Source organism: Telluria sp. RT2P19 (assembly GCF_059685725.1).
This window is the reverse complement of record NZ_JCASIL010000007.1, coordinates 108,287-165,043: the sequence shown is the minus strand read 5'-3', so window position 1 is coordinate 165,043 and position 56,757 is coordinate 108,287. Positions and strand designations below refer to the sequence as shown.

Here is a 56,757-nt window from a genome sequence, read left to right as displayed (position 1 = left end):
AGCGGCAGGCAGTCGCGGAAGGCGGGATACTCCTGCTGGAGTTGTTTGAGCAGCGAACGTGCCGACAGGCCTGGGGCTGGCGCCGCTGCCGGCGTGGCCGCGGCCGGCGTTGCTTCTTGCGGCTGCTGCGCTTCCGGGGTTTCCGGGATGGCATTGGTGTCGACGGACTCTGCAGGGGTATTGGTATTCATTGACTTCATGGTAAGAACGGGATTGCGAAGGATAGCACGGCGCCAAGGCGCGCATTGTACTAGTTCCAATCACCAATTATAAATGTTGGGAAACTTGCAGCAGGAAGAGGCGTCGGCGCGTGAAATCGTGTATGATCCGCCTCTTGCCTTGAGTCCGGCTTGCGCCGGCGCAGACCTTCCCGGAAGCTTGAGCGGGGGGCGTGCCAGGGCGGCGCTATGTGAATTGTGTATATCCCTTATCGGATCTATCAATTATCAGCAAAACTTGCATTGGGGCATAATAGCTCCTTCCCCTATTCTTCTAGAAAAATAGATGCAAGCCCGTGTTAGCGGGCTTTTTTTCGTTCCGACATGCACAGCACGATCTTGAACATCGACCATCGCCTCTCTGTCCGCAGCCCCGAATCATGTCGGCGCGCGCAAAGCCAGGTAAGTCGTGCTTGAAGTCTGGCATGTCCGCCCTTAGGTAGGGCCACTTCCGTTCCCCCTTTTCCCAGGATCCGCATACGGGTCTCGCTGGATTATTGACTTCGCAGGCGCGCAACTGGCCTCGACTGGAGAGTTTTAAGTATGAAAAACACCGCCAAGACATTGACACTGACAGCGAAAAAAGCGCCGGCCAAGGCTTCGGCACCGCTGGCAGTGCCGAAAACCGCGACCTCCTACTTCCTCGAAACGGAAGCGGCGGCCAAGGTGACGGTGGTCAAGACCCGCTCGCGCCTGGCCACGCTGAAGGCCCAGGCCGACGCCATCCTGGCCGCCGGTGGTCCGGTGGTGGATGAGCCGGTCGCCGCGCCAGTCGTCGAAGAAGCTCCCGCCGAGGCTGGCGCGACCCCGATCGCCGAAGCGGTCGGGCAAGTCGTTGCCGAAGCCGCCCCTGCCGCGCAGCCAGAAGCCGCCGCCGCTGACGACGTCGACGCCGGCATCGACCTGGCCGCCGAATACCTGCAGGCGCAGGCCAAGCCGGCCGTGACGCCCGTGATCGTGCGCAAGCGCGGCAAGCTGGCCGCCCTGAAGGCGGCCGAGCCGGAAGCCGCGGTCGCCGTCGCGCCAGTCGCGGCCCAGGAAGACCCGGCCGTCGAGGAAGCGCCGAAAGTCGTGCGCACCCGCGCCGTGCGCCGCGTCGAAACGGGCGCGGCGGTGCCGGTGAGCGCCGTCGGCGCGGTCAGCAAGACCACCGACGCCGCCGCCCTGGCCGCGATCGATACCTCGGGCTACCTGCTGCCGCAGGTGAAGGTCCCGGGCCGCCGCGGCCGTAAGCCAAGCGAGTTCGTGCCCGAGAACGACGAAGTCGCGGCGCTGAACGCGGTCGAACGCGCCGAAATGAAGGCGGCGTCCAAGGCGCGCGAGCGCAAGGCCAAGGGCCTGGGCCTGCTGAACGAGGCCGGTTTCTCGGAAGCCGAACTCGAAAAGCGCCGCCAGCAGCTGAAGAACCTGATCAATATGGGCAAGGAGCGTGGCTACCTGACCCATGCCGAGATCAACGACCACCTGCCGGAAAACATCATCGATCCGGAAGCGATCGAAGGCATCATCGCGACCTTCAACGACATGGGCATCGCGGTCTACGAGCGCGCCCCTGAAGCCGAGATGATGCTGCTGTCGGACCAGGCCGTGACCCCGACCAGCGAAGACGAAGTCGAAGCCGCCGCCGCGACCGCGCTGTCGACGGTCGACTCGGACTTCGGCCGCACCACCGACCCGGTCCGCATGTACATGCGCGAAATGGGCGCGGTCTCGCTCCTGACCCGCGAAGGCGAGATCGAGATCGCCAAGCGCATCGAGCAGGGCCTGAAGGACATGGTCCAGGCCATCTCGGCATGCCCGATCACGATCTCGGAAATCATCGCGCTGTCGCACAAGATCGCCAGCGACGAGTTGAAGATCGATGACGTGGTGGACGGCTTCGTCGACCTGAACGACACCCCGGCGCCCGCCGCGTCGGTGGCCCACGCGGCTGCCTCGGCCGATGAGGACGAAGAGGAAGAGGAAGAAGTCGAGGAAGAGGAAGAGGAAGGCGATGGCGGCAACGCCGGCGGCGCCGCGGCCGGCTACTCGGCCGAGCAGCTGGCCCAGTTGCGCAAGGGCGCGCTGGAGAAGTTCGCGCTGATCGAGCAGCAGTTCGACCTGATGGGGCACGCGTTCAAGAACGACGGCTACGGTTCGGCCGCCTACGAGGACGCGCAGGCCGTGATCTCGTACGAGCTGCTGGGCATCCGCTTCACCGCCAAGGTGGTCGAGAAGCTGTGCGACACGCTGCGCGGCCAGATGGACGAAGTGCGTTCGATCGAGCGCGCCGTGCTGGACATCTGCGTGAACCGCTGCGGCATGCCGCGCGCGCACTTCATCAAGGTGTTCCCTGGCAACGAGACCGACCTGCAATGGGGTGACCGCGAAGTCGATTGCGCTTATCCGTACAGCGCGGTGCTGAGCCGTAACCTGCCGGCGATCAAGGAGCTGCAGCAGCGCATGATCGACCTGCAGGCGCGCGTGGCGCTGCCGCTGGCCGACCTGCGCAAGATCAACAAGCAGATGGCGGCGGGCGAGAAGCGCGCGCGCCAGGCCAAGCGCGAAATGACGGTGGCCAACCTGCGCCTGGTGATCTCGATCGCGAAGAAGTACATCAACCGCGGCCTGCAGTTCCTGGACCTGATCCAGGAAGGCAATATCGGCCTGCTGAAGGCGGTCGACAAGTTCGAATACCGCCGCGGTTATAAATTCTCGACCTATGCGACCTGGTGGATCCGTCAGGCGATCACGCGTTCGATCGCCGACATGGCGCGCACGATCCGCGTGCCGGTGCACATGATCGAGACGATCAACAAGATGAACCGCATTTCGCGCCAGATCATGCAGGAAACCGGCAGCGAGCCGGACCTGCCGACGCTGGCCGCCAAGATGGAGATGCCGGAGAATAAGGTCCGCGAGATCATGAAGATCGCGAAGGAACCGATTTCGATGGAAACCCCGATGGGCGAGGACGGCGATTCGCAGCTGGGCGATTTCATCGAGGACAACGCGACCCTGGCCCCGTTGGACGCCGCGCTGCACGCGTCGATGCGCAACGTGATCAAGGAAGTGCTGGACTCGCTGACCCCGCGCGAAGCGAAGGTGCTGCGCATGCGTTATGGCGTCGAGATGTCGAACGACCACACGCTGGAAGAAGTGGGCAAGCAGTTCGACGTGACCCGCGAGCGGATCCGCCAGATCGAAGCCAAGGCGATGAGCAAGCTGCGCCAGCCGTCGCGCTCGGACAAACTGAAGACCTTCCTGCATAACCAGTAATTCGCCGGTCGTTCAGATATGAAAAAGCCGCCCGGTGTGCGCCGGGCGGCTTTTTTTACGGGCGCTGCTGGTGTGCTGCGAATCACCCTGATCGATGTAGGGTGGGCGGGTTTCCCGCCCACGCGTCCAGCCACCATGTGCATTGCCACAACGCGCCCGTGATTTGAACACATTGCCGCAACGCGCCAGTGATTTGAACACATTGCCACAACGCGCCGGTGATTTGAACACATTGCCACGACGCGCCAGTGCTTTGAACACATTGCCACGACGCGCCAGTGATTTGAACGCATTGCCACGACGCCACTGTGATTTGAACGCGCGGGCGGTGGAGCCGCCCACGCTGGCGGCATGACATCCATCACCCCGTATTGCGCAACCCCGCCGCCACCCCGTTGATCGACAGGTGAATCCCGCGATTCACGCGCGGATCGGCGTTGTCCGCCAGCTTGCGCCGCCGATGGATCAGCTCGACCTGCAAGTGATTCAATGGATCGAGGTAGGCAAACCGGTTCTGGATCGAGCGCGCCAGCAGCGGATTGCCGGCCAGGCGCTCGCTGGCGCCGGTAATCGCTTCCAGGCAGCGGATCGTCTCCCCATGCTCGGCGGCGATGCGGCGGAAGATCCGCTCGCGCAGCCCCACGTCAGAAACCAGGCCCGCATAGCGCGAGGCGATCGCCAGGTCGGTCTTGGCCAGCACCATGTCCATATTCGACAGCAGCGTCGCAAAGAACGGCCAGTCGCGGTACATCGCGCGCAGCTCTTCCAGCTTGGCGTCCTGGTCGCCTTCGTCGAGCCAGCCCTTGATGCTCGACGCAAATCCGAACCAGCCCGGCAGCAGCAGCCGGCACTGGCCCCACGAGAAGCCCCAGGGAATCGCGCGCAAGTCTTCGATGCGGCGGGTCGACTTGCGCGAGGCGGGACGCGACCCGAGGTTCAGTTCCGCGATCTCGGCGATCGGCGTCGCCTCGAAGAAGTAGTCGGTAAAGCCCGGGGTCTCGTACACGAGGTCGCGATAGGCCTTGTAGGCGCGGTTGGACAGTTCGGCCATCACCGACTCGAAGCGCTTCAGGCGCTCGGCTTCGCAGCCGCTGCCGGCAGCGTTCGGCGTCAGGCTCGCTTCCAGCGTCGCCGCCACCAGCAGTTCCAGGTTGCGGCGCCCGATCTCGGGATTGGAGAACTTGGACGCGATGATCTCGCCCTGTTCGGTCAGGCGGATCTGGCCGTTGACGGTGCCGGGCGGCTGGGCGCGGATCGCGTCGTAGCTCGGGCCGCCGCCGCGGCCGACGGTGCCGCCGCGGCCGTGGAACAGGCGCAGCTTGACCTGGTGGCGCTCGAACACGTCGACCAGTTTCAGTTCGGCCTGGTACAGCTCCCAGTTCGAGGTCAGGAAGCCGCCGTCCTTGTTCGAGTCGGAGTAGCCGAGCATGACTTCCTGCAGCCGGCCCTGTTTCCCGATCAGCCCGGCGACCAGCGGAATCGACATCCACTCGTCCATGATGCCGGCGGCGCGCTGCAGGTCGGGAATGGTCTCGAACAGCGGGATCACCATCGTGTCGTTGCGCTCCGCCGTCGCGGTTCCCGCGCCCACCCGCATCAGCCCCGTCTCTTTCTGCAGCAGCAGGACCTCGAGCAGGTCGGACACGGTCTCGGTGTGCGAGATGATGTAGTTGCGGATCGCGCGCGGGCCGTAGCGCAGGCGGATCTCGCGCGCGCAGCGCAAGATCGCCAGCTCCGAATTGGTCTCGTCGCCATAGTTTTCGTAGGGCGAGAACAGGGGCCGCGCTTGCGCCAGCTCGCGCAGGATCAGCGCGCGCTTGTCGTCTTCGCTCAGCGCCGCGTAGTCGGCTTCGACGCCGGCGCGGGCGAACAGTTCGGCCAGCACGCGCTCGTGGATGTCCGAGCTCTGGCGCATGTCGAGCGAAGCCAGGTGGAAGCCGAAGATGCGCGCCGCGCGCAGCAGGCCGGCCAGGCGCGGTTGCACCAGCATGGCGCCATGGTTCTGGCGCAGCGAGTCGGCCAGGACTTCGAGGTCGGCCGCGAACAGCTCGGGGTCGAGATAGGGCGCGGCGTGGCCGACTTCCTTGCGCAGGATGTGGCCTACGCCCAGTTCGCGCGCGGTGGCGGCCAGGCGCGCGTAGATGCCGATCAGCGCGCGGCGATAGGGTTCGTCGCTGCGGTGCGGGGAAGCGTCGGGCGAGGTGTCCGCCAACTGCTCCAGCGCCGGCGTCACCTTCACCAGCAGCGTGGAGGCCGACAGCTCGGCGCCCAGCGCGTGCACTTCGTCCAGGTAGAAGTCGAGGATGGTGGTCGACTGGCGCGTCAGCGCGTGGCGCATGGTGTCGGCGTTGACGTTCGGGTTGCCGTCGCGGTCGCCGCCGATCCAGCTGCCCATCTGCAGGAACGACGCGTGCGTGGCCTGGGCTTCACCGCCGTACTGCTCGGCGACTTCGAGCTCGATGTCGTCATAAAGAGCCGGCACTTCGCGCAGGAAGGTGATGCGGTAATACGACAGGGCGTTCTCGATCTCGTCGGCCACGGTCAGCTTCGAGTAGCGCAGCATGCGCGTCTGCCACAGGGTGGCGATGCGGGCATGCAGCAGTTGCTCGTTGCGGCGGCGCTCCCTGGGTGTTTGCGGCAGGTCGCGTTCGGCCAGCAGGCGCGCGATGTCGTGTTCGGCGTCCAGGATGCTCTTGCGCTGCACCTCGGTGGGGTGCGCGGTCAGCACCGGCGAAATCAGGGCGTCGCGGAAGAATTCGTCGACCGCCTCGCGCCCGATGCCGGCCTCGGCCAGCTTGGCCAGTGCGTAGCCGATGCTGCCCGAGCGCGGCGTCGAGCCCTTGAGCAGGTGCGCGCGGCGGCGGCGGTTGTGGTGCTGGTCCTCGGCGATATTGGCCAGGTGCGAGAAGTACGAGAATGCCCGCACCACCGAGATGGTCTGGTCGCGCGTGAGCTTGTGCAGCAGCGTGGCCAGCTCTTCGCCGGCGTCCGGGTCGTCGTCGCGGCGAAAGCGCACGGCGGTCTGGCGGATGGTCTCGACGATGTCGAACACCGCATCGCCCTCCTGGTCGCGCAGCACGTCGCCCAGCAGGCGGCCCAGCAGGCGGATGTCTTCTTTGAGCGGCGCGTCCTTGTCGGCGCCGGCTTGTACTACGAGTGCAGCAGGATTGTCCATATCGACCACAAGTAATAGATTGTGCGATGGCGGTTGGCCACGATCTGCAGGATGCCCCATGATAAAATTTGTGATCTTATGCAGGGACCGGTTACTGGCATCGTCCGGGTCGGCCCAATGACAGTGGAAGAACTCGAGTGTTAAACGCCATACAGCAGGTATCCGGAACGGCGCCACAGGCGCCGGCCAAACTGATTATCGCATCCCGCGAGAGCCGCCTTGCCATGTGGCAGGCGGAGCACGTGCGCGACCGCCTTGCCGCATTATATCCAGAGTGTAGCGTCGAAATTCTCGGAATGACAACACGTGGCGACCAGATCCTCGACCGTACGCTGTCCAAGGTCGGCGGCAAGGGCCTGTTCGTCAAGGAGCTCGAGGTCGCCATGGCCGAGGGCCGCGCCGACCTGGCCGTGCACTCGCTCAAGGACGTCCCGATGGAGCTGCCCGAAGGTTTCGAGCTGGCCGCCGTGCTCGAGCGCGAAGACCCGCGCGACGCCTTCGTATCGAACGACTATGCCAGCCTGGATGAATTGCCGGCGGGCGCCGTGGTCGGTACCAGCAGCCTGCGCCGCCAGTCGCTGATCGCGGCGCGCTACCCGCACCTGGTGATCCAGCCGCTGCGCGGCAATCTCGACACCCGCCTCGGCAAGCTCGATCGCGGCGACTACGCGGCCATCATCCTGGCCGCCGCCGGCCTCAAGCGCCTGGCTCTGGCCCAGCGCATCCGCGCGCTGCTCGAGCCCGAACTGAGCCTGCCGGCGGCCGGCCAGGGCGCGATGGCGATCGAAATCCTCAGCGGCGAGCGCAGCGACGGCGTCGACCTGCGCGCCGCGCTGGCGCCGCTCAACCACGTCGAGACCGCGCAAGCGGTGCTGGCCGAGCGCAAGGTGTCGCGCATCTTCGGCGGCAGCTGCCAGATCCCGCTGGCGGCCTACGCGATCGTGCAGGACGGCCAGATGCGCCTGCGCGCCATGGTCGCGACCCCGGACGGCAAGCGCGCCGCGCATGCCGAGGTGGCCGGCGCCGCCGAGCAGCCGGAATACCTGGGCGAACAAGTGTCCGACCTGCTGGCGCAGCAGGACGCCAACGCGATCCTGGCCGCCTGCCGCGTCGACGCGGCCGAGGATGCCTGAGCTGGATCCCGTGGCGACCCACCGCGTTGTCGTGATCACCCGGCCGCTGGCCCAGGCCGACGGCCTGGCGCAGGCGGTGCGGGCGACTGGACGCACGACGCAGATCCTGCCGCTGCTTCAGATCAGCCCGGTCGACGACCCGGCGCCCCTGCGCGCCGCCCTGGCGCAACTGCCCGACTACGCGATGGTGGCCTTCGTCTCGCCGAACGCGGTCGATGCGGCGTTCGCCCACCTCGACGCCTGGCCGCCCGAGGTGCCGCTGGCGGTCGTGGGCGAAGGCAGCCGCGCCGCGCTGGCGCGCCATGGCGTGGCGGCGCCCGGCTACACGATCCACAGTCCGGTCGACAGCGCCCACAGCGATTCGGAACACCTGTTGCTCAGCTTGGACCTGGCCGCCTTCGCCGGCCGCCGCGTGCTGATCGTGCGCGGCGACGGCGGGCGCGAGCTGCTGGCCGACGCCTTGCGGGCGGTCGGCGCCACGGTCGAGGCAGTGGCGGCCTACCACCGCAGCACCCCGGTATTGACGCCAGAGCTGGCCGCGCGATTGCGCGCCTTGCTGGCACAGCCAAACGACTGGATAATCACGAGCTCGGAAGCTCTGCGCGGGCTGGCGGGCCTGGTCGACGCGCTGGCGCCGGGCAGTGACGAAATTCGCGACGAGCTGCGCGCGCGGTTGCGGCAGCAGCGCCTGGTCGTGCCCCATGCGCGGATTGCCGAGACGGCGCACGCCCTGGGCCTGCGCCACGTGACCCTGACGGGATCCGGAGATGCCCGCATACTAGCAGCGTTACAATCACAATAATGAACGAATTGCCGAACAATCCAGATCAACCGCAGGCCAACGTGCCCGCACCGAGCCTCCACAAGCCCGAAGACGGCGCCGTGCCGCCTGGCCCGACGCCGCCGGGAGCGGCCGCCGGCGGCATCCCGCCGGCCGGCGGCGCGCCTGTCGCGCCGCGCATGGGCGCGCCGGGCGGCCCCGCTTTGTTCGACCGCATCGCGCGTCCCTTGCCGCTGGCCGTGATCGCGCTGGCCGTGCTGCTGGCGCTGCAGACGTATTCATCGCATAACCGCATCAATGCGCTGCGCCAGGACATGGCGCGCAGCCTCCAGAAGGGCAATGCGGTCAATGCCGAGACGGCGGCGCTGGCGCGCGACGTGGCCGACCAGTCCAAGGAGCTGCAGATCAAGGTCGGCGTGCTCGAAAGCCGCCAGAGCGAGGCCCAGAGCCAGCAGGTGGCGCTCGAGCAGCTGTATAAAGACCTGTCGCAGAACCGCGACGAGTGGGCGCTGACCGAGATCGAGCAGGTGCTGTCGACCGCCAGCCAGCAACTGCAATTGGCCGGCAATGTGCAGGGCGCCCTGATCGCGCTGCAGAATGCCGACCGCGCCGTGTCGCGTTCCGATACGCCGCAGTTTCTCACCATCCGGCGCGCGATCGCGGGCGACATCGAAAAACTCAAGGGCTTGCCGGCGGTGGACCTGGCCGGCGTGGCGGTGCGCCTCGATCACGTGATCGGCCAGGTCGATTCGCTGCCGATGCTGTCCGACGAAAAGCCGCTGCTGCCGATGGCGCCGGTGCGCACCGGACGCAGGGGCGAGGCCGCGGCTGCCCCGGCAGCCGCCGATCCGGCCCAGCCGCTGGGCGTGGGCCAGCGCGTGCTCGACACCTGGCGCCTGTGGAGCCAGGAGATGTGGGACGACGTGCGCCAGCTGATCCGGGTGCGCAGCGTCGAAGAGCCCGAGGCGCTGATGCTGTCGCCAAGCGAGTCGTTCTTCGTGCGCGAGAACCTCAAATTGCGTCTGCTGAACGCGCGCCTGGCGCTGTTGTCGCGCAACGAGGCCACCTTCCGCGACGACCTGGCCACGGCCCAGGCCATGCTGCTCAAGTATTTCGATACCCGCGCGCGCGTGACGCAATCGAGCCAGGCCGCGCTGCGCCAGGTCCAGGCCAATAACCTGACGATCGAGATGCCGACGCTGGCCGACAGCCTGAACGCCGTGCGCAACTACAAGGCAAAGCAATGAGCCATGCACAAGCGAAGCGATAAATAATGCGTTTACTTCTTTGGTTAGTCGCGCTGATGGCCGCCGCCATCGGCATCGCCGTGACGGCGCGCTTCAATCCAGGCAATGTGGTGCTGTTCTATCCGCCGCACCGGATCGACATGTCGCTCAACCTGTTCGTGGTGCTGCTGGTGGCGTCGTTCCTGGCGCTGTACGCCGTGGTGCGCGCCATCAACGCCACCCTCAAGATGCCGCAGCGGGTGGCCGCCTATCGCCAGCGCCGCAGCGAGCGCGAAGGCAACAAGGGCTTGCGCGACGCGCTCAAGGCATTGTTCGAGGGCCGTTTCGGCCATGCCGAGAAGGCCGCGATGCGCGCCGCCGAACTGCCCGAGAACGCCGGCCTGGCGGCCCTGATCGGCGCCCGCGCCGCGCACCGCATGCGTGAACCGGCGCGACGCGACGCATGGCTGGCCGGGATCGCCCACGACAACACGCTCAAGACAGCGCGCCTGATGACGGTCACCGAGCTGCTGGTCGACGACCACCAGCCCGAGGCCGCGCTCGAAGCGGTGGCCGAACTCAACGCCAGCGGCCAGCGCCACATCCACGCCCTGCAATGGGCCATGAAGGCCAACCAGCAGGCGCGCAACTGGCCCGAGGTGCTGCGCCTGGTGCGCATCCTCGATAAGCGCCGCGCGCTGCATCCGGCCCTGTCGAGCCGCCTGCGCGAGTTGTCCTACGAGGCGCTGCTGGGCGGCGACGGCCATGACGCCGAATCGCTGCGCCGCATCTGGGCCACGGTGCCGCCGCAAGACCGCACCGTGCCCTATATCGCGGCGCGCGCGGCCAGCGCCTTCAATGCGCGCGGCCTGCACGACGAGGCGCGCGCGATCGCCGAAGAGTCGCTCAAGGCCGGATGGGACGAGCGTGTGGTGCGCGCCTACCGCGACGCCGCCAGTCCGGCCGGCTCGCCGTCGCTGCTGGCCCAGATCGAGGCTTGCGAGACCTGGCGCCGCGAGCGCCCGATGGATGCCGAGCTGGCCCTGACCCTGGGTTCGCTGTGCCTGAAACAAAAATTGTGGGGCAAGGCCCAGCGCTACCTGGAGCAGGCGCTGTCGGACGCCACCGCGGCGTCGATGGTGCGCGAAGCACACCTGAAGCTGGCCCAGATGCACGAGGCGCTGGGACAGGAGCAGGAGGCGGCGAACCACTACCGGCAATGCGCGCTGGCCAGCATCCTGTGAGGCCATGCCTGCGCTTTGGCGCGCGCACCACTGTCCATGTCGCATCGCACAGGCCATGGCCGTTTCGCTATAATGACGGCCTATCATTGATTCTTAAGCAACCAAGGACCCTCCATGAGCCTGAATAACGTCCCAGCCGGCAAAGACGTGCCGAACGACTTCAACGTCATCATCGAAATCCCGATGAATTCCGATCCGGTCAAATACGAGGTCGACAAGGACAGCGGCGCGATCTTCGTCGACCGCTTCATGGGTACGGCCATGCACTATCCGTGCAACTACGGCTACGTGCCGCAGACCATCGCCGACGACGGCGACCCGTGCGACGTGCTGGTCATCACCCCGTTCCCGCTGCCGCCAGGCGTGGTGGTGCGTTGCCGCGCGCTCGGCGTGCTGAAGATGACCGACGACGGTGGCGGCGACGCCAAGGTGATCGCGGTGCCGGTCGAGAAAGTGCTGCCGATGTACAAGAAGATCCAGTCGCTCGACGACGTGGAAGAGCTGCGCCTGCAGCAGATCCAGCACTTCTTCGAGCACTACAAGGATCTGGAGCCAGGCAAGTGGGTCAAGATCGAAGGCTGGGCCGGCATCGAGGAAGCCAAGGCCGAGCTGGTCAATGGCGTCGAAGCGTTCAAGAAGGGCGCACAGGCCTGAGACCTGGTCCGCTGTTCTGCATGATGGAAGGCCGGCGCCCCTGGGGCGGCCGGCCTTTTTATTTGCGCCGCGCGGCGCGCGCGGCGCGTTGCTGTCACCAGCCGATATCCTGCAGCAGCGGCAGGGTGAGGTCGCGCGGCGGCGCGATCTCGTGCGACAGGTCGGCGTTGATCGACGGCTCCATCAACTGGTTGGGACTCGCCTCGGTCGTATAGTGCGAGACCGACGAGCCGGGCGCGTTGACGGTCGGGCTGTACATCAGCACGCGGCGCTGCTCGTCCGCGCCGGCCAGGCGCTCGGGATCGATCGACAGGCGCGCCATCACGCCCGACCCGCTGCGCGAGCGGGTCTGCAGCGCCGTCTTGAGCCGCAGGCCGTCGGCGCGGGTGATGCGCACCGAGGGGATCATGACGTCCGGGGCGCTGCCCGGCATGCCCGCCACTTCGCCCGCGACGCTGTCGGCCAGGATCATGCCGATGGCGCCGGCCGCCTGCACATTGCGGGCCTTGACCGCGTAGTCGCACACGCCGCGGTCGACCAGCGCGACCTTGCCGCGCACCGTCTGCGCATTCATGGCGTTCAGGGCGGCGCACGCGAGCCCGTTGCCGTTGGCCTGGTCGACCACCGGCATCACCTCGCCCCTGACCGGCGTGGCGCCGAGCGGGGTGCCGAAGCTGGCCACGCCCACCGCATAGCGGCCGAAGGCGTCGCCTGCCGCGCCGCCGCTGATGGACAGTACGGGCATTGGCCCCAGCACGCCCGGGACCGCAGCGGTGACGCCGGGACCGCTCCAGGACAGGCCGCGCCAGGTCCTGGCCGAGGCCGCGCGCTGGGAGGTCGTCAACTGCGACCAGGTGCGGTTGCTGCGGTTGTCGAGCAGGTAGTGGTCCCAGATCGACGGCCGCGCCAGCAGGTAGGAACCCGTCTCGTCGTCGGTGAAGTTCTGGAAGCCGAGGCCGTGCGCGATCTCGTGCAGCAGCACCGTGACCAGGTCGATTTGTGCGCCGGCGTTGTTGTCCAGGCCGAGATAGAAAGTGAGGCCAGGGACGCAGGTCGGGGTCAGGCCCAGTTGCGCATTGAAGGTCGCGACGATGTGATGGTCTTCGGGTGTGGTCAGGTCGGTGCCGAACAGCTTGCCCGCCAGCGCGGCCGGGTACCAGGTATTGGTGCGCGGCGCGCCGGGGAAGTTGGCCCAGACTTCGGTGGCGCCGGCCGCGCCCAGCACGGCGCTGGTGCTGTTGCAGCTGAGCGGCACGAACGAGGCGCCGATACGGACCGGCACCTCGCTGTCGAGCGTCGCGCCCCAGATGTCGGCCGCTTGCTGGAAGGCGATCAGGCGCTGTTCGCCCAGGGTCGTGCCGGGGTTGCCCCCGACCGGCTGGGCCGGGGTGGGGTCGTTGAAGCCCACGCCGGGCGCATTCAGGTTGACGATCTGGATGGTGGCGGCGCGCGCGGCGCCCACCGTGGCCAGGCTGGCCACGACCAGGATCGCCACTGCCGCGAGACGGGCGAATGCGCCGCTGGACGGGCGGACCGGGAGCTTAGCGGTGATCATGGCGGGCTTTCTCCTGCGCGCCGCCTGGCGCACCGTGGTTGAGATGGGCGTGGGCGCCGGCGGCGCCGTCGACGCACTGGTGGTCGAGCTTGCCGTCGGTGCCGCGCGTGACGACCGAATACACGAGACGGCTGCTGCCCAGGTACACGCTCTCACGGCCGTCGGCGCCGGCCACCACGGCCGGTTGCGGCCGGCGTGCGGTCGGCGCCGCGGCCTGGGCCTGCAGCGCCTCGGACTCGGTAGCCGATGGCGCGCGCAGCTCGCCGGTCTCGGCGTCGCGCACGACGGTCAGGCCCTGCTGGGCGGATGACTGGGATTCTGGGGACGCCGCGGCCTGGCCCAGGGAAGCGAGCGCCAGCCAGAGGATCGGGATGGCAAGTGAAGTATGGATGCGCATGGAGGATCTCCTGGGATTCATTGGCGGTTGGTCGGGCCGCACAGCGGACTGTCGGTCGTGCCGACCCAGCGCCGTATCAGGCCCAGGATCCCCAGGCCGCCCGCCAGCAGAAGGATGCTGGCTGGTTCGGGAACGGCGGTCACGACCCGCACCGTGTCCAGCCCGACATAGTTGAGGTTGGCCGCGTCGCCCAGGTAGCGGAAGGCGAAGCGGCCTGGTCCGTCGACCGCCAGGTTGGCGCTCCATTGCCGCCAGTCGGCCGGGAAGGCGTCGTCGCCGCCGATCGTGGCCAGCAGCGTACCGAACGAGGAGGCTTCGGTACCGCTCCCGGCGCCGAAGCGCACTTCGATCAGGTCGTCGTAGCTGTCGGCCAGTTCGCGGTTCGTGAAGAAGGACAGCGTGGTCAGGCCGCTCAGGTTGAGCGTGGGCGTGATCAGCCAGTTGTCGACCACTCCCATGCCGTTGGCGGCTCCGAGGAAGTTCGCGGCGGCATAGGCGCCCGCAGCGCCGGCCTGGGGCGGGAAGATGTCGGTGTTGCCCTGGAACCAGCTAAGGCCGGGCGGGACGCTCCGGTTGATGCGGTCCCAGCTGGTCAGCCCGGCCAGGTCGTCGAAACCTTCGTTGAGCAGCTCGACGCCTTCGTGGGCGGCCAGGGGCGAGGATGCGGCCGCGCCGACCACCGCGGTGGCGATCATGATGTTGAGTCGTTTCATGGAATGGGATGGGATTGGGCCAGAAGGATGGAGCTCCCCGCGCTGGCTGACGACGAGGCCATGACTTATCCATGATAAGAATGGCAATGGTCACGGTCTTGATGTGGGTTGAGACGGTGGCGCGGCGCGTGCCGCGCCCCTCAAGCAAGGCGATGGAACTTGATCAAAGCGCTTGCAATTCTGCAAGTCCATGCTGGAAGGCAATCGTCAGGCGCGCGGCGGCGCCGCGGTCGCCCGCGTCAGAGCGGCGCGAGCAGCGGCGCGTAGCTGCGCCGGTAGAGCTTGTCGCCGAACATGCCGAAGATGGCGGCGCGGGCCAGGTCGGGCAGGGCGCGCATCTTGTCCCGGGCCGCGCACTGGCGCTGGACCCAGCGCACCCGGTGATGACGCCGGCGCGAATACGCGGCCAGCGCGGCGTCGAAGTCGGCGCCGCCGGCAAGGACGTCGGCCAGCACCAGCGCGTCCTCGAGCGCCAGCGCCGCGCCTTGCGCCATATTGGGCGAGGCAGCGTGGGCGGCGTCGCCGATGAACACGACCCTGCCTTGCGCGTAGTCGTCCATCACGACCTGGCCGAGGCGGCCGAAATGGACCCGCGCCTCATCATGCTCGCCACGCTCGAGCAGCGCGGTCAGCGGCGTGCTGAATGCCTGGAACAGCTCCGGCAGGCGGGCATGGCGGTACGATTCCGGATCGGCGCTCTCCGGCAGGGTCAGGTCGGCGTAGACATAGGCCTGCGTGCTGCTCACGGGGATGGCGAGCAGCGTCGCGCCATTGCCCAGCATGGCTGTCCAGCCCTTGATGGCGGCGACGTTCTGCGTGATGAAGCGCCAGCAGACCTGGCGCCCGTATTGCGGCCGGATGTCCGGGCGGACGATCCTGCGCACGCCGGAATGGATGCCGTCCGCACCCACTACCACGTCGTAGACGGCCGAACGGCCGTCGGTGAACGTGACCTCGCACAGGCCGCTGGACTGGTCGATGGCAGCGACCGACACGTCGTAGCGCACCCGCGATTCGCCGAAGGCGGCGCCGAGGATGGCGTGCAGGCGCGCGTGCGGCAGCGACAGGCAGGGGCCGCAACGGGCCCAGACGTCGCTGGTGATGGTCTCGGTCAGGCGCCAGCCGCGCTGGTCCAGGATGGTCTGGCTCGGCACGGCTGCGGCGTTGGCGCGCACCTCGTCGAGGAGGCCCAGGCTCGCGATGGCGCGGGTGGCGTTGCCGGGCAGGTAGAGTCCGGTACCCGAGGATGGCGATGGCGCTGCGAGGCGCTCGACGACATCGGCCGCGATGCCGCGCTGCTCCAGGGCCAGGCCCAGTGAAAGGCCAGCGATACCGCCGCCCACGATCAAGATTTTCCGTTGCATGATACCAGCCGCCCTTCATCCATGAATCGACGGGACGGACCGGATTGATCCATCCCGCATGAAGATACGCGGCGCGGCGCGGATTGGATGCGGCGGCAAGGATCACTACACGGGGCGTCAGCCGGGCGGCGGCGGGCGCCGGGCCAGCCAGGCCCGCACGCGCAGCTTGCCGACGATCCCGATCGGGAAGAAGTAAATGGAAAGAATGAACAGCACGCCCAGCCACAGCAGCCAGCGGTCCGGGTGCAGGGCGGCGGCCAGCAGCGGCACGCCTTCGAGCGCGGCCCCGCCGTGCGCCATCAGTTCCTTCAGGTAGTTCTGGGCCAGGATGAACAGCGTCGCACCGACCACCGCGCCATACATGGTGCCCATGCCGCCGATGACCACGATCAGGAGGATGTCGGTCATCACTTCGAAGCCCAGCGAGGTCTTCGGCCCCACATAACGCAGCCACAGCGCCATCAGGGCGCCGGCCAGGCACGCCACCAGCGCCGCCAGGCAGTTGGCCCAGATGCGGTATACCATGGTGCGGTAGCCGAGCGCTTCGGCCCGGAACTCGTTCTCGCGGATCGCCTGCAGCACCCGGCCGAACGGCGAGTTCACCAGCCGCAGCAGGAGCAGGAACAGCAGCAGGCAGCCCAGGAACACCAGGTAATAGGTGATCACCTTGCCGTCGACGTAGCGGCCGAATACCTCGTTCTCGAACAGCAGGTAGCTTGGCGACAGCACCTCCGGCACGCTGAACGTCACGCCATCCTCGCCGCCGGTCAGGTCGGACAGCTGCGACGCCAGCACGGCGAATGAAGAAGCGACGGCCAGCGTGATCATGGCGTAGAAGATCGCGCGCACGCGCAGCGCGAACAGGCCGACCACCAGCGCCAGCGCCAGCGCCAGCAACAGGGCGACACCCAGGCCGGTCATCGCCACGCCCCAGGTGGGCTCGTCGACCCGCGCCAGCGCCAGGCCGACGCCATACGCCCCGATGCCGTAGAACATGGTGTGGGCAAACGAGACGATGCCGGTGTAGCCGAGCAGCAGGTCGTAGGACGCGACCAGCACGACGTAGACGCAGATCGTGGCCGCGGTATTGAGCGGACGCGCGCCCGAAAATAAAAAAGGCGCCAGCGCCAGGCCGGCCAGGATCACCAGCAGCACGCCGCTCAGGATGCGGCTGCGCGGCAGGTCGCCGGAAAGTAGTCGATGCAGCATCGGGTCAGCTCCTTGACGTCGAATACAGGCCGGCCGGGCGCCACAGCAGGACCGAGATCATCAGGATGATGCTCGACACCAGCGCGATCTTGGGGGCCAGGAAGCCGGCATAGTTGGCCACCAGCGCCATCAGCAGGGCGCCGATGAAGCAGCCGCTCACCGAACCCAGGCCGCCGATGATGATGACGATGAAGATCATCACCATGATCTCGCTGCCCATCGATGCCGTGAGCGTTTCCTTGTACAGGCCCCACATCACGCCGCCCAGGCCGGCCAGCGCCGAACCGGCCGCGAACACGGCCACGAACAGGCGCCGGATGCGGTAGCCGAGCGCTTCGACCATCTCGCCGTTCTCGACGCCGGCGCGCACCAGCAGGCCGATCTTGGTGCGATTGAGCACCAGGAACATGGCGATGAAGACCACCAGCCCGACCACCACCGCCACCAGGCGGTATTTCTCGACGGCGGCGTCGCCCACCAGGATGGCGCCGCGCAGCGCGGTCGGCAGCGGCAGGGGGATCGTCTCGGCGCCCCAGATCACATGGATCAGCTGCTCGGCCACGATCATGCCGCCCATCGTGATCAGGATCTGCTTCAGGTGCTGGCCGTAGACCGGCTTGACGATGATGCGCTCGAAGGCCCAGCCCAGGAGGCCCGTGACGACCATCGCCAGCGTGACGGCCAGCGCCAGCACGCCCAGGTTGATCAACAGCGAGTCCATCTCGAGCCAGCCGCGCATCGGCAGCAGGACCAGCGTGGCGCTGAAGGCCCCGACGGCGACGAACGCGCCATGGCCGAAATTCAGGACGCTCATCAAGCCGAACACGAGGGTCAGGCCGCTGGCCATGATGAAGATCATCATCCCCATCGCCAGGCCGGCGATGGTGAGGGTGAGCCAGGTGGGAAAACTGCCGACCAGCGGCAGCATGGCCAGCATCAGCACGGGCACCAGCAGCAGCGGCGCGATGTCGCGCTTGGCCGCCGGCAGCGGCGCATCGGCCGGGGGAACAGGGAGGATTGCACTCATGATGGGGTATTGGTTCCTGATTCCTATTGGTGGGAGTCGAGCGACAGGCCGAGCAGGCGCTGCTGCAGCGCGGCGTCGCCGGCCAGCGCCGCCATCTGGCCGGCATGGGCCACGCGACCATCGTCCATCACGCTGACGCTGTCGCCCAGCGAGCGCACGAAGTTGAAGTTCTGCTCGACCAGCACGATGGTGGTCTCGCGCTCCTTGAGTTCACGGAAGGCGGCAATCAGGCTTTGCACGATGCTCGGCGCCAGCCCCTTGGTCGGCTCGTCGACCAGCAGCAGCTTGCGTGGTTCGACGATCGCGCGGGCGATCGCCACCATTTGTTTCTGGCCACCCGACAGGTTCCCGGCCGGGTAGTGCCAGAACTTGCGCAGGGCCGGGAAGAAGCCGCAGATCCAGTCGACCCGGGCCTGGTCGAGTGCGCCGTCGCGGGCGGCCAGCACCAGGTTTTCGCGCACCGTCAGTTCAGAGAAGACCGCCATGTTCTCGGGCACGTAGGCAATCCCGGCGCGGGCGATGTCGGGCGTGGACAGTTTCGTGATGTCGCGGCCGTCGAAGCGGATCGAACCGGCGCTGGCCTTCCACAGGCCCATGATCGTGCGCAGGGTAGTGGTCTTGCCGGCGCCGTTGCGGCCCAGCAGGACGGCCAGTTCGCCGCGCGGCACGACCAGGTCGACGCCTTGCAGAATGTGGTACTGGCCGATGTGGGTATGGACGCCGGACAGCGTCAACAGCGGTGCGCGCACGGCCGGATCAGGCGCCAGTGTATTCGGGTTCGGGTGTTCCAAGATAGGCTTCCTGTACGATCTTCGATTGCATCACTTCGCGCGGATCGCCGTCCGCCACCAGCGTGCCGTTGTGCAGCACGACGATGCGGTCGGCCAGCTGGCGCACCACGTCCATCTTGTGCTCGACCAGCAGCACGGTCTTGTTTGCCTCGTGCTTCACCTGGCGGATCAGGTCTAGCACCACCGGCACTTCGTCGACGCTCATGCCGGCCGTCGGTTCGTCGAACATCATCACGCTCGGCTCCAACGCCAGCAGGATCGCCACTTCGAGCTTGCGCTGGTCACCGTGCGACAGCGCGCCGACATAGAGGTCGCGCCGCTTCATCAGCGCCACCCGTTCCAGGTAGTGTTCGGCGCGCGCGACCAGCTCCTTGTGGCTGGACCAGACCGACAGGAAGTGCAGGCCCATGCCGGCGCGGCTCTGCACGGCCAGGCGCACGTTCTCGATCACGGTCAGGTGCGGGAACAGGTTCGTAAGCTGGAAGGCGCGGCCGATGCCCCGGCGCGTGCGCCTGGCCGCGCCGTCGCGCGTGATGTCGCGACCATGCAGCACGACGCTGCCGCTGGTGGCGGCCAGCTGGCCCGAGACCAGGTTGAAGTAGGTGGTCTTGCCGGCGCCGTTGGGGCCGACGATCACGGTCAAGGTGCCGGGATGGAAGTCCGCCGTCACCGCGTTCACCGCGACATGACCGCCGAAGCGGATGGTCAGGTCGCGGGTCGAGAGCGCGGGCTGGCCGGCAGTAGCAGGCAGCGCGGTCATGTCAGCGCTTGTTCTTCACCGGCAGCGGCATCTCGCTGGCCGGGATCTCGCGCACCAGTTCGAGCAAGTCCCATTCGCTCTTCTGGTCCTTCTTGATGCGGAAGTGGTACATCGGCTGGATCGCCTGGTGGTCGTCCTTGCGGAAGGTCATCAAGCCCTTCGGGGTCTCGAAGCTCATGCCCTCCATGGCCGCCACCATCTTGTCGCCATTGCCGTCCGGGACCTTCGACAGCGCGGCCACCACCGCGCCCGCCGCCGCCATGCCGCCGGCCGTGAACATATCGGGTGGCGCCTTGAAGCGCTTGGTGTGCTCCCTGACGAACCAGTCGTTCATCTTGTTCTTCGGGAAGTCGTAGTAATAATAAATCGTGCCCTGGGTACCGGCGAAGTTCTTCCAGGTCTTCATCACCGGCAGGATGTTGCCGCCCGGGGAAAGCACGATGCCATGGCGCTCGGGCCTCAGGTCGGCGATCTTGTTCATCGGGTTCGGGCCGGCCCAGACGATTTGCAGGATGCGCGGTTGCGGCTTGTCCTTCAGTGCATCGAACAGGCGCGCAGAGGAGGCAGTGAAGTCGGTGGTCGCCAGCGGGGCATATTCTTCGTGTACCACCTTGGCGCCGCTGCCGGTAGCCGCCAGCGCTTCCTTGCCGGCCTTGATCGCATCGCGTCCAAAGGCGTAGTCTTGCGTCAGGAAGCCGATGCTGCCGCCTTTCAGGGTACTGGCGGCGGCCAACGCATCCTGCATCGAGCTGCGCGCGGTACGGAAAATGTACTTGTTCCACTTGTCGCCGGTGATGGCATCGGCCACCGCCGGCTCGACAATCAGGACTTTCTTGTATTCCTTCGCCACCGGCAGCATCGCCAGCGCCGAGCCGGACGACGTGGTGCCGACGGCGATGTCGACGCGGTCGTCGCCGTAGGCCTCGGCCAGCAGCGTGCGTCCCAGGTCGGGTTTACTCTGGTCGTCCTTGACGATGACCTTGATCTTGCGGCCGTTGATGGCCATCGTGCCGTTGGTCAGGTATTCGAGGCCGAGCATGAAGCCGGCCTCGGTCTCGCGCGCATAGGTTTCCATGAGGCCGGTCTTGCCGGCGATGAGCGCGACCTTGAAGTCCTTGCCCTGGGCCAGTGCGCCGGGGGCGGCGCCGGCCGCGAAGGCGAAGGCCAGGGAGAGTGCGAGGGGCTTGATCAGGGATTGCATTGCTTGTCTCCTTGTATTTATTTACGGGACCCGCGCCAGGAAAGCGCGGATCGCCTCGAAGGCTTCGGGTTCGGTGAGCATCGGCGCATGGCCGACGTTCGGCACTTCGGTATAGGCCAGGCCGGGCGCCGCCTTGCGCATCCAGGCCGCCTGTTCGGCTTCGACCAGGTCGGACAGGGCGCCGCGGATCATCAGGGTGGGGCGGTGCCGCGTCAGGCGTCGGAACGCCATCCGCAGCGCCAGCGAGGTTGGAGGAAGTCTACCGGTTTGCAGGCTGTGGGCGATACCCGGATCGTAGCGGGCGCACAACAGGCCGTCGTCGCGCTGCTCGAAGGCGCGCTGGGCCCATTTGTTCCACTCGGCGTCCGGATTGCCGGGGAAGGCGCAGGCATTGATGTCGCGGACGTAGCAGGTTGCCTCGTCCCAGCTGGCGAAGGTCGCCGGCTTGCCGGCGTAGCCGGCGATGCGCTCCAGGCCGCGCGGCGACAGCACCGGGCCGACATCGTTCAGCACCGCGCCGGCCACCAGGTCGAGGCGCTGGGCGGCCAGCGTCATCGTGATTAGGCCGCCCATCGAGGTGCCGATGAAGACGGCGCGCGCGATGCCCAGCGCATGCATCAGGGCCACCACGTCGGCGGCGTAGACCGCCGGCGTGTAGTTGGCCGGATTCGGGTCGCGCGCCGAGTGGCCGCGGCCGCGCACGTCGACCGCCAGTACGCGCCGTCCAAGGGCGGCCACTTGCGGGGCCAGTTCGTCGAAGTCGAGCGAATTGCGGGTAAGGCCGTGGATGCAGATCACGGGGAGGTGGGCCGCGCCGCCGGCGCCGTGGTAGTCGCGTGCGTAGAGGGCGAGGCCGTCGCTGCTGGTGTAAGTGATGGGGCTGAATGAAGGCACGCGGCGGTTCCTGTCAGTGTGCTGGTAGTGCGAGGTTGGCGACTTAGGTTGAGAAATTGGGGCCCGCCTGCGCGGGGGAGTCGTTTCTGCCAGTGGCAGAAACGACGAGTTGGCGCCTGCTATTAGAAGCGCAGTTCCAGCGTGGCCGACACCGTGCGCGGATTGCCATAGAAGGCGGTGAGCGTTCCCTCGTTGCCCAGGGTCGGGAACAGGTAGCCGGCGGTCTTGTAGTGCACGTCGTTCAGGTTCTTGCCGTGCAGGCCGGCGCGCACCTTGCCGTCGGTGCGGGTCCAGACGATCGAGGCATCCCAGATCCGGTACGACTCCTGGTCCAGGATCGAAGGCGTCTCGAACTGCGCCGTGGCGCCCTTGTACGACCAGCTGCCGATCAGCGACACGCGGCCGCCGTGGCCCATGAGCGGCAACGGTATGTCGTAGTTGGCGCGCAGGTTGGCCGAGTTCTTGGGCGTGTTCTGGAAGGTGCGCTGGTCGGCCACGTTCACGCCCGCCACGATGTATTCCTTGTACTCGGCGTCGATGTAGCTGTACATGCCGGCGACCATGAGGTTGGGCGTGATGTTGGCCACCGCTTCCAGTTCGGCGCCCTTGATCTTGGCCTTGCCGGCATTGGTGGTGACGCCGGCGAAGCTGTCGTCGCGACCGTCGCCGTTGGTGTCGATGGCCACCGATCCCGGAATCTGCACATCCTGGTAATCGCTGTAGAACAGGGCGGCATTGGTCGTGATGCGTCCGCCGTTGAAGGCCGACTTGAGGCCCAGCTCGTAGGTCTCGATGGTCTCGGGTTCATATCCGGCGCGCGCGGTTTCCAGCGGAATGCGGGTGCCGACCACGTTCAGGCGCGGGTCGAAGCCGCCGCCCTTGAAGCCTTCGGAATACGAGGCGTACACGTTATGGTCGGGGTTCATCTTCCAGTTGACGGCCACGCGCGGCGTGAACTTCTTGTCTTCGCGTTCGAGTACGCCGCCGCGCAGGTCGGTATCGGTGCGGAACAGGATCGCGCCCGGGTTGCCCATGTCGGGCGTGCCGGCCAGGCCGAAGTAGATCTGGCGCAGCACGTCGGCTTCGCGCTTGTCCACCGTGTAGCGCCCGCCCAGCGACAGGCTCACGCTGTCGGTCAGGTTGTAACTGCCGTCGAAGTAGGCGGCCCAGGCCCTGGTGTCGATGTCGCCCATCGTGTAGGTGGACGTGGGCACGGCGCCGGCCAGGATGGTGTCGAACTTGTTGAAGGCGTTGGCGTCCATGTAGTAGACGCCGGCCACGCCCTGCAGGCGCGGGCCGTTGTAAGTGACCTGCAGCTCCTGGCTGAACTGGCGGTTGGTGTACAGCGCCGGCACTTCCATGTCGACCACGGGCAAGGCGTCGAAGTCGATCGGCGCATACGACTTGTCGCGGCGCGCGGCCGTGATCGACTTGACGCTCCACTCGCCATTGACCGTGTATTCGATGGTGGCCGAGCCGCCATAGGAACGTACTTCCTGGTCGTGGCCCAGCGCTTTCGTCAGGTTGCCGCGGGTGTCGAACACGTCTTCGAGGATGGGCGCGCCGCTGGTGCGGCCGACGATCAGGCGGTGGCCGTTCTTGGGATTCGAATCGTCTTGCGTGAAGTCGCCGGCCAAGCGGATGAACAGGTCCTGGCTGGGCGTGAACTCGGCCGAGACGCGGCCGGCGGTGACGTCCTTGTCGTAGTTGCCCTTGCCGGTGAACAGGTTGTCGCCGAAGCCGTCGCGCTTGAAGCGGGCGAAGGTGGCGCCGACGCGCGCGGTGTCGGTCAGCGGCGTGCTGGCGGTGACCACGGCTTCCTTCTGGCCGTATTCGCCGACCGTGGCGCGCACGCGCACGTCACGCTGCGGTCCCAGCTTGCGGGTGACGTACTTGACGGCGCCGCCGATGGTGTTGCGGCCATACAGCGTGCCTTGCGGGCCGCGCAGCACCTCGATGCGCTCGACGTCGTAGATGTCGGCCACGGCGGCCTGCGGGCGTGCCAGGTAGATGTCGTCGATATAGATGCCGACGCCGGATTCGAAGCCGGCCAGCGGGTCGGCCTGGCCGACGCCGCGGATGAAGGCGGTCAGGGTGCTGTTGGTGGCGCGCGACGCCTTGAGCGTGGTATTCGGCAGGGCCAGGGCCAGGGCGGTGACGTCGGGCACGGCCTGCTTGGAGAGCTGGTCGGCGCTGAACGCGGTGACCGAGACCGGGACGTCCTGCAGGGTCTCTTCGCGCCGGCGCGCGGTGACCACCACTTTCGAGACGGATTCCTCGGCCGAAGCAGCTGGGGCGCCGGCCGCATCCTGGGCCTGGGCCACGCCCATCGTCCCGCCGGACAGCGCCAGCAGCGCTGCGGCGGACTGGTTCAGCAGCTTCGTTTTCTTCCTGGTCAGGCGCATTCTAAGTCTCCTCATTTTTGGTATCGGCATGCGTGCGATCGAGCGCATGCCAACCAGTGTGCCAAGGTCGAGTGTGGTTGAATAGCCAAGGATCGCCCACCCCGTTGTGCATTAATGCACAGACCGCTTACCGGCCGGCGTGGTGAGCTTTCCTAGGCACAGATGCCGCGTTGCACCATTTATGCATCAGCGCAGGCATTGTCGGTAATTTGCTTGCAGAAGGAATGTGCACGAGTGCACAATGTGTCATCTTGATATCTGACAAGCGATCTCATGAATACGCTGCCCGAGTGGACCGACCTGCGCTTCTTCCTGGAGTTGGCCCGTGCCGGTACCCTCTCGGGCGCCTCGCGTCGCCTCGACGTCGAGCACACGACGGTCGCCCGCCGCATCGACCGCCTCGAGACCCAGCTCGGCGCCACGCTGTTCGACCGCTCGCGCGAAGGCTATGAGCTGACCGAGGTCGGCCTGGCCCTGCTGCCGCATGCCGAGGCGATGGAAGGCGCGGCGCTGGCGGCCGCCGAGCAGATCGGCGGCGCCGAGGTCGCGGCCCATGGGGTAGTGCGGCTCGGGGTGCCCGAGGTATTCGGTGTGAAAGTCGTCGCGCCGCTCCTGGTCGATCTGCTGGACCAGCATCCCGACCTGCAGATCGACCTGCTGGCGCTGCCGCGCTTCGCCAATCTCGCCAACCGCGAGGCCGACCTGGGTGTGATGCTCGATCCGCCCACTACCGGCCGCTACGTGGTCACGCGCCTGGCTTCGTTCCGCTTCTACCTGTATGCGTCCCCGAACTACCTGGCGCGCCATCGGCCGATCCGCGAGCAGGCCGACCTGGCGCGCCATGACTTCGTCGACTATGTGCAGGACCGCCTGGCCAGCCGCGAGCTGTCCTACCTGAACGAGCTCGGTTTCACGCCGCGCCGGCGCATGTGCTGTTCGGGCATGACGGCGCAGATCGAGGCGGCATCGCTCGGCATGGGCCTGATGATGGCGCCGCCGTATGCGGTGCCGGACGACGGCCGGCTGGTGCCGGTGCTGCCGGGCTTCTCGGCCGAGCGTTCGTTCTGGCTGGCCGCGCCGACCGACCTGTACCGCCTGCGCCGGGTGAAGGTGGTGTGGAACGTGCTGCGCGAGTATGCCGACAGCTCGCCGGGCCTCTTTGTCCAGGATGGCATGCAGGGTGCATTGGCGCCGGACTGAAGAGCGCGGTATCCTCGCATAGTTCACTTACCAAGGGCCCCCATGCGCAGCCAGATCAGCGACGACATCACCTTCCGCAAACTCGAGATCCTGCTGGCGTATATGGAAGGCGGCAACCTGAACGCCGCCGCGCGCATGCTCGACATCAGCGCGGTGAGCGTGCACCGGGCGCTGCATTCGCTCGAAGACGGCATGAGCTGCCAGTTGTTCAGCCTTCAGGGCCGCAACCTGATCCCGAATGAGGCGGCCCAGGTGCTGGCCGAGGTGAGCCGCGAAGTGGTCAAGCTGATGGCCGACGGGATCGCCGCCACCCGCTCGGCGGCCGGCTACTCGGCCGACCACCTGAAAATCGGCTCGCTTTATTCCTTGACGACCGGCGCCATCCCCGAAGTCATCATCGGCATCAAGCTGAGGAAACCGGAACTCGAGACCGAGCTCGTGCTGGGCTCCAACGCCGAACTGCTGCACAAGCTCAAGCAGAACGCGATCGACGCGGCGCTGATGGCGATTCCCGATCCCGATCCGGACATCGAATCGATTCCGCTGTTCGAGGACGACGTGTTCTTCGCCGCGCCGGCCGGCTCGCCCTATGCGGGAATGAAGGAAGTCGACCTGCGCCAGTGCGCGGCCGAGAAATTCGTGTGCCTCAAAGACGGCTTCGTGACCTTCACCGGCTTCCAGGAAGCCTTCCGCATCGCCGGCTATACGCCGGCCATCGTCACCCGCGTGGGCGACATCTTTTCGCTGATGAATCTGGTCGCGGCCGGCATCGGCTATACCTTGCTGCCGGGACGGGTGCGCAACGCCTTCGGCGAGAAGGTGCAGCTCATTCCCCTGAAAGCGGATTTCCACATGCAGCAGACCATCGGCCTGAGCTTCCTGCGGGTGCGCGAGCGCGACCCGAACCTCTTGGCGCTGGCGGCGGTGTGCCGGATGCTGAAGCATCGCACGCCTTAACGCACGCTGCGCAACGCGCCCTCCAGCTCGGGATAGCGAAACACGAAGCCTTCGCGCTGTCACCTCGCCGGCGCCAGCCGCGGTCCTGGAAGGTGGCGCCGTGTATCGTGGGAAAGCCCGGCCGCCCCAGGAAAAATGCAGGTCGGTTCGATCGCGCTGAGATTCATTATTTTCTGTTACTTCCGTTCATACAGGAACTAAAGAACAGAAACAATACAAGGTCGGACGTGGGCTGCCTGTCGCCTCGCCAGACGCCCACAACTTCGGCGCTGTGCGCGTTAATTCGTTTCTTTCCGACGGCACGTTGCGCACTGGATGATTGCGGCGAGCAATTGCGCTGGTGTACGCAAAGCGCCGTCATCCAGGAAGCGCTGCCAGCCCGAATAGTTCACCAGGTAGCGACTGGCGATGCCATTGAAACGCTTGATCCAGGTCTTGAAGCGGGCATGCCAGCTATTGACGTTATTGAGGTGGATCGCGCCGCGGGCCTTGATCCCGGCGCGCAGGTTGACCGCCTCGTGCGCGATACCGGCGCCGGCGGCGAAGACCCGGTAAGCGGCCGCCGAATCGCTGATCAACACCGCGTCCGGCGCCAGCACCGGCCGCAGGCAGGCCGCGAGCTTGACGGCGCTGACCGGCCCGCAGCCAGTATGAAAGTCCAGTGTCCGCCGGCCCCGGTCGCGTGCAACGAGCAGGCACTCGTGTTCGCCGCTGATGCCGCGCCGCCTGGCCACGCCGCCGCGCCGCCGCGCGGGACGCGTCAGGTGGCGCGAGCCCTTCTGCGATTCGAGCATAAACGTTTCGTCCGCCTCGACCATGCCCTCAAGGCGATCTGGACGCTTGCGCGCCGCCCCCGGCACGAAACGGTGGCGCCAGCGAAAGCTGGTGCTGCGGTGCACGCCGACGAGCTCGGCTGCTGCGCGGACCGTGCGCGAGTCGAGCACGCATTGCAGGTACGGTAGCCAGGCGGCCTTTTTACGCAGGCGCGCCAGCGGCGTGTTCGTCAGCGCATTGAAGCTGCGCCGGCAAGCCAGGCAGCGCCAGCGCTGCAGGCCGCTGGCCGCACCGCACCGATGGACACGGGGACATTGGCAATGCGGGCAGCATGGCGTGGCCGCCGCCTGGGCGATGAGGTGGAGGCACTCGCCAGGGTGGGCAATGGCCGCGATCCAGGCGCGCAGCCTGGCCACCTCGTCGGTATGCAGGTGCAGGGACGTCAGCGCGGCAAATACTTCTTCGAAGACCAAGCCTTGCATCACTGCCACCTGATGAGTTAACTCGACAGTGGCTGAGACCGGCGCGAATGGGAAAGGTTCGCATAACTAACGCGAACAGCGCCCAAACTTCCGCTGACAGTAAACGTCTCCAGGCGAGCGTAATTGATCTCGGCTGCGATCAGGGCTACCTTAGTATCACAAATACACAATCAAGAGCATGGCCCGGCCCGCCGCCAGGCGTGATGTTGGCGGACAGCGCGGGAACATGTATTGGAGACGTACCACCCCGCGGCATCACCGGTTGGAGCCGGCGCCGCATCTTGCAGGAGCCTCGCCGTGTCCTCTCATGTCATTGCCATCTGCGTGCTTGCGTTGATGTTCATCATCGCTACCGCCATGCCCATCAATATGGGTGTCATCGCCTTCGTCGGCGCCTTCCTCGTCGGGACCCTGGTCGCCGGCATGGAAACCAAGGCCATCATGTCAGGCTATCCGGCCGAGCTGTTCCTGACCCTGGTCGGCATTACCTTCCTGTTCGCCCAGGCCCAGAACAACGGCACGATCGACTGGCTGGTGCGGCTCTCGGTGCGCGCCGTCGGCGGACGCATCGCGGCCATCCCCTGGGTCATGTTCGCGATCACCGCCTTGCTCACTTCGGTTGGCGCCGTCAGCCCGGCGGCGGTGGCGATCATCGCCCCGATCGCGCTCGGTTTTGCCGCGAAGTACAAGATCAATCCCCTCATGATGGGCCTCCTGGTGATCCACGGCGCCCAGGGCGGCGGTTTCTCGCCGATCAGCATCTACGGGGGCATCACCAACAAGGTCGTGATGGAGGCGGGGCTGCCGATCTCGCCGCTGACGACCGCCTTCACCAGCCTGGGCGTCAACCTGGCGGTGTCGGTGCTGCTGTTCTTCGTGTTCGGCGGCGCCAAGCTGATGCGCCAGCAGGTGCCGCAGGCCGAGCGTTCGGGCAGGGGCTTGCCGGTCTCGCCTTTCGGGCCGCCGGTGGCGGTCGCGGCCCAGGGTCCGCAGATCTACGGCGACGCCGAGAGTGAGTCGGCCAGCGAAGAACGCCTGATCAAGGAGCGTTCCACTGCCGCCGTCGGCGCCGTCGGCGCCGGCGGCGCGGGCAGCGCCGCCGCCCATCCGGTGACCGATCTAAACGAGGGCCCGACCTTCCACCAGATGTTTACCGTGTTCGGCCTGGTCGCGCTGGCCGTGCTGACCCTGCTCTACAAGCTCGACATCGGCTTCGTCGCCATCACCATCGGCCTGTTGATCTCGATCCTGTCGCCGCAAGTGCAAAAGCGCGCCATCGGCCAGGTGTCGTGGCCCGAGATCATGCTGATCGTCGGTGTTTCCACCTATGTCGGCGTGATGCAGAAGATGGGCACCATTACCTGGGTCGGCGACAGCGCCGCCAGCCTCGCTTCGCCACTGACCGTGGCCTTGCTGCTGCTGTTCGTCGGCGCGATCGTCTCGGCGTTCGCGTCGTCGACCGCGGTGCTCGGTTCCCTGATCCCGCTGGCCGTGCCGTTCCTGGCCTCGGGCAGCGGCGTCGACGCGATCGGCTTCATCGCCGCCATGGCGGTTGCTTCCACCATCGTCGACGTCAGCCCGTTCTCGACCAACGGGGCGCTCGTGCTGGCCAGTGCCCAGGGTATCGACCGCGACGTGTTCCTGCGACAGCTGATGATTTATGGCGGTATCGTTACCGTGGTGGCGCCGGTCGTGCTGTGGGTGCTGTTCGTGGTGTTCTGAGCGCAGCTAACGACATTATTTGCAACAACGGGAAATCGTATGAATCAGAGTGAAGGCCGCTGGACTACCCAGCAACGCAACCGCAGCGAGCGCCTGGCGCGGATCCAGGCGGCGCTCGGCGGGGCGCTGGACGGCAAGATCGTCCAGGCCGCGCACATCGTCGACCTGCTCAATGCCGTGCTCGAGCCGGGCGACCGGGTCTGCCTCGAGGGGAACAACCAGAAGCAGGCAGACTTCCTTGGCAAGGCATTGACCCGCGTCGACACCAGCCGCGTGCACGACCTGCACATGCTGCTGTCGGTGCTGTCGCTGCCCGAACACCTGGACGTGTTCGACAAGGGGATCGCCTCGAAGCTGGACTTTTCATTCTCGGGCCCGCAAGCCGGCCGCCTGGCCAAGCTGGCGCAAACCGGCAAGCTCGATATCGGCGCGATCCATACCTATCTGGAGCTGTTCGCGCGTTACTTCATCGACCTGACGCCGCGCGTGTCGCTGGTGGCGGCCGAGATGGCCGACCGCGAAGGCAATCTGTACACCGGTCCCAATACCGAGGACACGCCGGCCATCGCCGAAGCCACGGCGTTCAAGAGCGGCATCGTCATCGCCCAGGTCAACCAGGTGGTCGACAAGCTTCCGCGGGTCGACATCCCCGGCGACTGGGTCGGTTATGTGGTGCAGTCGCCGACCCCGTACTACATCGAGCCGCTGTTTACACGCGATCCGGCGCAGATTTCCGAGATCCAGGTCTTGATGGCGATGATGGCGATCAAGGGCATCTATGCCGAGTACGAGATCGAGCGCCTGAACCACGGCATCGGCTTCGACACCGCCGCCATCGAGCTGCTGCTGCCGACCTACGCGGCCGACCTCGGCCTGAAAGGCAAGATCGCGCGCCACTGGGCGCTGAACCCGCACCCGGCCCTGATCCCGGCAATCGAGGCCGGCTTCGTCGAATCCGTGCATTCCTTCGGCTCCGAACTGGGCATGGAGAAATACATCAGCGCGCGTCCGGACGTGTTCTTCGTCGGGCCCGACGGCTCGATGCGCAGCAACCGCGCCTTCAGCCAGGCGGCCGGCCACTACGCCTGCGACATGTTCATCGGCTCGACCCTGCAGATCGACTTGCAGGGCAACTCGTCGACCGCGACACTGGGCCGCATCGCCGGCTTCGGCGGCGCGCCGAACATGGGCGCCGACGCGCGCGGCCGCCGTCACCCCAGTAAGGCCTGGCTCAAGGCCGGCGAACAGGCCCGCGCGGGCCGCAATGTGATCCCGCGCGGGCAAAAGCTGGTGGTGCAGATGGTCGAGACCTTCCGCGAGCACATGGCGCCGGCTTTCGTCGAAAAACTCGACGCCTGGCAGCTGGCCGAACAGGCCAATATGGCGATCCCGCCGGTGATGATCTATGGCGACGACGTCACCCACATCCTGACCGAGGAAGGTATCGCCAACCTGCTGCTGTGCCGTGGCGAGGAAGAACGAGAACAGGCGATCCGCGGCGTGGCCGGCTATACGCCGGTGGGCATGGGCCGCGACCGGCGCATGGTCGAGAATCTGCGCGACCGCGGCATCATCCAGCGGCCCGAGGATCTCGGCATCGACAAGCGCATGGCGACCCGCGACCTGCTGGCCGCCAAGAACATGAAGGGCCTGGTGCGCGCCTCCGGCGGCCTGTACGACCCGCCGAAGCGCTTCAGGAACTGGTAACAGGGGCCATCCAAGGTCAACAAGGACATCATATGGAAACGTTGAAATACCGTTTCGAGCAGGGCAAACGCTCGCTGGCCGGCATGCCGCAACTGGTCGGCGTGGTCGGCTCGGGCAATCTCGAAGTATTGATCGAGCCGTCGCCATTGCAAGGCGCGTGCGAGATCGAGGTGCGCACCGCGGCCGTGGGCTTCGGCGCCACCTGGCAGGCCGTGATGGCCGATTTTCATGATCGCTGGAGTCTCGCCGACGCGCGCATCAGCATCAACGACATGGGCGCCACGCCGGCCGTGGTCAGCCTGCGGCTGGACCAGGCGGTCGAGTCGCTCACCGGAGGTCCAGTATGAGCAGCTACCAGGAATTGACGGCGCGCCAGCGCATCCCGGCCATCTTCGACGCCGGCAGTTTCGAGGAAATCCTGCCGCCGAGCGAACGGGTGGCGAGCCCGCACCTGGCCCAGCTCGACGCGCCGGTGTCGTTCGACGACGGCGTCGTCGTCGGCCGCGGCAAGCTCGATGGCAAACTGGTGTTCGGCGCCGCGCAGGAGGGCGGCTTCATGGGCGGCGCGGTGGGCGAGGTCCACGGCGCCAAGCTGGTGGGCATGCTGCGCCGCGCGATCGACGAAGACGCGCACGCGGTGCTGCTGTTGCTGGAGTCGGGCGGCGTGCGCCTGCATGAAGCCAACGCCGGCCTGATCGCGGTGTCCGAAGTGATGCGCGCCATGCTCGACGTGCGCGCCGCCGGCATCCCGGTGGTGGCGGTGGTGGGCGGCGCCAACGGCTGCTTTGGCGGCATGGGCATCGCGGCGCGCTGCGCCAATACCGTCATCATGTCCGAAGAAGGGCGGCTCGCCATGTCCGGCCCCGAGGTGATCGAGACCGCCAACGGCGTCGAAGAATTCGACTCGCGCGACCGCGCGCTGGTCTGGCGCACCACGGGCGGCAAGCACCGCTACCTGCTGGGCGATTGCCAGGTGCTGGTGGCGGACGAGCCGGACGCTTTCCGCCAGGCCGCCATCGACGCCATCGTACAAGCGCGTGGCGGCGAAGTGCGCCTGACGCTCGATTGGCTGCTGGCCGAGCAGGCCATGCTGGCGCGGCGCCTGTCGGACACCGAGGGCCTGGCCGAGCCGATGGACGTGTGGAAGAAGCTTGGCGTGCCCGAGCCGGCCAGGGTGCCGATGCTGGAGGCCGACGAATTTCTTGCTATGGCGGCGCCGCACCGCGCCACGATCGACCTGGGAGATTGAAGATGGATTGGCAGTCAGTGGCAACACAGCTTTTCCCCGGCGGTCACGAGATCGTCGAACGCGACAATTTTTTGTCGGGCACGGCGCAGGTCGACGGCCAGCCGGTGGCCGTGATCGGCACCACCGGCCACACGCCGATCGGCATCGAGATCGCGCTGGCCCAGGCCCAGGCGATCCTGAAAACGGTACAGGAGCATCCGGGGCGCCCGATCCTGATCCTGGTCGATACGCAAGGCCAGCGCCTGCGCCACCGCGACGAGATGTTGGGGATCAACAGCTATATGGCCCACCTGGGCAAGTGCGTCGACCTGGCGCGCCGCCAGGGACATACGGTGATCGGCCTGGTATACGACCAGGCGTTGTCGGGCGGCTTCATCACCAGTGGCCTGATCGCGAGCGCCTGCTACGCGCTGCCGCAGTCGACCATCCGCGTGATGGGCCTGCCGGCGATGGCGCGCATCACCAAGGTGCCCGAGGAACGCCTGACCGAGCTGGCCAGGGACAACCCGGTGTTCGCGCCAGGGCCCGAGAATTACCTGCGCATGGGCGGCCTGCACGGCATCTGGGAAGGCGACCTGGCAGGGCAACTGGTGCGCGCGCTGGGTGACGCCCGCGATGAAGATCAGCGCATGGCGCTGGGCCTGGCGCGCGGTGGACGCTTGCTGGCGCAGCCGGTGGCGCACGCGGTGAGGGCCGGTGGCCATGTTCGCGCGGCATGACCTGGTCTGGCTGACGAATCGCGGCTGGCAGCGCGTGCGCGCCAGCGCGCCCGAGCAGGCGCTGGCCGCGCTCGACCGCTGGCGCGACAGCGGCTGGCCCGCCGTCGTGCGGCGTGCCGAGCTCGAGCAGGCAGCCAACGAGGTGGCGATCGGCTTTCCGCTGCCGCCGCGGCCCGAGGATGGCGGCAAGCTGAAGGTCGGCTGCCGGGTCGAATTGTCCGAGATCGGCCGCCGCACGCGCGCCTTGCCGCTGGTCGCGGCGCTGGACGCGGTGCCGGGGCAGTGGCGCGACAGCCTGGCGCTGCTCGAGCGCCAGGCTGCCGAAGCCGGCGTGGGCCTGGCGGTCTACGGTTCGGTGGCGCTGGCCGCGCTGACCGGCCAGTACTACCTGACGCCGCACTCCGACATCGACGTGCTGCTGCAGCCCACGAGCCGCCGCCAGCTCATGAAGGGGCTCGATCTGCTGGCCTGGCACGCGGGCATCCTGCCGCTCGATGGCGAAGTGGTGTTCCCCGACGGTCGCGCGGTCGCCTGGAAGGAGCTGCGCGCGGCGTATGCCGGGGCGCCCGGTACGCGCGTGCTGACCAAGGAGCTGCGGCGGATCGCGCTGGTGCTGCCTGAAGAACTGATTGCGACGCTGGAGGAAGAGACGTGCACGAACTGATCGCCTTGCAAGCCACGCCGGCGGCGCGCAGGCCGGCAAGACAGGGCGAGAGCGCCTTTGCCAGGCGCATCGCGCGCCTGGCCGTGCGCAGCCTGTACGCCGAACTGGCGCTGTATCCGAAGCCGGGCCTGGTCTCGCTGGTCGACAACGGCAGCCATGCCGACATGACGGCTGCGACCTTCTTGCGCAGCATGTTCGCGCTGCGCCGCTATTTTCTGGATATCACGCACGCCGGCATCCTCGATGCACCCTTCCACGTGCTCAAGCGGCTCGGCATCGAGGCCGAAGCGCGCATGCTGCGCGCCACCGGTGGCATCAATACCCATCGCGGCGCGATCTTTTGCCTCGGCATGCTGTGCGCGGCGCTCGGGCGCTGCCATGCGACCGGCACGACGCCGACGGCAAACGCAGTGCACACTCTGCTGCGCGCGTGCTGGGGCCGCGAGCTGGGTGCGCACAGCGTCGACGCCGGCGAGCGTTCGCACGGCGCCGAGGCCTTGCGGCGCTACGCCGCCAGCGGCGCACGCGAGGAGGGTGCGCGCGGCTTCCCATCCGTCTTCCATATCGGGCTGCCGGCGCTGCGCCGCACCCTGGCGGCGGGCCGCGGGATGCGCGAGGCGCGAATCGATGCGCTGTTTGCGCTGATGGCCCATATCAGCGACACCAATGTCTTCCATCGCGGCGGTCTCGATGGCGCCATGACGGTAAGGCGCCAGGCGCGCGCCTTTATCGCGCGCGGCGCCAGCGCCTGCCCTGACTGGGAGGCGCGGGCGCTGGCCTGCCACCGCAGTTTCGTCGCCAGCCGCCTGTCGCCCGGTGGCGCGGCCGACCTGCTCGGTGCTGCCTGCCTGCTGCACGCAGCCACTGTGCAATAGCATGGCCGCCCGACTCGCCATCCTGTGCCCGGGGCAGGGCGCCCAGCATGCCGGCATGTTCGACCTTGCGCGCCTCGACCCGGGCGCCAGCCGGCTGCTGGACGACTGGTTCGGCGATCCGGCGCTTGGTCCGTTGCTGCGCGCTTTTGTCGAGGGCGAGGCGCGCTTCGCCAACCGCATCGCCCAGCCGTCGATCGTCGCGGCCACGCTGGCGACGTGGACGGCGCTGCGCACTTCGATTCCCGAACCCGCGCTGGTCGCCGGCTACAGCATCGGCGAGTTGGCCGCCTATGGCGTCGCCGGGGCGCTCGATCCGGGTACTGCGGTCAAGCTCGCGATCGAGCGCGCGCGGCTGATGGATGCGTGTCTCGACGGTGGGTCGGCGCAGACAATGGTCGCGCTGTCCGGCATGCCGGATGGGAGCATGGATGCGCTGCTGGCGCGTTTCGGCTTTCACGCCGCGATCGTCACCGGCGACGATGCGCTGGTGGCCGGCGGTCCCGCCGCGCAAGGCGAGGCGCTGGCCGCAGCGGCGCTGGCCGCCGGAGGGCGCGCCACCGTGCTGCCGGTCGCCGTGGCCTCCCATACGCCGCTGCTGCAGGGCGCCGTCGCGCCGTTTGCGGCGCTGCTCGAACACCAGCGCTGGTCGGCCCCGGCCTTCCCGGTCCTGTCCGGCATCGCGGCCGTGCCGGTCCACGATGCCAGGCAAGCAATGCACGAACTGCCGCGCCAGATCGCTGAACCCATACGCTGGAAAGAGTGCATGGATGCCTGCGCCGAAGCCGGCGTGACGGTCGCGCTCGAGCTCGGACCGGGCGCCGCACTGGCGCGCATGTTGCAATCGCGCCACCCGCAGATCGCCTGCCGCTCGGTATCCGAGTTTCGCTCGCTCGATGGGGTAATTAGCTGGCTAGGGAGGCAGTTCGATTAATATTCACCAAGCTGATGTCTGATATTGCCACTCGGAATTGGAAGTTGGGCCGGGTCGCCTATATAACGGTTGTATAGCAGTCGTTATCGTAGGCCCGCCATTGTCGGCGGTGCAATCAAGGAGTCCAACGTGAACAAGATCGTCAATGCCCTCGTCGCTGCCGCCGGCAGCCGCGCCCAGAGTGTCCTGCGCAAGCAAGCGGAAGTCGCCAAGCCATACCAGGTGCAATACCGCTCGAACGCCGGCGGTTGGAACTGAAACGCGCCACGCCGCATCACTTGCGGCGCGATTGAATGAAGGCTGGAACCGTCGTGCGGTCCAGCCTTTTTTCATGGACGCGTTGCGCATCGGCCGCATGAAACGTGTTGCTTCGCCATGGCCCGGTCCGGTCGCGTGCGGTGCGTTCGCTATCGCCCGCGGAACGGGGTGCGCTCGTTCAACTCATCCATATAATCATCGATCCCGCCCGCCTCGCGCTCCAGGAAGCGCTCGACCGCATCGGCGAATGACGGGTGCGCCAGCCAGTGCGCCGACCAGGTGCGGGTCGGCAGGAAGCCGCGCGCCATCTTGTGCTCGCCCTGGGCGCCGCCCTCGAAGGTCGCGATGCCCTGCTCGATGCAGAACTCCAGCGGTTGATAGTAGGCGGCCTCGAAGTGCAGGCACGCCACGTGCTCGAGCGCGCCCCAGTAGCGGCCATACAGCGTGTCCCGGTCGTGGATCACGAGCGAGGCGGCGATCGCCCGCCCATCCTTCTCGGCGACCACGAGCAGGATATTCTCCGGCATCGTCGCGCCGATACGCAGGAAGAAATCGAGGTTGAGGTAGGGCGTCGAATGGTGCTCGCGATAGGTGTTGCGGTAGCACCGGTTGAACAGCACCCAATCCTCGCGCGTCGCCTCGGCCCCGCGCACCCGGCGCATGCTCACCCCGGCTTCCATCACCTTGCGCCGCTCGGCGCGGATGTTCTTGCGTTTCTTTTGTTCGAGCGTCGCCAGGAAGTCGTCGAAACTGCGGTAGCCCTGGTTCAGCCAGTGGAACTGGACGCCGCTGCGCAGCAGGAAGCCGGCGTCGCGCAGCAGCGAGGCTTCTTCTTCGGGCGGGAACAGCACGTGGGTGGACGACACCTCGGTCGCCTGCTGGGTGGCGCGCAGCACGTCGACCAGCGCCGCGCGCGCCGGCGCGTCGCGCGCCAGCAGGCGCCCGCCCGCGACGGGCGTGAACGGGATGGCGCACAAGAGCTTCGGGTAGTAGTCGAGTCCATGGCGCCCGTAGGCGTCGGCCCAGGCCCAGTCGAACACGTACTCGCCATACGAATGGCCTTTGACGTACAGGGGCAGGGCGGCCGCCAGCGCGTCCTCGTCGTCGTACAGCAGCAGGAATTGCGGCTGCCAGCCGGTCTCGGGCGAGGCGCTGCCGGACGCGTGCAGCGCATGCAGGAAGGCATACGACAGGAACGGCGCCGGCTGGGCCTGGACCAGCGCGTCCCACGGGCCCTGGCCGACTTCGGAAAGATCGGAAACGATATGCGTGCGATAATTAATAGTTGCGTTCAACATGACTTCCATTTGAGAGAAGAGTGGCTTGCGCCAGGGGATCGTCATCCCGGTTAACCTGCGCTGACCACAACGCGAAAGACCATCCATGAACAGCCGATTCTTTAACCTCTATTCGCACCACTTCGCCCGCGTCGCGGTGGCCATTCCGCGCGTGCGCATCGCCGATCCGGCCTACAACGTCGAGCAGACCATCGTGCTCGCGCGCCAGGCCGACGCCCAGGGCGCCGCCCTGATCGCCTTCCCCGAGTTGGGCCTATCGGCCTACACCTGCGACGACCTGTTCCACCAGCGTGCGCTGCTCGACGCTTGCCTCGAGGGCCTGGCGGCCATCGTGGAAGCATCGAGGACACTGTCGCTGGCCATGGTCATCGGCATGCCGCTGCGGGTCAACCACATGCTGTTCAATTGCGGCGTCGTGGTCGCCAACGGCAGGGTGCTGGGCGTGGTGCCAAAGAGTTTCCTGCCTAATTATGGCGAGTTTTACGAATCCCGGCAGTTCACGCCCGCGGATTGCGCGGCGGTCGACCAGATCGAGCTGTTCGGCGCGCTGGCGCCGTTCGGTCCGAACCTCCTGTTCGAGGTCGCCAACCTGCCGCTGCTGCGCTTCCACGTCGAGATCTGCGAGGACGTCTGGGTGCCGGTGCCGCCGTCCTCGTTCGCCGCCATGGCCGGCGCCACGGTGCTGGTCAACCTGTCGGCCTCGAATGTCGTGGTGGGCAAGAGCGGCTACCGCCACCAGTTGGTCGCACAGCAGTCGGCGCGCTGCATGGCGGCCTACCTGTACACCTCGGCCGGCCGCGGCGAATCGACCACCGACATGGCGTGGGATGGCCAGTCGCTCATCTACGAAAAGGGCGAGCTGCTGGCCGAGTCCGAGCGCTTCAGCGACGACTCGCACATCATCTATGCCGACGTCGACCTCGACCGCCTGTCGACCGAGCGCATGAAGGCGACCACCTTCGCCCAGTCGGTGCGGCGCCATGCCAACGAGGTATCGAACTTCCGCGTCATCGGCTTCGAGCTCGCCCTGCCGCTCGAGCGCACCTTGCCGCTGGCGCGCACTATCGAGCGTTTCCCTTATGTGCCGGCCGACGCCGCGCGGCGCGACGAGCGCTGCCTTGAAGTCTACAATATCCAGGTACAGGCCCTGATCCAGCGCCTGTCCTCGAGCGGCATCCAGAAGGTGGTGATCGGCGTCTCGGGCGGCCTCGATTCGACCCACGCGCTGCTGGTATGCGCCAAGGCCATGGACCGTCTCGGCCTGCCGCGCACCAATATCCTGGCCTATACGATGCCGGGTTTCGCCACCAGCGGGCGCACGCTCAAGCAGGCGCGCGACCTGATGGCGGCGGTCGGCTGCAGCGCGCAAGAGATCGACATCCGCCCCAGCTGCATCCAGATGCTGAAGGACCTGGGCCACCCCTACGTGGAGGGCAAGGCCGAGTACGACATCACGTTCGAAAACGTACAGGCGGGCGAGCGTACCAACCACCTGTTCCGGCTGGCGAACTTCCATAACGGGATCGTGATCGGCACCGGCGACCTGTCCGAGCTGGCGCTCGGCTGGTGCACCTACGGCGTGGGCGACCATATGTCGCACTACAACGTCAACGCCAGCGTGCCCAAGACGCTGATTTCCTACCTGGTGCGCTGGGTGGCCGAGACCGGCGCGGTCGTCGGCGGCGACGCACAGGTTTTGCTCGACATCCTCGATACCGAGATCAGCCCCGAACTGGTGCCGGGCGGCCCCCAAGGGGGAGGAAACGACGACAGGCCTGCCCAGAGTACGCAGGACAGGATCGGCCCCTACGAGCTGCAGGATTTCAACCTGTTCTATACGCTGCGCTATGGCTACAAGCCGAGCAAGGTCGCTTACCTGGCCTATTCGGCCTGGCGAGACCGCGAACTTGGCCGCTGGCCCGAAGCGCTGGGCACCCGCAACCAGTACGAGATGAAAGACATCAAGCGTAACCTGTCGATTTTCCTGTTCCGCTTTTTCAAGACCAGCCAGTTCAAGCGCTCCTGCGTACCGAATGGGCCGAAGGTCGGCAATGGCGGCTCGCTGTCGCCGCGCGGCGACTGGCGCGCCCCGTCCGATTCCGAGGCCACCGTGTGGCTGGACGACCTGGCGAATATTCCCGATTAACTTGGTATGTGAAAGGACCAACACCATGAAACAGATTACCTGCGTGATCAAGCCGTTCAAGCTCGACGAGGTGCGCGAAGCGCTGGCCGAAGTGAACGTGACCGGCCTGACGGTGACCGAAGTGAAGGGCTTCGGCCGCCAGAAAGGCCATACCGAGCTGTATCGCGGCGCCGAGTACGTGGTCGACTTCCTGCCGAAGGTGAAGATCGAGGTGGTAGTGGACGATCCGATGGCCGAACAGGTGGTCGACGCCATCATCAAGGCCGCGCGTACCGGCAAGATCGGCGATGGCAAGATCTTCGTGCAGAACGTGGAGCAGGTGATCCGTATCCGTACCGGCGAAACCGGCGCGGACGCCGTGTAAGTGCGGTTTTAATCGCGGCTGCGATGAACGCCGGGCAAGAGGGGGGGGCGCGACGGTCCGATCTCTTCCCGGCATAACGCTGGAACGACGCTAATACGCTGGTCCAAGCATAAAAATTTGTAACTAACCAACGTATGCTTCGCGCCCGGCACACCGCGGTGCTGCACGCTTCGCGGCAGGGAGGGCAGGTCTGCACGGGTATATTGCAGCCGCGGGCGCGTGGTTCAGCGCCCCATCCGCATATCGAACTTCCAGGTCAGCAGCCGCAAGCCGCTGATGAACAGGCAGCTCGACCACAGGGCAAAATCGTGCGCCACGCCGTATTTGCCCATCAAGAGGAACAGCCAGTTGCCCAAGAAGGCGCAGATCGCATACGGTTTGCCATCCCTGAACACCATCGGCACCTCGTTGCACACGATATCGCGCAGCACGCCGCCGAAGATCCCGGTGATCACACCCATCATCGAGGCGATAAAGATCGGCATGTCGGCCGCCAGCGCGGCCGACGTCCCCGCGATCGAGAACAGTCCCAATCCCACCGCATCGGCGATCACGATCAGGCGTTCGGACACGATCTGGCGCAGCGTGCGGATCAGGGGCGAGGCCACCAGGGCCAGCACGAAGATCGCGATCGCGTATTCCTGGTGCGTGACCCAGAACAGCGGGCGCTTGTCGAGCAGGATGTCGCGCAGGGTGCCGCCGCCGAACGCGGTGATGAAGGCCACCGTGAACACCCCGACCAGGTCCATGCGCTTGCGTCGCGCCTCGATGAAGCCGGAAAACGCGCCGACCAGGATCGCCATGATTTCGATGAACTTGATGAGGGTCATGCAGCAGCGGGAAGCGTAAAGTGTTGCTAGACTACCATGCGCGCGCAGACTTACGTAAGGTAAATCTGCGCCCCCGCCAACCATGAAAGAAAGGCCGACTGCGCATGCGTATCGCCACCATCCTGCTGACCGTCCTGGCCGCCGCCAACCCCGTTTTTGCGCAGCAGGCGGCCGAACTGCCCAGGCTGTCTTTCCAGCACCACGACTGGGAACTCGCCTGCGACAACACCCGCACCTGCCGCGCCGCCGGCTACCATGCCGAAGATGGGCGCAGCCTGCCGTTGTCGGTCCTGCTCGAGCGCAAGGCGGGCCCCGGCCAGGCTTTCGTCGCCCACCTGCGCCTGGGTGACGCCGCTGACGGCATCGCCCTGCCGGCATCGGTGGCGATGCAGGTCGACGGCCGCGCGCTCGGCACGGTCACACTCGGTGGTGAAGAAGCGATCGGCAACTTGAGCGCTTCCCAGGCCCTGGCACTGCTGCGCGCCGTGGCCGGCAGCGGCAAGGTCGCCTGGCGCGCGGGCGGGCGCAGCTGGAACCTGTCGGGCACGGGCGCCTCGGCCGTGCTGCTCAAGATGGATGAATTCCAGGGCCGCCTCGGCACCCCTGGCGCCGCCATGCGCCAGGGCGCCAGGGCCGAACAGGACGTGCTGCCGGCGCTGCCGGCGCCGGTCGTCGCGATCGCGCCCGTCCCGGCCGGCGAGTTGTCGCGCCCGGGCAAGGAAGAAGAGCGGATTCTGCTCGCGACCTTGCGCAAGACGGCCGGCAACGAGGAGTGCGGCGACCTGGAAGCGGTCGCCACCGGCGAAAGCCGGTTCGCCTATGCGCCGCTCACGCGCGACAGGATGCTGGTCTCGGCCCGCTGCTGGCGCGGCGCCTACAACGAAGGGCATGGCTACTGGACCGCCAACCGCAAGCCGCCGTTCGCACCGCTGCTGGTGACGGCGTCGGGCACCGACTACGACAAGGGCGTCATCGGCGCAGCGCACAAGGGCCGCGGCATCGGCGACTGCTGGGGCCACGATGAATGGGTGTGGGACGGCCGGGGTTTCGTGCACACGGCGTCCGGCACCACCGGCATGTGCCGCGGCATCGCCGCCGGCGGCGGCTGGGATTTGCCGACGCTGGTCAGCGACGTGCGGCGCTGATCAGGCGCCCAGCAGGGGCAGGCGCAGGGTGAATACCACCTGCTCGTCCTCGTGGCGGTAGGCGAGTTGGCCGTGATGTTCGCGCACGATCTGCTGCGCGATATAAAGGCCCAGGCCCATGCCGGTGCGGTTGCGCAGGTTGTTCAGCGAGGCGCGCTTGAAAGGGTTGAACAGCGTCGCCACCGTCTCGGGCGCGATCGGCTGGCCGGCGTTCGACACCGCGACCGAGGCTTCACCGTCCTGCGCCTTCAGGCACACGGTCAGCGGCTTGCCCGGCTCGCCATGGTGGCGTGCGTTGCTCAGCAAGTTGGACAGCACCTGGGCCAGGCGCCCGTTGTCGGCATTCACGATGGCGTCGTCATCGCAGATCAGGTGGAGCGGAATCGATGGATAGGCCATGCGCGCTTCGTCCATCAGGTCCACCAGCAGCGCCTTCAGGTCTACCGGTTCGAGCGTCACGCCCAGCCCCATGCCGCGATCGATGCGGCTCATGTCCAGGACCTGGCTGATCATGCGCTGCATGCGGTTGGTCGACGACTGGATGCGCTTGCCGAGCGTCGGCTGGTTGCCGTTGCCGGCGCTGCCGGCACGTTCCAGGACCATGCCGGCCATGCTGATCGAATGGAGCGGGTCGCGCAGGTCGTGGCCCAGCATCGCCAGCAGCTGGGCGCGGGTGGCCTCGGTCTGCGAGCGGTGCGCGTTGACCGCGCGGACCAGTTCGGCGAGCGTGAGGCGGGCATTGGCCAGCACGTTCGGCTCCCAGGGATGGGCGCAGCCGCGCACGGTCTCGTGCCAGGCGTCGAACGAGCCGCGCGGCGTCAGGCGCTCGCCCAGAAGGCCGAGCGCGACGATCTTGTCCGGGCGGCCGCCCCAGGCCACGGTGTCGATCTGCTCGACGCGCAACATGATGCACCAGCCCTGGCCCAGCGGATCGAAGGGCAGGGCCAGCATGCCGACCCATTTGCCGAGCCGGTCGCGCAGGGAGGATGGCCAGTCGGCCGCCATCTCGCGCACTACCAGGTCGTGCTCGTTCTCGGGCAGGGACGCGACGATGGCCTCGGCCAGTCCTTCCGGCAGGTCGCCATGCGTAGCGATCTTGCCGTGCTGGGTGGCGATCATGGCCTGGGCCTCGGAGGCCGCCATCAGCGCCGCCGCGTGGTGGCCGAGCGCGTCGAGCGGGTCGTCGTCGAGCAGCAGCGACTCGACCATGTCGGTGCGCACCCGCGCCGACTGTTCGGCCAGCGTGGCGTCCGCGCGTGCTTCGATGCTGTGGATGGTAGAGGCCATTACCTGGGCCAGCACGTCGGCCGCCATGCGTACGGCGTAAGGGACCAGCTTGGGCGACATGTGATGGCAGGCGATCAGGCCCCACAGGCGGCCGTTGATCACGATCGACACGCTCATCGAGGCGCGCACCTGCATGTTCTTGAGGTATTCGACATGCACCGGCGAGACGCTGCGCAGCACCGCGAAGCTCATGTCGAGCGGCGCCGCGCCGGGGGCGCCGACCAGTGGCACCGCGTTATAGTCCATGTCGGCGATGACACGCAGCGTATTGAGCGTGTACAGGCGACGCGCCTGGGCCGGGATATCGCCGGCAGGGTAGCGTTGTCCGAGATAGGGCACCAGGTCGTTGCGCCGGCTCTCGGCCACGACGTCGCCGCTGTCGTCGGAACGGAAACGATAGGCCATCACGCGGTCGAAACCCGTGAATTCGCGCACCTGCTGCACGGCGGAGGCAAGCAGGGCATCGATGGTTTTCTGGCGGCGCAGGCGGTCGATGAGTCCATGCGCCTTGATGGCGAAGCGCGACACTTCCTCGCTCGACGTTTCGCGCAGTTCGAATTCGGCGAGGATCCGTCCGTAGGCCGCATGCACGACGCAGTCGTATTCGGCGCCGCCGATGGACAGGCCGGATGCCAGCGGCGCGGCGTCCTCGTCGTCCAGGGTGGCGATGCACTCGGCGATCGCGTCGATCGCGGCCGGCGGCAGGGCCAGCGCGGTGTAGGGCAAGCCCAGTTGTGGAGCCAGGCCGAGCAGGGCGGGCGCGTTGCCGCTCCAGCCTTCGAGCTGGCCGTCAGCCAGGAAGAACAGCAGCGCGCCATGCGGCTGGATCGAACCGGGAAGATGAATCGGCTCGTCAGCGCAGGACAGCAGGTCGACCTGCCGCCCATATTCCATCGGAACTGCTTGCCTTACCTTCAATACACTTCCCCTTTCGATAGGCCGGAAATGTCCGGTGTCGAGGCATTCTACAGTCAACGGACTGGTTTCAGCGCGATTGAAACATTGAAACGGGACATTGTCACACGGTGCGACGGGTCACGTCCATGCGGCGCGACATCAATCGTGCAGGGCCGGGCGCAACAGGGCGATCAGGGCGCCGTGGCCGCCGTCGGAACGGCCCGCGGCGCAGAAGGCGATGACTTCGTTTTTTTGCACCAGCCAGCTGTGCACGATGCTGCGCAGCACCGGCTCGCCCTTGGGCGAACCATAGCCGATGCCGTGGATGATGCGCACGCAGCGTACCCCGCGGCGGTTGGCGCGGTGCAGGAAATCGGTCAGCGCGTCGCGCGCGCCGTCGCGGGTCAGTCCGTGCAGGTCGAGCTCGTCCTGGATCGGCCAGTGGCGCTTGCGCAGCTTCTTGACCACGTCGGGGCCGACGCCGTCGCGCGCATAGCTCATGGACGGATCGTCGTCCAGCATGCCCTCGACGTCGAACAGGTCCGACAATTCGTCGGACATCGAAGCGCGCAGCACGTCCGCGGTTTCTTCCTCGGCAGTGAGCTGCGCGCGGCCCCGGACGGCGCTCGGCGCCACGTACACCGGGCGGTGCACGTAGCGGTCGGATTCGGGCAGCTTGTGCACGCCCTCCATCGAGGTGTGGAATTCGACCGCCCGCTCGCGCGCGATGCGTTCGCGCTTCTCGCGTTCGGCCTGCTCGACGGCGCGCACGCGCTCTTCTTCCTTGAGCCGGTCGCGCAAGCCCTTGAGGTCAGCGAATTGCTTCATGCCCGCCATCGTTTGCTACCTATTGCCTGATTACTTTGGATCGTCTTCCAGCGCTTCCAGGTAGCGCTGGGCGTCGAGCGCCGCCATGCAGCCGGTGCCCGAGCTGGTGATTGCCTGGCGATAGATGTGGTCTTGCACGTCGCCCGCGGCGAACACGCCCGGCACGCTGGTGGCGGTCGCCATGCCTTCCAGGCCCGACTTGGTCACCAGGTAGCCGCCGTTGTGCATCTCGAGCTGGCCTTCGAAGATGCCGGTGTTCGGCTTGTGGCCGATCGCCACGAACAGGCCGTGCACGTTCAGCTCCTTGGTGGCGCCGTCCATGGCCGACTTCAGGCGCAGCGAGGTGACGCCGCTCTGGTCGCCCAGCACTTCGTCCAGGGTCTGGTTCAGTTCGAGCACGATCTTGCCTTCGCTGACCTTGTGCATCAGGCGGTCGACCAGGATCGGCTCGGCGCGGAACTTGTCGCGGCGGTGGATCAGGGTGACTTTCGAGGCGATGCCGGCCAGGTACAGCGCTTCCTCGACCGCGGTGTTGCCGCCGCCGATGACCGCGACTTCCTGGTTGCGGTAGAAGAAGCCGTCGCAGGTGGCGCAGGCCGACACGCCGCGGCCCATGAAGGCCTGTTCGGACGGCAGGCCGAGGTACTGGGCCGAGGCGCCGGTGGCGATGATCAGGGCGTCGCAGGTGAAGGTATGGCTGTCGCCCACCAGGCGGATCGGCTTTTCGTTCAGGTAGGTCGTGTGGATGTGGTCGAACACGATCTCAGTATTGAAGCGCTCGGCATGCTGCAGCAGGCGCTGCATCAGTTCCGGACCTTGCACGCCCAGCGGGTCGCCCGGCCAGTTCTCGACGTCGGTAGTGGTCATCAGCTGGCCGCCTTGCTCGACGCCGGTCACCAGCATCGGCTTCAGGTTGGCGCGGGCGGCGTACACCGCGGCGCTGTAGCCGGCTGGCCCCGAACCGAGGATGAGGACTTTGGCGTGTTTTGTAGTAGTCATGGCGGCGCTCTTTGCTTCGTGGTTGTTATGTGGACACACGGCAATTGGGGGCGGCCTGACAGGAATCAAGGGCCACCGGGGTCTGCAGGGGTGTCCGAAGAGCGCCGATTATAGTCGATGATGCGATGAAGCATGAATCGTGGGGCCAACGCGGCCGTATATCGCTTAGAATGGTCGGATCGTCGATAGTACTTACTTCCGCAGTACCTGTAATGAGCAAGAATAGCCAAGCCAGCACTTCCGGATACACCCGCACCCAGACCAGCAAGGCCGTCCGCCGGCCGCTGCCTGGCCGCCTCGCGCGCCTGCTGTCCGAAGCGCGCTGGATCGCCGGCGCGGTCGCCTTCCTGTATTTCGTCCTGATCCTGCTCAGCTACAGCAAGCTCGACCCGGGCTGGTCGCACGCCAATCTCGTGCCGCGCATCGCCAACCTGGGCGGCCGGGCCGGCGCCTGGCTGTCCGACCTGCTGCTGTTCATCTTCGGTTTCTCGGCCTGGTGGTGGGGCGTGATCTTCCTGCGCCAGGTCTGGCGCGGCTGGCGCCGGCTCACCGACAAGCTCGGCACGCGCGAGCAAGAGCCTGTGCACCATGGCGAGATGTACGTGCGCTGGATCGGCTTCGCCCTCATGTTCACCGGCAGCGTCGGCCTGGAATACCTGCGCATGTGGTCGTGGGACGTCGAACTGCCGCGCGCCCCGGGCGGGGTGCTGGGGCAGTTGATCGGCCACGCGAGCCACGTCGCCTTCGGCTCGACCGGTGCGACCCTGCTCCTGCTGCTGCTGTTCTTCCTGGGCTTTTCGCTGTTCTTCCAGGTGTCGTGGCTGGCCGTGGCCGAGCGCATCGGCGCCGTGGTCGACGGCAGTTTCGACTGGTTCCGCCTGCGCATGGAAGACATCGAAGACCGCCGCCAGGGCGAAGCCGCCGCCGTCAAGCGCGATGAAGTGGTGGTCAACGAACGCGCCAAGTTCACCGAGAAGCATGCGGACAAGCCGATCCCGGTCGTCAAGACCGAGCCGTCGCTCGAGATGGCGGCGCCGAAGCCGGTCGCCGCTGCTTCGTCGGCTTCGTCCGGGGCGGCGGCGCCGCTGCCGTCGGCCCAGGCCGCCGCACCGACGATCAAGATCGAGCCGCAGATGGTCAGCGTGCCGAAATCCGAGCGCGCCGAGAAAGAGCGGCAGACGCCGCTGTTCCAGGATCACGGTTCGGAGAGCGGCTTGCCGCCGCTGGCGCTGCTGGACGACGCCCCTGCGGCCCAAGAAACGGTGTCGGTCGAGACGCTGGAATTCACCAGCCGCCTGATCGAGAAGAAACTGTCCGACTTCGGCGTCGAAGCCAAGGTCGTGGCCGCCTATCCGGGCCCGGTCGTCACCCGCTACGAGATCGAGCCGGCCACCGGCGTCAAGGGGAGCCAGATCGTCAACCTGGCGCGCGACCTGGCGCGTTCGCTGTCGCTGACGTCCATCCGTGTGGTCGAGACCATCCCCGGCAAGAACTACATGGCGCTGGAGCTGCCGAATCCGAAGCGCCAGATCGTGCGCCTGACCGAGATCCTCGGTTCCAAGGTGTACGGCGACAGCGCTTCGAGCCTGACCGTGGCCCTGGGCAAGGACATCGCCGGCAAGCCCGTGGTGGCCGACCTGGCCAAGATGCCGCACCTGCTGGTGGCGGGTACCACCGGTTCGGGCAAATCGGTCGGCATCAACGCCACCATCCTGTCGCTGCTGTATAAAGCCGACCCGGCCGACGTGCGCCTGATCCTGATCGACCCGAAGATGCTGGAGATGTCGGTCTACGAGGGCATCCCGCACCTGCTGGCGCCGGTCGTGACCGACATGCGCCAGGCCGGCCACGCGCTGAACTGGGCGGTCAACGAGATGGAGCGCCGCTACAAGCTCATGAGCAAGCTGGGCGTGCGTAACCTGGCTGGCTACAACACCAAGATCCTGGATGCCGCCAAGCGCGAGGAACACATCCCAAATCCGTTCTCGATCATGCCGGACAATCCCGAGCCGCTCGAGAAGCTGCCGACCATCGTCATCATCATCGACGAACTGGCCGACCTGATGATGGTCGTCGGCAAGAAGGTGGAAGAACTGATCGCCCGCATCGCCCAGAAGGCGCGTGCGGCCGGCATCCATCTGATCCTGGCGACCCAGCGTCCGTCGGTCGACGTGATTACCGGCCTGATCAAGGCCAACATCCCGACCCGTATCGCGTTCCAGGTGTCGTCCAAGATCGACTCGCGCACGATTCTCGACCAGATGGGCGCCGAAACGCTGCTCGGCATGGGCGACATGCTGTACATGCCGCCCGGCACCGGCCTGCCGGTCCGGGTCCATGGCGCCTTCGTGTCGGACGATGAAGTGCATCGAGTTGTAAAACATCTGCAAGAGCAGGGCGAACCCAATTATATTGAGGGCATCCTCGAAGGCGGCACGCTCGAAGAGGGTGGTGGCGCCGACGGCGCGGTGGCCGGCGAGGGCGGTGGCGAATCCGACGCCATGTACGACCAGGCGGTGCAGGTCGTGCTCAAGAACCGCAAGGCCTCGATCTCGCTGGTGCAGCGCCACCTGCGCATCGGCTACAACCGCGCCGCCCGCCTCATCGAGCAGATGGAGCAGAACGGCATGGTGTCGCCGATGCAGTCGAACGGCAACCGCGACATCCTGGTGCCGACCGCCAGCGCCGAATAGCGCCGCGTTCGACCTGCCGCTGCAAACCCTAACAACAAGAAAAGGACCCACGCATGCATGCAACGACCAGATTCACTTTTGCCGCGCTACTGGCCACGAGCGCCTTCGCCTTCTGCGGCGCGGCCGACGCCGCCGCCCTCGACCAGTTCAAGTCCTTCGTCGCCTCGACCCAGTCCGCCAGGGGCGAATTCACCCAGCAACAACTGGGCAAATCGAAAAGCGGCAAGGCCGCGCCGGCCTCGAGCGGCACTTTCGTGTTCGCCCGCCCAGGCAAGTTCATCTGGACCTACCAGAAGCCCTACGAGCAAGTGCTGCAAGCCGATGGCGAAACCCTGTACATCTTCGACAAGGACTTGAACCAGGTCACCACCCGCAAGCTCGGCAATGCGCTGGGCAGCTCGCCAGCCGCGATCCTGTTTGGCAGCAACAAGCTGGAAGAGAACTTCACCCTGAGCGAAGCCGGCGCCCGCGATGGCATGGAATGGCTGAACGCCACGCCGAAGGCCAAGGACACCTCGTTCGAGCAGATCAGCATCGGCCTGAAGGGCGGCGTGCCGATGGCGATGGAACTGAAGGACACCTTCGGCCAGACCTCGCGCCTGACCTTCACCAATTTCCAGCGCAACCCGCAGCTGGGCGCACAGCAGTTCAGGTTCGAGGTGCCGCAGGGCGCCGACGTCGTCAAGCAGTAAGCCAGTCTCAAGGCGGGCGCGCGCGCCTCGCCCGTCTTGCGTGCATCGGCTACACTACGCCCATGCACAACCATTCGCTTTCCCGCATCCATGGCCACGGATGACCTCTTCAAGACCGAGCCGGCCGCGCCGCTGGCCGAAGCCCTGCGTCCGCGCACCATCGACGAGGTCGTCGGCCAGAGCCACCTGCTGGGCCCCGGCAAGCCGCTGAACCTGGTCTTCAAATCCGGCAAGCCGCATTCGATGATCCTGTGGGGCCCGCCAGGCGTGGGCAAGACGACGCTGGCGCGCCTGACCGCTTACGCGTTCGACTGCGAGTTCATCGCGCTGTCGGCGGTGCTGTCGGGCGTCAAGGATATCCGGGGCGCCATCGAACAGGCCGAACAATACCTGGCGCGCGGCAAGCACACGATCCTGTTCATCGACGAGATCCACCGCTTCAACAAATCGCAGCAGGACGCCTTGCTGCCATTCGTCGAGAGCGGCCTGGTCACCCTGATCGGCGCCACCACCGAAAATCCGTCGTTCGAAGTGAACTCCGCGTTGCTGTCGCGTTCGCAGGTGTATGTGCTGAAGGCCTTGACCGACGTCGAGATGCGCCAGCTGCTGGCGCGCGCCCGCAAGGAAGCGCTGCAGCACCTGGAATTCGACGAGCTGGCCATCGACACCCTGATCGGCTATGCCGACGGCGACGCACGCCGCTTCCTGAACCTGCTCGAGCAGACCAGCACCTCGGCCAACACGGCCGGCACCAATCGCATCACCGCGCAGTTCGTCGAAAACGCGCTGACGCTCAACGCGCGCCGCTTCGACAAGGGCGGCGACAATTTCTATGACCAGATCTCGGCCCTGCACAAGTCGGTGCGCGGCTCGCATCCCGACGCCGCCCTGTACTGGCTGTGCCGCATGCTCGACGGGGGCGCCGACGCCAAGTACCTGTCGCGCCGCATCGTGCGCATGGCCTGGGAAGACATCGGCATCGCCGACCCGCGCGCGATCCAGCTGGCGAACGACGCCGCCGCGACCTACGAGCGGCTCGGTTCGCCGGAAGGCGAGCTGGCGCTGGGCCAGGCCGTCGTCTACCTGGCCATCGCAGCCAAGAGCAACGCCGGCTACAACGCCTTCAATGCGGCGATGGCCTTCGTGCGCAAGGATAAATCGCGCGAAGTGCCGGTCCATTTGCGCAATGCGCCGACCAAGCTCATGAAAGAGCTCGGTTATGGCCATGAGTATCGTTATGCCCACGACGAGCCGCATGCCTATGCGGCCGGCGAAACCTATCTGCCGGAAGGGATAGGCGAACCCGGCTGGTACCAGCCGGTACCGCGCGGGATCGAGGCCAAGATCGCCGAGAAGCTGGCCTGGCTGCGCAGCCTGGACGACGAGGCGCGCGGCTAGCCGCCCTTGGCTGCCTTGATCATCAGGCTCGAGAGTTCATCGAAGTAAGCCAGGGCAGCGGGCGTGAGATCGACTTGCTTGCGCCGGCTGTCGTCGGTGTCGGCTAACAGCAGCCAGCCCTTCTTGCGCATTGCCGTCACCCGTGCATGGATGGTGGCGGGCGCACCCAGTTGGCCCTGCGCCATCAGGTCTCGCACGCTCAAGCGCTCGTGGGTCTGGCGCGCGCGCGCAACCACGGCCAGCACGCGCTCCTCGAGCGGATCGAGCGAGCCCAGGGTGGGAAGGGTGCGCAGCGCGTCCATCAAATTGAGGAAACGCAAGTAGATATCGGCAGGCCGCGTAGGCGTCTTGCTTGACGTCATCGCGTACCCTTGCCCATTTCACGTAATTTTGTTGCGGTAATGATACTCATGGTAATTAGTTGTTCATGAATTAATATCCATTGTCTTACACTTTATGCCTGGCATTTTTTTGACATTGTAACCCTGGCTTTTTGCTTCATGTCCGATTCGCGATTCAAGCTCACCATGGCGGCGGGCACGGCGATGTTGTTCATCGCCACGATTATCCTCAACGAGATGCTGTTCAGGCGCCTGGAATTCGTCCCGGGAATCAACTGGATTTATCTGCCGGCCGGCATCCGCCTGCTGTGCGTGCTGCTATTCGCCGAGGCCGGTGCGGCCGGCTTGCTGGCCGCTTCTTGGCTAGTATGCTTTTTCCACTTCTTCCCCAACGATCCTCTGCGCGCCCTCGCTGGCGGCGTCATCGCCGCGCTGGCGCCCTACCTGGCCTATCGCGCGCTGCTCGCCTCTGGCATGGGGGCATCGTTGGGCGAAATGGACGGCTGGCGGCTGCTGGGCTGCGCCTTGCTGTTCTCGGTTGCCAGTCCCGCCATGCACCATGCCTGGTTCGCGCTGATGGGCCAGCACGATGGTCTGTGGCATGGCTTCTTCGTCATGGCGAGCGGCGACCTGGCAGGCACCCTGATCGTGCTGTACACCGCCCAGTACGCGGCGCGCATCCTCAAGCCTAACCCAACTCTCAGCTAATAATACTTTCTTTACAGAAATAACAAAACTGTGTAGGATCTGCTCTCGTTTCTGGAACGTTCTATATTTTATAACGATAGGGGATGAAGGATGCAAACGAGATCGATCCTGTTGCTGCCCGGCCTGCTGGCATTGTGCACGGCGCTACCTTTGCTCGCTGGTTGCGATGACGCGCGCCAGCGTCTCGCCGAGGCGATCCGCCCGGCGAGCGCGGTTGAAGTCGCGGGCGCCTTGCGTGACCGGATCGCGAAGGGCGAGTTCGCCCACGCCAGCCGGGACGGCGTCGCCTGGTTGGCAAAACAGACCGACCCGAGCGGCGCGGTGGCGTGGGAAACCGCCAAGGCCAGCGCCCAGGCGGGCAAGGCGGATGATGCCGTCCGCTTTGCGGCCCTGGCGATAAAGGGCGGGGCGGTCGCACCCATGCAACTGATGAGCGAACCGTTGCTCGCGCCGGTGCGCGTCGATACGCGCATGGTCGTTCTGGCGGCAGGCGTTTCCCCGGACGCCGCAGTGGCGCCGGCCAGGGCCGACGCCGTGAGTGTCGCCATCGATGGCGGCGGCATCAAGGCCAGCGCCGGCGACGTCTCGGTGCAGCTTCCCGATTAACTCTCCCCACCATTCACGTATCCATGATCAAGAAACACTTTCTGCTGCCAGCGCTGCTCGCGCTGGGCATCGTTGGCCCGGTCGCGGCCGACACCTTCCAGGCCAACGGTTCCACGGAGTTGAGCATCAAGGCCAATGGCGACCTGGTCAATGCACGTCGCGTGGCGCGCGAACAGGCCGAGAGGGATGCCGTGGCCAGCGTCCTGAAGATCAAGCTGAGCGCCGACCTGGACGATCCAAAGGTGAGGAAGGCGCTGCCCGACCTGCACAAGCAGCTGACCGACAAGCTGCGCACCAGCTTCAATGCCGAAGGCGACATCCTCACCGCACGCAGCGTGCTGCAGGTGGAGTCGAGCGAGTTCCTGGACCTGGCCCGCGCGCTGGGCGTCGGCTCGCGCGGCGCGGTCGCCAATGCCAAGGTGCTTTTCCTGATCGACGAATACTATGGCGTCGGCACCCGGCTCGATCCTTCGCTGCCGTTGGTAACCGAGATCGACTACTCGCACGACAAGAGTGCGATGTCCGATCGCAGCTCGGCGGTGTCCTCGGCCCGCAGCGCGTCGAGTTCGTCGGCCAGCGCCGCCAAGGGGAGCTTCGCCGCGGCGTCCTCCGACAGGTCCGCGCACGCGGCCAGCTCGGCCTCGTCGGTGGCGGCGCGCGACCGCCAGTCGTACAGCGGATCGGGCAGCGCCGCGCTGTCCGTGAGCGACGGCTATGGCAATGCCGGTGCGGCGTCGCGCAGCGCGCAAGCGAGCGGCGCGCGCGATACCCAGTTCGCCGGCGCCCAGAAGTCGGCCGTGGCCGGCAGCTCGTCGTCGCAGGCTGCGGTCAGCGCCAGCCACTCGAGCGCTAGCGCCGCCAAGTCGGCCAGCGCGTCCAGCCATGCAGAGCGGCGCACCGACATCCAGCGCCAGAACGACGTGGTCAACTTGAAGGTGCGCCAGGTATTCCCGGGTATCGACAATGGCAGGCCGGCCGACCCCAACAGCGCCCTGATCGCGCAGAAGTTGCAGCAGGTCTCCGGGGACTTCGGCCTGGCTTATACCGACGAGCGCGACTTCCGGGTCGAAGGCGGCCAGCGTCTGACCGTCAGCGACATCGAGCGCCTGCAAAAATTCGACGGCTACCTGCAAAAAGCCGGTTCGGGCAATTACCGCGCCAAGTTCGTGGTCTATGGCCGTGCCCTGATGCAGACCGAGGGCACGAGCCCGAGCGGCCAGTCCGAGTGTTCCGGCCAGCTTCAGCTGACGTCGTCGAACGTCGATACGGGGGCCGGCTTCGTGGCCGGCACCATCGTCAAGCGTGCGGTCGGCAGCAGCGACCAGAATTGCCGCGGCAATCTTGCCGAGTCGATGGCGCGTGCACTGGCCGACACCATCGGCACCAAGGCCCAGCGTGATCTGCAGCAGGCGGCGGTGCAGGGCGCGCCGTACTTCGTGTCCGTGTACAGCGCACAGCGGGTGCCGGGCAAGGTGCGGCGCGACTTTTCGCGTCGAATGAAGGAAATCGAAGGAGTCGTCGAAGTCGGCGACGGTGATAACGCCACCGACGAAATCCGCACCTGGAACGTGGTCGCCAAGGGCAACTTCGGCGAGCGCATCGAGGATCTGGTAGACGAGTTCAAGGAGTCGGGCGACGCCGCGTACAAGGATGCGCGCTTCGAACGGCGCGGCGACCGGATGTTGTTCTGCATCGAAGGCAAATGTCCGGAGCGTATCTGATGCGCGGCGCTGGTTTGGCATCGCGTCTGGCGGCCGGTTTCTTGGCCGGCTTGGCCGCCGTGCCGGCGATGGCCGCCTCGTTCTACCTGTTCCCGGTCCAGGAGATCGAGGGCATGTCAAAGGAGGGGCGCGCGGCGCGCGCCCTGCTCGACCAAAAGGTCATGACGCGCCTGTTCGGCGACCGGGCCGGCGAGGAGGCGCAGGCCGCGCTGCTGGCGCGCTTTGTCGGCCAGCTGCACCAGGCCTATCCGCAGTCGCTGATCCATGCCCGCCAAGTAGCTGACAACAATATTGGTAGCGGCCATCGTTTCGTTGATGACGGCAGCCTGCAGTGCCGCGCCGCACCGTCGTTCAATGTGGCCGATACATACGCCGTGGTGCTGGGCATAACGCGTGCCTCACTGTATGAAGTAGAGCGTGGCGACAATGTCGAAGTGCTGGTGCCGATCACGTTGAGCCTGCAGTTCGTGCGACCGAGCCTGGCCAAGGTGGCCTATACCATGAGCGAAACGGTGTACACGCCATTTCGCTTCGGGCGGTCCGAATATGCGTCGGGTGCAATGGACGGGACAATGCGCGTTGAGGTGCTCAGGAATATCGGCGAGCAGGTAGACACGCTGGTGCGGCGCGCACGCGCGGCCTTCGATCCGAAGTCGACCGCGGTCAAGCTGGTCGACCGCGACGGCAAGTTCCTGGTGACCGATCGCGGCGTGGAGGTCGGCTTCGTGAAGGGCGAACAGGTGGAGGCGCGTGGCGCCGACGGCCAGAGCGCGATCTTCGATGTCCTGTACGCCGATACCGGCTATGCGGTGCTGCGTAGCGCAATGGGCTCGCCCAGCGTTGGCGATACCTTGCAATTCACCTTCGAGAGCACCGGCGACGACAGCCGCAAGCCACGCCTGATGCCGGTGGCAGCGGCCAGCGACCAGACGGCCAGCGCGATCGGCGACATCTTCGGGCGCGCGATCGGCTTCAAGGCCTCATTCCAGCTTAGCCCGGTGGATGTCCATTTCAACCAGACCAGGGTCCTGATTACCCGCGCTGCCAACTGCGTCGACTGGAACGAGTTGCCCAGCATGGCGCAAGCTTCGGGCGAGCGTACCGATCCGCCCGATTTTTTCCTGCGCTTCGCCCATGTAGCGACGCCTTCGGTGACCTTGAGCGGAGTGCGCGGCGCCAGGGCCGAAGAGCGCTTCCACACCCTGGTCAGCGCCCAGGTGGTGGATCGCTTCGGCAAGGTGGTGTTTTCCGAGCTCGGCGATAACGACTACGCCATCGAGCGCGTCAACGGCAGCGGCCTGGGCATAGCCCAGGCACACGAGGTGGCGCTCAAGAACGCCACCGGCAAGCTGGCCGAGAACTTCCTCGCCAATGTCCGCTTTGCGCCGCGCGACCTGCGCGTGGCCCGGGTCGATGCTGGACGCATCTGGGTCGAGGGCATGGACGCCGTGCCGGACGAGCAGCCGAGCTTTACGGTACTGCATGCGCTGACGGCCAGGACGGGCGGCAAGCCGGCGCTGCTCGAGCTGGATGTGAGCGCCGGCGCTGCAGTTCCGGTCGAGGAGGGGGGGCTGGTGGGACTGTCTTACTCGGCCGCCAATCCGGCCTTGCCGCAGCCCCGGCGTGGCGATATTGTGCGCCTGTATGGCCAGCAACTTGCCGGCGTGACGCGCGTGACCGACTGTTTGGAGCCGGACTACGTCGGCCAGAACAATGTGGTCGAGGCCGCATTCGCCGGACCGCTGGTGCGCCATGCACTTTACCGTTCACGCAAGTACGCTGGCCATGTGGGCGACCCAGCTTTCTACGACAGCGCCAATGCCCTGCTGCGCAGCGGCCTCTTCGACCTACGGCTAGAGGCGCCGGCGATCAACTTGTGCGTCCAGCCCGGCTACGTCATCCGCGAGGAAGCCGTGCAGTGCGAAGACGCTGCTTGCCGGGCCACCGTGATGCTGGGGCTGCAGGCCCGCATCAAGTCGGGGGCAGAAGTGAAGAAGACCGTGGCATCTGGGCTGCGGACCGAATTCAGTGGCGTGCCGGCGCAAGGCAAGGCGGCATTCTACGGATACAAGGAGCTAGGCAACGGGCTGTCGATGCAGCCAGACCTGCTCAAAAAGTTCGACAACTGATCGAGAAAACCATAAGGGAGTACGGAAAGATGAACAAGATTGCACAAGCAGTGGTCGTGGCGGCATGCCTGGTGAGCGCCGGCGCGGCGCAGGCGCAGCTAGGTGGCCTGGGTGGCCTGATCGGCGGTGCCAAAAGTGATGGTGGCGATATTGGCGCCGACGTGAGCACCTTCATGAGCCAGAGCGTGGCTCTGAGCGCGCTGGCCAGCCGATCGCTGGTGGCGATTAACTCGGCCTTCCTGAACGCGGAAGAGAGCGCGGTGATCAAGGCCGAGCTGGACGCGATCAACAAGGTGACCGATACCAACGAGAAGCAGGCGCGTTTCACCAAGCTGTATGAGTCGCAGTCGGCAGCGACCAAGCGTCTTATCAACTCGGGTGACATGAAAGGCCGCATGGCCTCGCTCGACGGCGAAGGCCGCAAGCAGATCGGCAACGCGCTGCTCAATTTCGGCATCGGCGGCTTGCAGGCGGTCGAGCTGGGCAAGACCGGCCAGGCGCTGGTGAGCAAGGCCGGCGCCAATCCGATGGCCCTGCCGAAAGTGCTGCCGGTGAAGGATGCGCTGCCACTGCTGGGCAAGGTTGCCACCGATTCCGGTGGCGTCATGGTCGGCGTGGCCAAGTTGGCGCAAGGCGCGAAGATCGAGGTACCGAAGGTGACGGCGAGCTCAAAGCCGGTCGACCTGGCTTTCTAAGCAGCCCGTGGCACCGGGCCGGCTACAGGGGCGTACGCGGCCTGCAGCATGCGCCTGGTCCCGCATTCACGCATTCTGCGCCGCATTTCGTGCGCTTCGTCGCAAGTCGATGGCGATCAAGGGGCGTGGTGGATAAAGTACCACCATACCGCAGCATTTGACGACCCTTGAACCCCACTCCCTGAAAGAGCCATCATGAACATCCGTAAAAACTTCGAAGCCCTGTTCTTTGCCGCCGCCGCCCTGGGCCTGGTCGCCAGCTACGCCATGGCCAACGAGCGTCCGATCGAGATCGCCGCATCGACCGCCCCGGCCATCGACACTGCCAGCATCCACACCGTGGTCGTCAGCGCCCCGCGCCTGGCAGCGGGCTGAAACCGGCGCGAGCCGGTTTCAGGGGTGGATTGGCGAGGCCCCGGCGGCGCCACTGCCGAATC

The 56,757-nt window shown here is 66.5% G+C and carries 50 protein-coding genes (1 of these 50 running past the window's edge); 29 read left to right on the top strand and 21 right to left on the bottom strand.

What is annotated here, in order from left to right:
• A protein-coding gene (locus AC56KW_RS11355; protein ID WP_497170839.1) for a ProQ/FINO family protein crosses the window boundary here: on the bottom strand, positions 1 to 191 show its 5' portion. 325 nt of this gene lie to the left of the window's left edge; only the first 191 of its 516 coding nucleotides appear in the window; it begins with the start codon at positions 189 to 191; its stop codon lies beyond the left edge, outside the window.
• A 570-nt stretch (positions 192 to 761) separates the two neighbouring features.
• On the opposite strand from AC56KW_RS11355, the gene rpoD reads away from it, so the two are divergent.
• Positions 762 to 3,476, top strand: a complete 2,715-nt coding sequence (rpoD, locus tag AC56KW_RS11350; RefSeq protein WP_497170838.1) for an RNA polymerase sigma factor RpoD — start codon at positions 762 to 764, stop codon at positions 3,474 to 3,476.
• Between the two features lie 12 nt (positions 3,477 to 3,488).
• Here rpoD and AC56KW_RS11345 read toward each other — a convergent pair whose 3' ends face one another.
• Positions 3,489 to 3,818, bottom strand: a complete 330-nt coding sequence (locus AC56KW_RS11345) for a hypothetical protein (protein WP_497170837.1) — start codon at positions 3,816 to 3,818, stop codon at positions 3,489 to 3,491.
• 19 nt (positions 3,819 to 3,837) lie between these two features.
• Positions 3,838 to 6,651 (bottom strand): phosphoenolpyruvate carboxylase, encoded by a 2,814-nt coding sequence (gene ppc, locus AC56KW_RS11340; protein ID WP_497170836.1) that lies wholly within the window; start codon positions 6,649 to 6,651, stop codon positions 3,838 to 3,840.
• A gap of 191 nt (positions 6,652 to 6,842) precedes the next feature.
• On the opposite strand from ppc, the gene hemC reads away from it, so the two are divergent.
• The 5 genes from hemC to ppa all read left to right on the top strand — a co-directional run bounded on the left by hemC (position 6,843) and on the right by ppa (position 11,689).
• Positions 6,843 to 7,784 carry a hydroxymethylbilane synthase gene (gene hemC / locus AC56KW_RS11335; RefSeq protein ID WP_497170908.1) on the top strand — a complete coding sequence of 314 codons (942 nt, stop codon included), beginning with the start codon at positions 6,843 to 6,845 and terminating at the stop codon, positions 7,782 to 7,784.
• The gene (locus AC56KW_RS11330) at positions 7,777 to 8,586 is read left to right on the top strand and encodes a uroporphyrinogen-III synthase (protein ID WP_497170835.1); all 810 of its coding nucleotides are present in this window, start codon (positions 7,777 to 7,779) and stop codon (positions 8,584 to 8,586) included. Before hemC ends, AC56KW_RS11330 begins: the two co-directional genes overlap by 8 nt.
• Positions 8,586 to 9,812, top strand: a complete 1,227-nt coding sequence (locus AC56KW_RS11325) for a uroporphyrinogen-III C-methyltransferase (protein ID WP_497170834.1) — start codon at positions 8,586 to 8,588, stop codon at positions 9,810 to 9,812. Before AC56KW_RS11330 ends, AC56KW_RS11325 begins: the two co-directional genes overlap by 1 nt.
• Before the next feature lie 26 nt (positions 9,813 to 9,838).
• On the top strand, positions 9,839 to 11,035 hold the full coding sequence (locus AC56KW_RS11320) for a heme biosynthesis protein HemY (RefSeq protein ID WP_497170833.1): 1,197 nt from the start codon (positions 9,839 to 9,841) through the stop codon (positions 11,033 to 11,035).
• Positions 11,036 to 11,149: 114 nt separating this feature from the next.
• Positions 11,150 to 11,689 carry an inorganic diphosphatase gene (ppa, locus tag AC56KW_RS11315; RefSeq protein ID WP_497170832.1) on the top strand — a complete coding sequence of 180 codons (540 nt, stop codon included), beginning with the start codon at positions 11,150 to 11,152 and terminating at the stop codon, positions 11,687 to 11,689.
• 94 nt (positions 11,690 to 11,783) lie between these two features.
• On the opposite strand, the gene AC56KW_RS11310 is transcribed toward ppa, so the two are convergent.
• From AC56KW_RS11310 to AC56KW_RS11260, 11 genes are all read right to left on the bottom strand, one after another.
• On the bottom strand, positions 11,784 to 13,244 hold the full coding sequence (locus tag AC56KW_RS11310) for a PA domain-containing protein (protein ID WP_497170831.1): 1,461 nt from the start codon (positions 13,242 to 13,244) through the stop codon (positions 11,784 to 11,786).
• Entirely contained in the window at positions 13,231 to 13,641 is a 411-nt protein-coding gene (locus AC56KW_RS11305) for a post-PEP-CTERM-1 domain-containing protein (protein WP_497170830.1), read from the bottom strand. The genes AC56KW_RS11310 and AC56KW_RS11305 overlap by 14 nt, the downstream gene beginning before the upstream one ends.
• Before the next feature lie 17 nt (positions 13,642 to 13,658).
• On the bottom strand, positions 13,659 to 14,354 hold the full coding sequence (locus tag AC56KW_RS11300) for a choice-of-anchor J domain-containing protein (RefSeq protein ID WP_497170829.1): 696 nt from the start codon (positions 14,352 to 14,354) through the stop codon (positions 13,659 to 13,661).
• A 239-nt stretch (positions 14,355 to 14,593) separates the two neighbouring features.
• The gene (locus AC56KW_RS11295) at positions 14,594 to 15,718 is read right to left on the bottom strand and encodes an FAD-dependent monooxygenase (protein WP_497170828.1); all 1,125 of its coding nucleotides are present in this window, start codon (positions 15,716 to 15,718) and stop codon (positions 14,594 to 14,596) included.
• A gap of 117 nt (positions 15,719 to 15,835) precedes the next feature.
• Positions 15,836 to 16,927 carry a branched-chain amino acid ABC transporter permease gene (locus AC56KW_RS11290; RefSeq protein ID WP_497170827.1) on the bottom strand — a complete coding sequence of 364 codons (1,092 nt, stop codon included), beginning with the start codon at positions 16,925 to 16,927 and terminating at the stop codon, positions 15,836 to 15,838.
• A 4-nt stretch (positions 16,928 to 16,931) separates the two neighbouring features.
• Positions 16,932 to 17,954 (bottom strand): branched-chain amino acid ABC transporter permease, encoded by a 1,023-nt coding sequence (locus AC56KW_RS11285; RefSeq protein ID WP_497170826.1) that lies wholly within the window; start codon positions 17,952 to 17,954, stop codon positions 16,932 to 16,934.
• A 23-nt stretch (positions 17,955 to 17,977) separates the two neighbouring features.
• A complete protein-coding gene (locus AC56KW_RS11280; protein ID WP_497170825.1) occupies positions 17,978 to 18,745 on the bottom strand; it encodes an ABC transporter ATP-binding protein in 768 nt (255 codons plus the stop codon).
• The gene (locus tag AC56KW_RS11275; RefSeq protein ID WP_497170824.1) at positions 18,711 to 19,505 is read right to left on the bottom strand and encodes an ABC transporter ATP-binding protein; all 795 of its coding nucleotides are present in this window, start codon (positions 19,503 to 19,505) and stop codon (positions 18,711 to 18,713) included. Before AC56KW_RS11275 ends, AC56KW_RS11280 begins: the two co-directional genes overlap by 35 nt.
• 1 nt (position 19,506) lies before the next feature.
• Positions 19,507 to 20,706 (bottom strand): substrate-binding domain-containing protein, encoded by a 1,200-nt coding sequence (locus tag AC56KW_RS11270; RefSeq protein WP_497170823.1) that lies wholly within the window; start codon positions 20,704 to 20,706, stop codon positions 19,507 to 19,509.
• A gap of 21 nt (positions 20,707 to 20,727) precedes the next feature.
• Positions 20,728 to 21,600: an alpha/beta fold hydrolase gene (locus AC56KW_RS11265; protein ID WP_497170822.1), complete on the bottom strand. Its 873-nt coding sequence runs from the start codon at positions 21,598 to 21,600 to the stop codon at positions 20,728 to 20,730.
• Between the two features lie 122 nt (positions 21,601 to 21,722).
• A complete protein-coding gene (locus AC56KW_RS11260; RefSeq protein ID WP_497170821.1) occupies positions 21,723 to 24,005 on the bottom strand; it encodes a TonB-dependent receptor in 2,283 nt (760 codons plus the stop codon).
• Positions 24,006 to 24,278: 273 nt separating this feature from the next.
• On the opposite strand from AC56KW_RS11260, the gene AC56KW_RS11255 reads away from it, so the two are divergent.
• Together AC56KW_RS11255 and AC56KW_RS11250 are read left to right on the top strand one after the other, a co-directional pair.
• Positions 24,279 to 25,205, top strand: a complete 927-nt coding sequence (locus AC56KW_RS11255; protein WP_497170820.1) for a LysR family transcriptional regulator — start codon at positions 24,279 to 24,281, stop codon at positions 25,203 to 25,205.
• Between the two features lie 42 nt (positions 25,206 to 25,247).
• Positions 25,248 to 26,162, top strand: a complete 915-nt coding sequence (locus tag AC56KW_RS11250; RefSeq protein ID WP_497170819.1) for a LysR family transcriptional regulator — start codon at positions 25,248 to 25,250, stop codon at positions 26,160 to 26,162.
• Between the two features lie 278 nt (positions 26,163 to 26,440).
• Here the strand turns inward: AC56KW_RS11250 and AC56KW_RS11245 are convergent, their stop codons facing one another.
• Positions 26,441 to 27,418 carry an IS1595 family transposase gene (locus AC56KW_RS11245; RefSeq protein WP_497170818.1) on the bottom strand — a complete coding sequence of 326 codons (978 nt, stop codon included), beginning with the start codon at positions 27,416 to 27,418 and terminating at the stop codon, positions 26,441 to 26,443.
• 297 nt (positions 27,419 to 27,715) lie between these two features.
• Here AC56KW_RS11245 and AC56KW_RS11240 point away from each other — a divergent pair, with 297 nt between their 5' ends.
• From AC56KW_RS11240 to AC56KW_RS11200, 9 genes are all read left to right on the top strand, one after another.
• Positions 27,716 to 29,140, top strand: a complete 1,425-nt coding sequence (locus AC56KW_RS11240) for an SLC13 family permease (RefSeq protein ID WP_497170817.1) — start codon at positions 27,716 to 27,718, stop codon at positions 29,138 to 29,140.
• A gap of 39 nt (positions 29,141 to 29,179) precedes the next feature.
• Entirely contained in the window at positions 29,180 to 30,847 is a 1,668-nt protein-coding gene (mdcA, locus tag AC56KW_RS11235; protein ID WP_497170816.1) for a malonate decarboxylase subunit alpha, read from the top strand.
• Positions 30,848 to 30,879: 32 nt separating this feature from the next.
• Complete coding sequence (mdcC, locus tag AC56KW_RS11230) at positions 30,880 to 31,194, top strand: malonate decarboxylase acyl carrier protein (protein WP_497170815.1); 315 nt, start codon at positions 30,880 to 30,882, stop codon at positions 31,192 to 31,194.
• Positions 31,191 to 32,096 carry a biotin-independent malonate decarboxylase subunit beta gene (locus AC56KW_RS11225; RefSeq protein WP_497170814.1) on the top strand — a complete coding sequence of 302 codons (906 nt, stop codon included), beginning with the start codon at positions 31,191 to 31,193 and terminating at the stop codon, positions 32,094 to 32,096. The genes mdcC and AC56KW_RS11225 overlap by 4 nt, the downstream gene beginning before the upstream one ends.
• 2 nt (positions 32,097 to 32,098) lie before the next feature.
• Positions 32,099 to 32,815: a biotin-independent malonate decarboxylase subunit gamma gene (locus tag AC56KW_RS11220; RefSeq protein WP_497170813.1), complete on the top strand. Its 717-nt coding sequence runs from the start codon at positions 32,099 to 32,101 to the stop codon at positions 32,813 to 32,815.
• Entirely contained in the window at positions 32,799 to 33,479 is a 681-nt protein-coding gene (gene mdcG / locus AC56KW_RS11215; protein ID WP_497170812.1) for a malonate decarboxylase holo-[acyl-carrier-protein] synthase, read from the top strand. Before AC56KW_RS11220 ends, mdcG begins: the two co-directional genes overlap by 17 nt.
• Entirely contained in the window at positions 33,467 to 34,354 is an 888-nt protein-coding gene (mdcB, locus tag AC56KW_RS11210; RefSeq protein WP_497170811.1) for a triphosphoribosyl-dephospho-CoA synthase MdcB, read from the top strand. The genes mdcG and mdcB overlap by 13 nt, the downstream gene beginning before the upstream one ends.
• 1 nt (position 34,355) lies before the next feature.
• Entirely contained in the window at positions 34,356 to 35,285 is a 930-nt protein-coding gene (locus AC56KW_RS11205) for an ACP S-malonyltransferase (RefSeq protein WP_497170810.1), read from the top strand.
• Positions 35,286 to 35,414: 129 nt separating this feature from the next.
• Positions 35,415 to 35,543, top strand: coding sequence for a hypothetical protein (locus tag AC56KW_RS11200; protein ID WP_497170809.1), 129 nt, complete (start codon positions 35,415 to 35,417; stop codon positions 35,541 to 35,543).
• 149 nt (positions 35,544 to 35,692) lie between these two features.
• Here the strand turns inward: AC56KW_RS11200 and AC56KW_RS11195 are convergent, their stop codons facing one another.
• A complete protein-coding gene (locus AC56KW_RS11195) occupies positions 35,693 to 36,841 on the bottom strand; it encodes a GNAT family N-acetyltransferase (RefSeq protein WP_497170808.1) in 1,149 nt (382 codons plus the stop codon).
• A gap of 85 nt (positions 36,842 to 36,926) precedes the next feature.
• On the opposite strand from AC56KW_RS11195, the gene AC56KW_RS11190 reads away from it, so the two are divergent.
• Together AC56KW_RS11190 and AC56KW_RS11185 are read left to right on the top strand one after the other, a co-directional pair.
• On the top strand, positions 36,927 to 38,987 hold the full coding sequence (locus AC56KW_RS11190) for an NAD(+) synthase (protein ID WP_497170807.1): 2,061 nt from the start codon (positions 36,927 to 36,929) through the stop codon (positions 38,985 to 38,987).
• A gap of 25 nt (positions 38,988 to 39,012) precedes the next feature.
• Positions 39,013 to 39,351 carry a P-II family nitrogen regulator gene (locus tag AC56KW_RS11185; protein WP_005669566.1) on the top strand — a complete coding sequence of 113 codons (339 nt, stop codon included), beginning with the start codon at positions 39,013 to 39,015 and terminating at the stop codon, positions 39,349 to 39,351.
• A gap of 224 nt (positions 39,352 to 39,575) precedes the next feature.
• On the opposite strand, the gene AC56KW_RS11180 is transcribed toward AC56KW_RS11185, so the two are convergent.
• Positions 39,576 to 40,181 (bottom strand): trimeric intracellular cation channel family protein, encoded by a 606-nt coding sequence (locus tag AC56KW_RS11180; protein ID WP_497170806.1) that lies wholly within the window; start codon positions 40,179 to 40,181, stop codon positions 39,576 to 39,578.
• Positions 40,182 to 40,285: 104 nt separating this feature from the next.
• On the opposite strand from AC56KW_RS11180, the gene AC56KW_RS11175 reads away from it, so the two are divergent.
• Complete coding sequence (locus AC56KW_RS11175; RefSeq protein WP_497170805.1) at positions 40,286 to 41,326, top strand: DUF1176 domain-containing protein; 1,041 nt, start codon at positions 40,286 to 40,288, stop codon at positions 41,324 to 41,326.
• Here AC56KW_RS11175 and AC56KW_RS11170 read toward each other — a convergent pair whose 3' ends face one another.
• From AC56KW_RS11170 to trxB, 3 genes are all read right to left on the bottom strand, one after another.
• Positions 41,327 to 43,507, bottom strand: coding sequence for an ATP-binding protein (locus AC56KW_RS11170; protein WP_497170804.1), 2,181 nt, complete (start codon positions 43,505 to 43,507; stop codon positions 41,327 to 41,329).
• Positions 43,508 to 43,669: 162 nt separating this feature from the next.
• On the bottom strand, positions 43,670 to 44,347 hold the full coding sequence (locus AC56KW_RS11165; RefSeq protein ID WP_497170803.1) for a Smr/MutS family protein: 678 nt from the start codon (positions 44,345 to 44,347) through the stop codon (positions 43,670 to 43,672).
• Positions 44,348 to 44,368: 21 nt separating this feature from the next.
• Positions 44,369 to 45,337, bottom strand: a complete 969-nt coding sequence (trxB, locus tag AC56KW_RS11160; RefSeq protein ID WP_497170802.1) for a thioredoxin-disulfide reductase — start codon at positions 45,335 to 45,337, stop codon at positions 44,369 to 44,371.
• Between the two features lie 212 nt (positions 45,338 to 45,549).
• On the opposite strand from trxB, the gene AC56KW_RS11155 reads away from it, so the two are divergent.
• From AC56KW_RS11155 to AC56KW_RS11145, 3 genes are all read left to right on the top strand, one after another.
• Positions 45,550 to 48,030, top strand: coding sequence for a DNA translocase FtsK (locus AC56KW_RS11155; protein ID WP_497170801.1), 2,481 nt, complete (start codon positions 45,550 to 45,552; stop codon positions 48,028 to 48,030).
• 53 nt (positions 48,031 to 48,083) lie between these two features.
• Positions 48,084 to 48,722: an outer membrane lipoprotein chaperone LolA gene (lolA, locus tag AC56KW_RS11150; RefSeq protein ID WP_497170800.1), complete on the top strand. Its 639-nt coding sequence runs from the start codon at positions 48,084 to 48,086 to the stop codon at positions 48,720 to 48,722.
• 90 nt (positions 48,723 to 48,812) lie between these two features.
• Positions 48,813 to 50,120: a replication-associated recombination protein A gene (locus tag AC56KW_RS11145; RefSeq protein ID WP_497170799.1), complete on the top strand. Its 1,308-nt coding sequence runs from the start codon at positions 48,813 to 48,815 to the stop codon at positions 50,118 to 50,120.
• Here AC56KW_RS11145 and AC56KW_RS11140 read toward each other — a convergent pair.
• Positions 50,117 to 50,482, bottom strand: a complete 366-nt coding sequence (locus AC56KW_RS11140; RefSeq protein ID WP_497170798.1) for a winged helix-turn-helix domain-containing protein — start codon at positions 50,480 to 50,482, stop codon at positions 50,117 to 50,119. The two genes, AC56KW_RS11145 and AC56KW_RS11140, sit on opposite strands and share 4 nt — an antisense overlap.
• Before the next feature lie 138 nt (positions 50,483 to 50,620).
• Here AC56KW_RS11140 and AC56KW_RS11135 point away from each other — a divergent pair, with 138 nt between their 5' ends.
• From AC56KW_RS11135 to AC56KW_RS11110, 6 genes are all read left to right on the top strand, one after another.
• Entirely contained in the window at positions 50,621 to 51,169 is a 549-nt protein-coding gene (locus tag AC56KW_RS11135) for a hypothetical protein (protein WP_497170797.1), read from the top strand.
• A 90-nt stretch (positions 51,170 to 51,259) separates the two neighbouring features.
• A complete protein-coding gene (locus AC56KW_RS11130) occupies positions 51,260 to 51,775 on the top strand; it encodes a hypothetical protein (protein ID WP_497170796.1) in 516 nt (171 codons plus the stop codon).
• 23 nt (positions 51,776 to 51,798) lie between these two features.
• The gene (locus tag AC56KW_RS11125) at positions 51,799 to 53,496 is read left to right on the top strand and encodes a hypothetical protein (RefSeq protein WP_497170795.1); all 1,698 of its coding nucleotides are present in this window, start codon (positions 51,799 to 51,801) and stop codon (positions 53,494 to 53,496) included.
• Positions 53,478 to 55,625 carry a hypothetical protein gene (locus tag AC56KW_RS11120; RefSeq protein ID WP_497170794.1) on the top strand — a complete coding sequence of 716 codons (2,148 nt, stop codon included), beginning with the start codon at positions 53,478 to 53,480 and terminating at the stop codon, positions 55,623 to 55,625. Before AC56KW_RS11125 ends, AC56KW_RS11120 begins: the two co-directional genes overlap by 19 nt.
• A gap of 29 nt (positions 55,626 to 55,654) precedes the next feature.
• The gene (locus tag AC56KW_RS11115; protein WP_497170793.1) at positions 55,655 to 56,320 is read left to right on the top strand and encodes a hypothetical protein; all 666 of its coding nucleotides are present in this window, start codon (positions 55,655 to 55,657) and stop codon (positions 56,318 to 56,320) included.
• A 195-nt stretch (positions 56,321 to 56,515) separates the two neighbouring features.
• A complete protein-coding gene (locus AC56KW_RS11110) occupies positions 56,516 to 56,695 on the top strand; it encodes a hypothetical protein (RefSeq protein ID WP_497170792.1) in 180 nt (59 codons plus the stop codon).
• The last annotated feature ends 62 nt before the right edge of the window (positions 56,696 to 56,757 follow it).

Excerpts from the sequence above, each read along its gene's own strand:
- rpoD (WP_497170838.1), top strand. The coding sequence starts at position 762 with ATGAAAAACACCGCCAAGACATTGACACTGACAGCGAAAAAAGCGCCG.
- ppc (WP_497170836.1), bottom strand. The coding sequence starts at position 6,651 with ATGGACAATCCTGCTGCACTCGTAGTACAAGCCGGCGCCGACAAGGAC.
- AC56KW_RS11330 (WP_497170835.1), top strand. The coding sequence starts at position 7,777 with ATGCCTGAGCTGGATCCCGTGGCGACCCACCGCGTTGTCGTGATCACC.
- AC56KW_RS11325 (WP_497170834.1), top strand. The coding sequence starts at position 8,586 with ATGAACGAATTGCCGAACAATCCAGATCAACCGCAGGCCAACGTGCCC.
- AC56KW_RS11320 (WP_497170833.1), top strand. The coding sequence starts at position 9,839 with ATGCGTTTACTTCTTTGGTTAGTCGCGCTGATGGCCGCCGCCATCGGC.
- ppa (WP_497170832.1), top strand. The coding sequence starts at position 11,150 with ATGAGCCTGAATAACGTCCCAGCCGGCAAAGACGTGCCGAACGACTTC.
- AC56KW_RS11310 (WP_497170831.1), bottom strand. The coding sequence starts at position 13,244 with ATGATCACCGCTAAGCTCCCGGTCCGCCCGTCCAGCGGCGCATTCGCC.
- AC56KW_RS11305 (WP_497170830.1), bottom strand. The coding sequence starts at position 13,641 with ATGCGCATCCATACTTCACTTGCCATCCCGATCCTCTGGCTGGCGCTC.
- AC56KW_RS11300 (WP_497170829.1), bottom strand. The coding sequence starts at position 14,354 with ATGAAACGACTCAACATCATGATCGCCACCGCGGTGGTCGGCGCGGCC.
- AC56KW_RS11295 (WP_497170828.1), bottom strand. The coding sequence starts at position 15,718 with ATGCAACGGAAAATCTTGATCGTGGGCGGCGGTATCGCTGGCCTTTCA.
- AC56KW_RS11290 (WP_497170827.1), bottom strand. The coding sequence starts at position 16,927 with ATGCTGCATCGACTACTTTCCGGCGACCTGCCGCGCAGCCGCATCCTG.
- AC56KW_RS11285 (WP_497170826.1), bottom strand. The coding sequence starts at position 17,954 with ATGAGTGCAATCCTCCCTGTTCCCCCGGCCGATGCGCCGCTGCCGGCG.
- AC56KW_RS11275 (WP_497170824.1), bottom strand. The coding sequence starts at position 19,505 with ATGACCGCGCTGCCTGCTACTGCCGGCCAGCCCGCGCTCTCGACCCGC.
- AC56KW_RS11270 (WP_497170823.1), bottom strand. The coding sequence starts at position 20,706 with ATGCAATCCCTGATCAAGCCCCTCGCACTCTCCCTGGCCTTCGCCTTC.
- AC56KW_RS11260 (WP_497170821.1), bottom strand. The coding sequence starts at position 24,005 with ATGCGCCTGACCAGGAAGAAAACGAAGCTGCTGAACCAGTCCGCCGCA.
- AC56KW_RS11255 (WP_497170820.1), top strand. The coding sequence starts at position 24,279 with ATGAATACGCTGCCCGAGTGGACCGACCTGCGCTTCTTCCTGGAGTTG.
- AC56KW_RS11250 (WP_497170819.1), top strand. The coding sequence starts at position 25,248 with ATGCGCAGCCAGATCAGCGACGACATCACCTTCCGCAAACTCGAGATC.
- AC56KW_RS11245 (WP_497170818.1), bottom strand. The coding sequence starts at position 27,418 with ATGCAAGGCTTGGTCTTCGAAGAAGTATTTGCCGCGCTGACGTCCCTG.
- mdcA (WP_497170816.1), top strand. The coding sequence starts at position 29,180 with ATGAATCAGAGTGAAGGCCGCTGGACTACCCAGCAACGCAACCGCAGC.
- mdcC (WP_497170815.1), top strand. The coding sequence starts at position 30,880 with ATGGAAACGTTGAAATACCGTTTCGAGCAGGGCAAACGCTCGCTGGCC.
- AC56KW_RS11225 (WP_497170814.1), top strand. The coding sequence starts at position 31,191 with ATGAGCAGCTACCAGGAATTGACGGCGCGCCAGCGCATCCCGGCCATC.
- AC56KW_RS11220 (WP_497170813.1), top strand. The coding sequence starts at position 32,099 with ATGGATTGGCAGTCAGTGGCAACACAGCTTTTCCCCGGCGGTCACGAG.
- mdcG (WP_497170812.1), top strand. The coding sequence starts at position 32,799 with ATGTTCGCGCGGCATGACCTGGTCTGGCTGACGAATCGCGGCTGGCAG.
- AC56KW_RS11205 (WP_497170810.1), top strand. The coding sequence starts at position 34,356 with ATGGCCGCCCGACTCGCCATCCTGTGCCCGGGGCAGGGCGCCCAGCAT.
- AC56KW_RS11195 (WP_497170808.1), bottom strand. The coding sequence starts at position 36,841 with ATGTTGAACGCAACTATTAATTATCGCACGCATATCGTTTCCGATCTT.
- AC56KW_RS11190 (WP_497170807.1), top strand. The coding sequence starts at position 36,927 with ATGAACAGCCGATTCTTTAACCTCTATTCGCACCACTTCGCCCGCGTC.
- AC56KW_RS11185 (WP_005669566.1), top strand. The coding sequence starts at position 39,013 with ATGAAACAGATTACCTGCGTGATCAAGCCGTTCAAGCTCGACGAGGTG.
- AC56KW_RS11180 (WP_497170806.1), bottom strand. The coding sequence starts at position 40,181 with ATGACCCTCATCAAGTTCATCGAAATCATGGCGATCCTGGTCGGCGCG.
- AC56KW_RS11175 (WP_497170805.1), top strand. The coding sequence starts at position 40,286 with ATGCGTATCGCCACCATCCTGCTGACCGTCCTGGCCGCCGCCAACCCC.
- AC56KW_RS11170 (WP_497170804.1), bottom strand. The coding sequence starts at position 43,507 with ATGGAATATGGGCGGCAGGTCGACCTGCTGTCCTGCGCTGACGAGCCG.
- AC56KW_RS11165 (WP_497170803.1), bottom strand. The coding sequence starts at position 44,347 with ATGGCGGGCATGAAGCAATTCGCTGACCTCAAGGGCTTGCGCGACCGG.
- trxB (WP_497170802.1), bottom strand. The coding sequence starts at position 45,337 with ATGACTACTACAAAACACGCCAAAGTCCTCATCCTCGGTTCGGGGCCA.
- AC56KW_RS11155 (WP_497170801.1), top strand. The coding sequence starts at position 45,550 with ATGAGCAAGAATAGCCAAGCCAGCACTTCCGGATACACCCGCACCCAG.
- lolA (WP_497170800.1), top strand. The coding sequence starts at position 48,084 with ATGCATGCAACGACCAGATTCACTTTTGCCGCGCTACTGGCCACGAGC.
- AC56KW_RS11145 (WP_497170799.1), top strand. The coding sequence starts at position 48,813 with ATGGCCACGGATGACCTCTTCAAGACCGAGCCGGCCGCGCCGCTGGCC.
- AC56KW_RS11140 (WP_497170798.1), bottom strand. The coding sequence starts at position 50,482 with ATGACGTCAAGCAAGACGCCTACGCGGCCTGCCGATATCTACTTGCGT.
- AC56KW_RS11135 (WP_497170797.1), top strand. The coding sequence starts at position 50,621 with ATGTCCGATTCGCGATTCAAGCTCACCATGGCGGCGGGCACGGCGATG.
- AC56KW_RS11130 (WP_497170796.1), top strand. The coding sequence starts at position 51,260 with ATGCAAACGAGATCGATCCTGTTGCTGCCCGGCCTGCTGGCATTGTGC.
- AC56KW_RS11125 (WP_497170795.1), top strand. The coding sequence starts at position 51,799 with ATGATCAAGAAACACTTTCTGCTGCCAGCGCTGCTCGCGCTGGGCATC.
- AC56KW_RS11120 (WP_497170794.1), top strand. The coding sequence starts at position 53,478 with ATGTCCGGAGCGTATCTGATGCGCGGCGCTGGTTTGGCATCGCGTCTG.
- AC56KW_RS11115 (WP_497170793.1), top strand. The coding sequence starts at position 55,655 with ATGAACAAGATTGCACAAGCAGTGGTCGTGGCGGCATGCCTGGTGAGC.
- AC56KW_RS11110 (WP_497170792.1), top strand. The coding sequence starts at position 56,516 with ATGAACATCCGTAAAAACTTCGAAGCCCTGTTCTTTGCCGCCGCCGCC.